Annotated in this window: 50 protein-coding genes (2 of these 50 only partly in view); 24 read left to right on the forward strand and 26 right to left on the reverse strand. The window is 62.8% G+C overall.

The genetic code is table 11. From position 1 onward, the window contains the following. The 3 genes from BM079_RS12960 to BM079_RS12970 all read right to left on the reverse strand — a co-directional run. Positions 1-1,624: the 5' portion of a Na+/H+ antiporter gene (locus BM079_RS12960; RefSeq protein WP_090134781.1), read on the reverse strand. 38 nt of this gene lie to the left of the window's left edge; 1,624 of the gene's 1,662 nt are visible here — the first part of the coding sequence; its start codon is at positions 1,622-1,624; its stop codon lies beyond the left edge, outside the window. Positions 1,625-1,877: 253 nt separating this feature from the next. Next, a complete protein-coding gene (locus tag BM079_RS12965) occupies positions 1,878-2,438 on the reverse strand; it encodes a type 1 glutamine amidotransferase domain-containing protein (protein ID WP_090134783.1) in 561 nt (186 codons plus the stop codon). Between the two features lie 50 nt (positions 2,439-2,488). Further along, complete coding sequence (locus BM079_RS12970) at positions 2,489-3,052, reverse strand: type 1 glutamine amidotransferase domain-containing protein (protein ID WP_090134785.1); 564 nt, start codon at positions 3,050-3,052, stop codon at positions 2,489-2,491. Between the two features lie 111 nt (positions 3,053-3,163). Here BM079_RS12970 and BM079_RS16640 point away from each other — a divergent pair, with 111 nt between their 5' ends. Next, positions 3,164-3,436, forward strand: a complete 273-nt coding sequence (locus tag BM079_RS16640) for a hypothetical protein (protein WP_139215310.1) — start codon at positions 3,164-3,166, stop codon at positions 3,434-3,436. Here the strand turns inward: BM079_RS16640 and BM079_RS12975 are convergent. After that, positions 3,340-4,335 carry an aldo/keto reductase gene (locus BM079_RS12975; RefSeq protein ID WP_090134787.1) on the reverse strand — a complete coding sequence of 332 codons (996 nt, stop codon included), beginning with the start codon at positions 4,333-4,335 and terminating at the stop codon, positions 3,340-3,342. The genes BM079_RS16640 and BM079_RS12975 overlap by 97 nt on opposite strands. Before the next feature lie 238 nt (positions 4,336-4,573). On the opposite strand from BM079_RS12975, the gene rmuC reads away from it, so the two are divergent. Next, positions 4,574-6,040: a DNA recombination protein RmuC gene (rmuC, locus tag BM079_RS12980; protein ID WP_245743038.1), complete on the forward strand. Its 1,467-nt coding sequence runs from the start codon at positions 4,574-4,576 to the stop codon at positions 6,038-6,040. Between the two features lie 13 nt (positions 6,041-6,053). Here rmuC and BM079_RS12985 read toward each other — a convergent pair whose 3' ends face one another. Beyond that, the gene (locus BM079_RS12985; protein ID WP_090134789.1) at positions 6,054-7,187 is read right to left on the reverse strand and encodes a glycerate kinase; all 1,134 of its coding nucleotides are present in this window, start codon (positions 7,185-7,187) and stop codon (positions 6,054-6,056) included. 151 nt (positions 7,188-7,338) lie between these two features. Continuing rightward, on the reverse strand, positions 7,339-8,343 hold the full coding sequence (locus BM079_RS12990; protein WP_090134791.1) for a BCCT family transporter: 1,005 nt from the start codon (positions 8,341-8,343) through the stop codon (positions 7,339-7,341). Positions 8,344-8,502: 159 nt separating this feature from the next. Between BM079_RS12990 and BM079_RS12995 the strand changes: the two genes are divergently transcribed. After that, positions 8,503-9,060, forward strand: a complete 558-nt coding sequence (locus BM079_RS12995; RefSeq protein ID WP_139215311.1) for a hypothetical protein — start codon at positions 8,503-8,505, stop codon at positions 9,058-9,060. Further along, on the forward strand, positions 9,057-9,479 hold the full coding sequence (locus BM079_RS13000) for a hypothetical protein (protein WP_090134795.1): 423 nt from the start codon (positions 9,057-9,059) through the stop codon (positions 9,477-9,479). The genes BM079_RS12995 and BM079_RS13000 overlap by 4 nt, the downstream gene beginning before the upstream one ends. Before the next feature lie 11 nt (positions 9,480-9,490). Here the strand turns inward: BM079_RS13000 and BM079_RS13005 are convergent, their stop codons facing one another. Continuing rightward, on the reverse strand, positions 9,491-9,907 hold the full coding sequence (locus tag BM079_RS13005; RefSeq protein WP_090134797.1) for an HIT domain-containing protein: 417 nt from the start codon (positions 9,905-9,907) through the stop codon (positions 9,491-9,493). 174 nt (positions 9,908-10,081) lie between these two features. Between BM079_RS13005 and BM079_RS13010 the strand changes: the two genes are divergently transcribed. Both BM079_RS13010 and BM079_RS13015 read left to right on the forward strand, forming a co-directional pair. Next, the gene (locus tag BM079_RS13010; protein ID WP_090134800.1) at positions 10,082-10,213 is read left to right on the forward strand and encodes an entericidin A/B family lipoprotein; all 132 of its coding nucleotides are present in this window, start codon (positions 10,082-10,084) and stop codon (positions 10,211-10,213) included. A gap of 395 nt (positions 10,214-10,608) precedes the next feature. Then, positions 10,609-12,816, forward strand: coding sequence for a TonB-dependent siderophore receptor (locus BM079_RS13015; protein ID WP_090134801.1), 2,208 nt, complete (start codon positions 10,609-10,611; stop codon positions 12,814-12,816). A gap of 116 nt (positions 12,817-12,932) precedes the next feature. Here BM079_RS13015 and BM079_RS13020 read toward each other — a convergent pair whose 3' ends face one another. Genes BM079_RS13020 through BM079_RS13040 form a run of 5 tightly spaced genes read right to left on the reverse strand, consistent with a single transcriptional unit; the run spans position 12,933 to position 18,458 of the window. Next, on the reverse strand, positions 12,933-13,721 hold the full coding sequence (locus tag BM079_RS13020) for a 2,3-dihydro-2,3-dihydroxybenzoate dehydrogenase (RefSeq protein WP_090134803.1): 789 nt from the start codon (positions 13,719-13,721) through the stop codon (positions 12,933-12,935). Beyond that, positions 13,718-14,590, reverse strand: coding sequence for a siderophore-interacting protein (locus BM079_RS13025; RefSeq protein ID WP_245743040.1), 873 nt, complete (start codon positions 14,588-14,590; stop codon positions 13,718-13,720). The genes BM079_RS13020 and BM079_RS13025 overlap by 4 nt, the downstream gene beginning before the upstream one ends. Then, complete coding sequence (locus BM079_RS13030; RefSeq protein ID WP_090134805.1) at positions 14,587-15,486, reverse strand: isochorismatase family protein; 900 nt, start codon at positions 15,484-15,486, stop codon at positions 14,587-14,589. Before BM079_RS13030 ends, BM079_RS13025 begins: the two co-directional genes overlap by 4 nt. A gap of 39 nt (positions 15,487-15,525) precedes the next feature. Continuing rightward, positions 15,526-17,235, reverse strand: a complete 1,710-nt coding sequence (locus tag BM079_RS13035; RefSeq protein WP_090134807.1) for a (2,3-dihydroxybenzoyl)adenylate synthase — start codon at positions 17,233-17,235, stop codon at positions 15,526-15,528. A gap of 2 nt (positions 17,236-17,237) precedes the next feature. Continuing rightward, positions 17,238-18,458, reverse strand: a complete 1,221-nt coding sequence (locus BM079_RS13040) for an isochorismate synthase (protein WP_217639699.1) — start codon at positions 18,456-18,458, stop codon at positions 17,238-17,240. Between the two features lie 227 nt (positions 18,459-18,685). On the opposite strand from BM079_RS13040, the gene BM079_RS13045 reads away from it, so the two are divergent. From BM079_RS13045 to BM079_RS13065, 5 genes are all read left to right on the forward strand, one after another. Then, a complete protein-coding gene (locus BM079_RS13045; protein ID WP_175489692.1) occupies positions 18,686-20,464 on the forward strand; it encodes an IucA/IucC family protein in 1,779 nt (592 codons plus the stop codon). A gap of 30 nt (positions 20,465-20,494) precedes the next feature. Further along, positions 20,495-21,349 (forward strand): GNAT family N-acetyltransferase, encoded by an 855-nt coding sequence (locus BM079_RS13050; RefSeq protein ID WP_175489693.1) that lies wholly within the window; start codon positions 20,495-20,497, stop codon positions 21,347-21,349. Further along, the gene (locus tag BM079_RS13055) at positions 21,349-23,271 is read left to right on the forward strand and encodes an IucA/IucC family protein (RefSeq protein WP_090134814.1); all 1,923 of its coding nucleotides are present in this window, start codon (positions 21,349-21,351) and stop codon (positions 23,269-23,271) included. Before BM079_RS13050 ends, BM079_RS13055 begins: the two co-directional genes overlap by 1 nt. Positions 23,272-23,291: 20 nt before the next feature. Beyond that, the gene (locus BM079_RS13060) at positions 23,292-24,587 is read left to right on the forward strand and encodes a lysine N(6)-hydroxylase/L-ornithine N(5)-oxygenase family protein (RefSeq protein ID WP_090134816.1); all 1,296 of its coding nucleotides are present in this window, start codon (positions 23,292-23,294) and stop codon (positions 24,585-24,587) included. A gap of 260 nt (positions 24,588-24,847) precedes the next feature. Beyond that, positions 24,848-25,330, forward strand: coding sequence for a hypothetical protein (locus tag BM079_RS13065; protein WP_090134820.1), 483 nt, complete (start codon positions 24,848-24,850; stop codon positions 25,328-25,330). On the opposite strand, the gene fhuF is transcribed toward BM079_RS13065, so the two are convergent. Next, complete coding sequence (gene fhuF, locus BM079_RS13070; RefSeq protein WP_175489694.1) at positions 25,321-26,061, reverse strand: siderophore-iron reductase FhuF; 741 nt, start codon at positions 26,059-26,061, stop codon at positions 25,321-25,323. The genes BM079_RS13065 and fhuF overlap by 10 nt on opposite strands. 167 nt (positions 26,062-26,228) lie before the next feature. Here fhuF and BM079_RS13075 point away from each other — a divergent pair, with 167 nt between their 5' ends. The 7 genes from BM079_RS13075 to BM079_RS13105 all read left to right on the forward strand — a co-directional run bounded on the left by BM079_RS13075 (position 26,229) and on the right by BM079_RS13105 (position 33,624). Next, positions 26,229-26,912: an HAD family hydrolase gene (locus BM079_RS13075; RefSeq protein ID WP_090134824.1), complete on the forward strand. Its 684-nt coding sequence runs from the start codon at positions 26,229-26,231 to the stop codon at positions 26,910-26,912. A gap of 1 nt (position 26,913) precedes the next feature. Beyond that, positions 26,914-27,783: a LysR family transcriptional regulator gene (locus BM079_RS13080; protein ID WP_175489695.1), complete on the forward strand. Its 870-nt coding sequence runs from the start codon at positions 26,914-26,916 to the stop codon at positions 27,781-27,783. 207 nt (positions 27,784-27,990) lie between these two features. Next, on the forward strand, positions 27,991-28,734 hold the full coding sequence (locus tag BM079_RS13085; protein ID WP_090134829.1) for a formate dehydrogenase accessory sulfurtransferase FdhD: 744 nt from the start codon (positions 27,991-27,993) through the stop codon (positions 28,732-28,734). A gap of 85 nt (positions 28,735-28,819) precedes the next feature. After that, on the forward strand, positions 28,820-31,108 hold the full coding sequence (locus BM079_RS13090; RefSeq protein ID WP_217639700.1) for an FdhF/YdeP family oxidoreductase: 2,289 nt from the start codon (positions 28,820-28,822) through the stop codon (positions 31,106-31,108). Continuing rightward, the gene (locus tag BM079_RS13095; RefSeq protein WP_090134831.1) at positions 31,108-31,407 is read left to right on the forward strand and encodes a hypothetical protein; all 300 of its coding nucleotides are present in this window, start codon (positions 31,108-31,110) and stop codon (positions 31,405-31,407) included. The genes BM079_RS13090 and BM079_RS13095 overlap by 1 nt, the downstream gene beginning before the upstream one ends. 158 nt (positions 31,408-31,565) lie before the next feature. Then, positions 31,566-33,245, forward strand: a complete 1,680-nt coding sequence (locus tag BM079_RS13100) for an amidase (RefSeq protein WP_175489696.1) — start codon at positions 31,566-31,568, stop codon at positions 33,243-33,245. Between the two features lie 16 nt (positions 33,246-33,261). Beyond that, positions 33,262-33,624, forward strand: coding sequence for an I78 family peptidase inhibitor (locus BM079_RS13105; protein WP_175489697.1), 363 nt, complete (start codon positions 33,262-33,264; stop codon positions 33,622-33,624). On the opposite strand, the gene uraD is transcribed toward BM079_RS13105, so the two are convergent. Then, entirely contained in the window at positions 33,603-34,127 is a 525-nt protein-coding gene (uraD, locus tag BM079_RS13110) for a 2-oxo-4-hydroxy-4-carboxy-5-ureidoimidazoline decarboxylase (RefSeq protein WP_090134836.1), read from the reverse strand. The two genes, BM079_RS13105 and uraD, sit on opposite strands and share 22 nt — an antisense overlap. A gap of 74 nt (positions 34,128-34,201) precedes the next feature. Between uraD and uraH the strand changes: the two genes are divergently transcribed. Next, positions 34,202-34,531 carry a hydroxyisourate hydrolase gene (gene uraH / locus BM079_RS13115; protein ID WP_090134837.1) on the forward strand — a complete coding sequence of 110 codons (330 nt, stop codon included), beginning with the start codon at positions 34,202-34,204 and terminating at the stop codon, positions 34,529-34,531. A gap of 15 nt (positions 34,532-34,546) precedes the next feature. Here the strand turns inward: uraH and xdhC are convergent, their stop codons facing one another. From xdhC to xdhA, 3 genes are read right to left on the reverse strand one after another with little or no spacing between them, the layout of a single operon-like run. Beyond that, positions 34,547-35,428 carry a xanthine dehydrogenase accessory protein XdhC gene (xdhC, locus tag BM079_RS13120; RefSeq protein WP_090134839.1) on the reverse strand — a complete coding sequence of 294 codons (882 nt, stop codon included), beginning with the start codon at positions 35,426-35,428 and terminating at the stop codon, positions 34,547-34,549. Next, complete coding sequence (gene xdhB, locus BM079_RS13125) at positions 35,409-37,844, reverse strand: xanthine dehydrogenase molybdopterin binding subunit (protein ID WP_090134841.1); 2,436 nt, start codon at positions 37,842-37,844, stop codon at positions 35,409-35,411. The genes xdhC and xdhB overlap by 20 nt, the downstream gene beginning before the upstream one ends. 2 nt (positions 37,845-37,846) lie before the next feature. Then, on the reverse strand, positions 37,847-39,268 hold the full coding sequence (gene xdhA / locus BM079_RS13130) for a xanthine dehydrogenase small subunit (RefSeq protein ID WP_090134843.1): 1,422 nt from the start codon (positions 39,266-39,268) through the stop codon (positions 37,847-37,849). Positions 39,269-39,451: 183 nt separating this feature from the next. Between xdhA and BM079_RS13135 the strand changes: the two genes are divergently transcribed. Beyond that, positions 39,452-40,132 carry a TetR family transcriptional regulator C-terminal domain-containing protein gene (locus tag BM079_RS13135; protein WP_090134845.1) on the forward strand — a complete coding sequence of 227 codons (681 nt, stop codon included), beginning with the start codon at positions 39,452-39,454 and terminating at the stop codon, positions 40,130-40,132. Position 40,133: 1 nt separating this feature from the next. Here the strand turns inward: BM079_RS13135 and hpxO are convergent, their stop codons facing one another. Next, the gene (gene hpxO, locus BM079_RS13140; protein ID WP_090134847.1) at positions 40,134-41,306 is read right to left on the reverse strand and encodes an FAD-dependent urate hydroxylase HpxO; all 1,173 of its coding nucleotides are present in this window, start codon (positions 41,304-41,306) and stop codon (positions 40,134-40,136) included. A gap of 328 nt (positions 41,307-41,634) precedes the next feature. Between hpxO and BM079_RS13145 the strand changes: the two genes are divergently transcribed. Further along, on the forward strand, positions 41,635-43,032 hold the full coding sequence (locus tag BM079_RS13145) for a uracil-xanthine permease family protein (protein WP_090135043.1): 1,398 nt from the start codon (positions 41,635-41,637) through the stop codon (positions 43,030-43,032). A 35-nt stretch (positions 43,033-43,067) separates the two neighbouring features. Here the strand turns inward: BM079_RS13145 and BM079_RS13150 are convergent, their stop codons facing one another. The 6 genes from BM079_RS13150 to BM079_RS13175 all read right to left on the reverse strand — a co-directional run bounded on the left by BM079_RS13150 (position 43,068) and on the right by BM079_RS13175 (position 52,137). Continuing rightward, entirely contained in the window at positions 43,068-44,300 is a 1,233-nt protein-coding gene (locus BM079_RS13150) for an EAL and HDOD domain-containing protein (RefSeq protein WP_090134849.1), read from the reverse strand. A gap of 161 nt (positions 44,301-44,461) precedes the next feature. Beyond that, positions 44,462-45,100 carry a glutathione S-transferase family protein gene (locus BM079_RS13155; RefSeq protein ID WP_090134851.1) on the reverse strand — a complete coding sequence of 213 codons (639 nt, stop codon included), beginning with the start codon at positions 45,098-45,100 and terminating at the stop codon, positions 44,462-44,464. A 153-nt stretch (positions 45,101-45,253) separates the two neighbouring features. Further along, positions 45,254-47,620, reverse strand: a complete 2,367-nt coding sequence (locus BM079_RS13160) for an FdhF/YdeP family oxidoreductase (protein ID WP_090134853.1) — start codon at positions 47,618-47,620, stop codon at positions 45,254-45,256. A gap of 209 nt (positions 47,621-47,829) precedes the next feature. Next, entirely contained in the window at positions 47,830-49,386 is a 1,557-nt protein-coding gene (locus BM079_RS13165) for a DHA2 family efflux MFS transporter permease subunit (RefSeq protein ID WP_090134855.1), read from the reverse strand. Beyond that, a complete protein-coding gene (locus BM079_RS13170; RefSeq protein WP_090134857.1) occupies positions 49,383-50,621 on the reverse strand; it encodes an HlyD family efflux transporter periplasmic adaptor subunit in 1,239 nt (412 codons plus the stop codon). Before BM079_RS13170 ends, BM079_RS13165 begins: the two co-directional genes overlap by 4 nt. After that, positions 50,611-52,137: an efflux transporter outer membrane subunit gene (locus BM079_RS13175; RefSeq protein ID WP_175489698.1), complete on the reverse strand. Its 1,527-nt coding sequence runs from the start codon at positions 52,135-52,137 to the stop codon at positions 50,611-50,613. Before BM079_RS13175 ends, BM079_RS13170 begins: the two co-directional genes overlap by 11 nt. 165 nt (positions 52,138-52,302) lie before the next feature. On the opposite strand from BM079_RS13175, the gene BM079_RS13180 reads away from it, so the two are divergent. The 3 genes from BM079_RS13180 to BM079_RS13190 are packed head-to-tail and all read left to right on the forward strand — an operon-like array spanning position 52,303 to position 55,161. Further along, complete coding sequence (locus BM079_RS13180) at positions 52,303-52,866, forward strand: cytochrome b (protein ID WP_090134860.1); 564 nt, start codon at positions 52,303-52,305, stop codon at positions 52,864-52,866. 54 nt (positions 52,867-52,920) lie between these two features. After that, positions 52,921-53,811 carry a methyltransferase domain-containing protein gene (locus BM079_RS13185; RefSeq protein ID WP_090134862.1) on the forward strand — a complete coding sequence of 297 codons (891 nt, stop codon included), beginning with the start codon at positions 52,921-52,923 and terminating at the stop codon, positions 53,809-53,811. A gap of 6 nt (positions 53,812-53,817) precedes the next feature. After that, on the forward strand, positions 53,818-55,161 hold the full coding sequence (locus tag BM079_RS13190) for an APC family permease (protein ID WP_175489699.1): 1,344 nt from the start codon (positions 53,818-53,820) through the stop codon (positions 55,159-55,161). 36 nt (positions 55,162-55,197) lie between these two features. On the opposite strand, the gene BM079_RS13195 is transcribed toward BM079_RS13190, so the two are convergent. Next, on the reverse strand, positions 55,198-56,298 hold the full coding sequence (locus BM079_RS13195; RefSeq protein ID WP_245743042.1) for an ion transporter: 1,101 nt from the start codon (positions 56,296-56,298) through the stop codon (positions 55,198-55,200). A gap of 105 nt (positions 56,299-56,403) precedes the next feature. Then, positions 56,404-57,215 carry the 3' portion of an ammonia-dependent NAD(+) synthetase gene (gene nadE, locus BM079_RS13200; RefSeq protein WP_090134864.1) on the reverse strand. 1 nt of this gene lie beyond the right edge of the window, so only the last 812 of its 813 coding nucleotides appear in the window; the start codon is cut by the window's right edge — 2 of its three bases fall inside, at positions 57,214-57,215; its stop codon occupies positions 56,404-56,406.

Here is a 57,215-nt window from a genome sequence, read left to right on the forward strand (position 1 = left end):
GGTCCAGCTCGCGCACCAGCCGGCGCAGGGTATCGTCATCGATCTGATGCTCGGAGCGCAGGCGGTAATATTCGCGCCGCTCGGCGCGCAGGGCTGCCAGACGCATCTCGCGGGAAAAGCGCTGATCGAGCTCGTGGCGTTCGGAGCTCGAGTGGCGGTCATCAATGGTCATCAGGTTTCGGTAATAGCTGATCAGCCGGGCACTGGTATCGGTGAGTACCGAGCGTTCCAGCTGTGAGTCGCGCGTCTCCACGGCGTTGGCATGCCACGCCTCGATCGTCTCGATGGCGGCACTGGAGGCGGCATGACGCGCCACACGAACCTCCTCGTCGCGCCAGCTGTCGTCGGGCTTGTCCATGCGTCGCAACAGCAGGGGCAGGGCAACGCTGCCGACCAGCAGCGTGAAGAGAATGACGCCGGTGGCCAGAAAGATGACCAGATCCCGCCCCGGGAAGGGCTCGCCGCTGGGCAGTGCCAGCGGCAGCGACAGCGCCGCGGCAAGCGTAATGGTGCCGCGGATGCCGGCGAGGGTGCCTACGGCCATGACCCCACCGGACAGCGGCACATGAGCGCTGCGCCGTCGCCGTGACGAGAGTCTCGAGAGATAGACCGCCCCCATGATCCAGAAAAGGCGCAGCAGCATCAGCGACAGCGAAATCACCACCACATGAAACACCAGCTCCAACGAACTGAAGCTGCGGACGTTATTGAGAGAGACCTGAATCGCGCCGCCGATGATGTCGGGCAGTTGCAGGCCCAGCAGCAGAAATACCATTGCATTGAGCAGAAAGGTCAGGATTTCCCAGAACTGATTCATCTGCATGCGGGTGCGGGTCTGGGCGTAGCGCTTGAGCTCGGTGCGATTGATGGTTATGCCAGCGGCCACCGCAGCCATGATGCCCGAGCCATCGAAATGCTCGGCAATCAGGTAGGCGGCGAAGGGGATCATCAGCATGACCAGCAAAATTTCGGTCGAGGATTCGGTGCCGCGTTTGTCGATCAGCTTGCGGCGGATGGTCGAGAAGACAAAGGCCAGCGCAATGCCGACCGAAATACCGATAAAGGTAATCAGAGCAAACTGCAGGCTGACCTGGCCAAAGGAGAAGGCGCCGGTCATGGCCGCGGCGACGGCAAACTTGAGCGACACCAGAGCTGATGCGTCGTTCATCAGCGACTCGCCTTCGAGAATATGCATCAAACGCGGTGGGATACCCAGTTGACCGGAGATGGCCGATACCGCCACGGCATCGGTAGGGGAGAGAATGGCGGCCAGCGCAAAGCAGACGGCCAGTGGCAGATTGGGCAGCAGCCAGTGGATCAGAAAACCGGCGCCTACCACGGTAAACAGTACCAGTCCCACGGCCAGCGCAATGATCGGGTGGCGCAGCGAGGTCAGCTCGCGCTGGGGAAACTGCCAGGCATCGGCAAACAGCAGCGGCGGCACGAACAGCAGCATGAAGGTCTCGGGCTCCAGATTGATGTCCAGCGGCGTGTTGAGCCAGGCCAGCAGCGCGCCGATGACGATCTGCAGGATCGGCAGGGGAATGCGCGGCATGAAGCGCGCCAGAATGCCGCTGCCGGCCGCCACCAGAATCAGCGCCAGCGCCAGTAAAACAATATGCATCAATGACTTCCTGTCACGTTATTCCTGTTTTTTGATGAGTGCGGGGGGAAATGGTTGCATTGTTCCCGGCATGAAGCGATACGGCTACCCCGTTGGGGCAGGGTCTGAACCGCCATTGCGAAGCGCTCGTCAGGGCGCGCTCTGTAGTGAGCGCAGAACGCACAAGGACAAGGTGAGCGCACAAAAAACCGGCATCTCAAAAGAGATGCCGGCAGAGATAAACTTCCGTGCGTGAGCACGCGAAAGGACAGTATCAGGCGTGCTGCTTGCGGTGACGCCCTTCCTTGATCTCTTCGATCAGCTTGTTGTTGAAGGCATTGAGATCCTTCGGCGTACGGCTGGTGACCAGTGCGCTGTCACAGACGACTTCGCTGTCTTCCCACTGGGCGCCGGCGTTTTTCAGATCCTGCGCGATAGTGGGTACGGACGTCAGGCGACGGCCGTCGACCACTTCGGCGTTGATCAGAATCCAGGGCGCATGACAGATCGCGCCGACCGGCTTGCCGGCCTTGAAGAAATCGCGCACAAAGCTCAGCGCCTTCTCGTCGGTACGCAGCGTGTCCGGGTTGAAGTGACCGCCCGGGAGCATCAGGGCATCGTAGTCATCGGCGCTGACTTCCTCGAGTACCTTGTCGACCGGATACTCGTCACCCCAGTCGGTTTCCGCCCATGCCTTGATGCCATGCTTTTTGAGTGACACCACGTGCACGTCGATGCTCTGTGCTTCCAGCGCCTTTTTGGGCGAGGCAAGCTCGGACTCTTCGAAACCGTCGGTGGCCAGAATGGCGACCTTTGTGCCTTTCAGTTCGCTCATGTCAGAACACTCCTTATTCTGGACAGTGGATATCGGGTACAGAGCTCGTCTTACGCGTGCTGCTTGCGATGACGGCCTTCATGAATCTCTTCGATCAGCTTGCTGCAGAAGGCATCCAGATCCTTCGGCAGGCGACTGGTGACAAAGGCACTGTCGCAGACGACTTCACTGTCTTCCCACTTCGCGCCGGCGTTTTCCAGATCCTTGCGCAGTGCCGGAACCGAGGTCATGCGGCGACCGTCAACGACGCCTGCGTTGATCAGCGTCCAGGCAGCGTGACAGATGGCACCGACCGGCTTGCCTTCATCAAAAAAGCCGCGGGCAAAGGTCAGTGCCTTTTCGTTGGTACGCAGGTGGTCCGGGTTGAGTACGCCGCCCGGCAGGACCAGTGCCTGATAGTCATGCGAGCTGACCTCATCAAGGCTCTTGTCGACCGAATAGTCTTCGCCCCACTGGGTTTCGGCCCAGGCACGGATGGTGCCGCGCTCGGGGGATACGATATGGACTTCAACGCCCTCGGCGGCCAGCGTCGCCTGCGGGACGGCCAGCTCGGACTCTTCAAAACCGTCGGTGGCCATGATGGCAACGCGGACACCCATCAGATCCTGACTCATGTGATTCCCCCATTCCTTTGGTGGTTCATGTGATGTTTGCCTTCCCGTTGACCTGCGGCCGACAGGAAGGTCTTTCAAGAGGCGCTGTCCGCATCATGCCGACAGCGCCTCATGTTTCATGCTTCGTTTCTCGTCGGCGGCGCCATCCTTTCCAGCAACACCGTCATGCCGCCTTACGCTTCGTTCCTCGTCGGCGGCGCCATCCTTTCCAGCAACACCTTCATGCCGCCTTATGCTTCGTTCCTCGTCGGCGGTGCCATCCTTTCCAGCAACACCTTCATGCCGCCTTATGCCTCGTTCCTCGTCGGCGGCGCCATGAACTCCGGCCCGACCGGGTCGGTAATGCACGCCGAGAGGATGGCGTCGATGTCGCGCATGGCCTGATCATTGAGCGACCAGCCCATGACCTCGTTGGTCGGGTCAAGCTGGTCCGGGCGGCGGGCACCCCACAGCGCGACCGAGACGCCGGGCTGATCGAGTAGCCAGCGCAGGGCCAGATGCAGTACGCGCTTGTCGTAATGCTCGCGGGCGTAGGCGTCGAGTTTCTCGACGGCGCTGATGTACTGCTCAAAGCGCGGCGATTGAAACTTGGGATCGCTGTTGCGCAGATCGTCGCCTTCAAAGCGGGTATCGCGATTCATCTTGCCCGAGAGCAGACCACGGCACAGGGCACCGTAGGTCAGGGTGCCGATGCCGTCCTCGCGAATGGCCGGCAGAGTGTCGCGTTCGATCTCGCGCTCGAACAGGTTGTAGGGCGGCTGCATGGTGGATAGCGGGCAGATCTGCTCGAACTCGCGCATCTGCTCAACCGAGAAGTTGGACACACCCACGGCGCGGATCTTGCCGCTGTCCTTCAGCTCGCGCAGTACCGTGGCGGCTTCCTCGATGTCCACGGTCGGGTCCGGCCAGTGCAGCTGATACAGATCAATGTAATCGGTCTGCAACCGCTTGAGACTGTCGTTGATCTCCTGCTCGATGCGCGAGCGGCTGGCATCGCGATACGGGCCGTCATCGTTCCAGTTCAGCCCGCATTTGGTGGCCAGCACTGCCTGATCGCGAATGCCGCCTTCCTTGAGCGCCTTGCCGACCAGACGCTCGGACTCGCCGAAACCATACACGGCGGCGGTGTCGATGCAGGTAATGCCGCGCTCAATGGCACTCTGGACGGTGGCAATCGACTGTTTCTCGTCGGTACCGCCCCATTTCCAGCCACCGATGGCCCAGGTGCCCAGTGCGATGCGTGACGGCTTCAGGTCACTGTTGGGGAGCTGGATTGTTTCCATATGGACATTACCTCCTTGATCAGCGGATTTATAAAGCAGGGCCTCATGGTTAGGCCGCTATGAAAACCGTGACACAAGCGTAGACGTCACCTGGCCATCGTGCATGCGCCAACTGCTGATCCAGCCGCCCGGTGACGGGTGCACTGCCTTCCGGGCTCGTTTAAGCTGGCGCCTCGTTATGTTCGGTGTCCTCGAAAGCTTACCTGTCATGAAGGGGGCTTGATGAATATGGTGCTTGATGAATAGTGCTCTGCTGATTTCCCTGATGGTGATGACACTTGCCATGGCCGCAGCCGCTGCCCTGTGGTGGCAGGGGCGCAGGCGACAGGCGCTGGTGGCAACCCTTGAAGAGGACAACGAACGCCTGAACGAGCAGATCGGGGAAACCGAACGCATGCTGGCCGAGCGCGAGGCGCTGCTCGAGCGGGAGCAGACCCACACGCACGAGCTGCGAGCGCAGCTATTGCAGCGCGAGCAGCGCCTGGCGGAAGTGAGCGAGGCGCTTTCGGACTACCGCGAGCGCACCACGCGTCTGGAAGTGGAAAAGCAGCGCGATACGGCCCATTTCGAAGAGCGCCTGAGCCTTCTGGGCAACGCGCGCCAGGAGCTGACCCACGAATTCGAACGGTTGGCCGGGCGTATCTTTGACGAGCGCCAGCAGCAGTTTTCCCGCCACTCCCGGGAAAGTGTCAGCGCCCTGATGGCGCCGGTGCGCGAGCAGATCGAGCAGTTCCGCGCCCGCCTTGAAACCCTGCACGGCGAGCAGCAGCAGGGCCGTACCCAGCTCACCACCCAGCTTGAGTATCTGGCCGGGCTCAATCGCCGGATGAGCGAGGACGCCAGCAATCTGACCCGGGCGCTCAAGGGCGACAGCAAGTCGCAGGGCAACTGGGGCGAGCTGATTCTGGAGCGGGTGCTGGAGCGCTCCGGGCTGCGACAGGGCATCGAGTACGAGCGCGAGGTGGTGCTGACCCATGACCAGGGGCGATCACGCCCGGACGCCGTGATCTACCTGCCCGAGTCGCGCCATCTGATCATCGACGCCAAGGTATCGCTGACGGCCTGGGGCGAGGTAGTGGCCGCCGACAGCGATGCGGTGCGCGAGCAGGCGATGCGTCGGCACCTGCGCTCAGTGCGAAGCCACATCGAGACACTGTCCGACAAGGGCTATGCGCGCCTGCCCGGGCTTAACGCACCGGACATGGTGTTTTTGTTCATGCCAATCGAGCCGGCCTTTGCCGCCGTGTTTGAACACGATGACCGCCTTTTCCACGAAGCCTTCGATCGCCATGTGGTGCTGGTGACGCCCTCTACACTGCTGGCCAGTCTGCGCACGGTGGCCGGGCTGTGGCGACTGGAGCGCCAGAACGACAACGCCCGCGACATTGTCGCCCGTGCCGAGAAACTGCTGGAAAAGTGCCACGGCTTTGTGACCAGCATGGAGGAGGTCGGCACGCAGCTTGAGCGCGCCACCAGCAGCCATCGTCAGGCAATGAACCGTCTGCGTGACGGGCAGGGCAGCCTGATCGCCCAGGCTGGACGGCTCAACGCGCTGGGCGTGCGCAACCGCAAGGCCTGGCCGGAAAGCGTTCGAGAGAGCGCCCAAAGCGGGCGCGACGCCCAGGAGGCGCAGGGCCGTGAACGCCACCCCCCGTTTGCGCCATCGCAAGACGCCTCCGGCACGCTGCGCTTTGATGAGGAGTAGCGCGCGGCGACACTCAGCGCCCGTGCTGCCACAGCCGAACGATCGAGGCGCAGCGCGCCGTTAGAAGTTCGGGCGTGCGCTCGAGCGCCTCCTCCAGCCCCATCGGTCCGTCGGCCAGCGCAAGGGCGGCAGTCACGCCTTCCGCCAGCGCCTTCTCCCAGCCGCTGTCCAGCTTGCCGGCCAGTACCACGCAGGGCACCCCCTGACGTTGGGCGGCTCGTGAGACGCCGATCGGTGTCTTGCCTGAAAGGCTCTGACCGTCCAGTCGTCCCTCGCCAGTGATCACCAGATCCGTGCGCTTGAGTGCCTGCTCAAAATCGACCTGTTCCATCACAAGCTCGATACCCGGGCGCAGCGTGGCGTTTAAAAAGGCCAGCGCGGCAAAGCCCATGCCGCCGGCCGCGCCGGCGCCGGGCGTGTCGCGGTGATCCTGACCGGTGGCTCGAGCCATGACGTCCGCCAGTTGTGCCAGAGCGCGATCGAGCTGAGCCACCTGCTTCCGGGTAGCGCCCTTTTGCGGGCCGAAGATGGCGCTGGCGCCCTCATCGCCGCACAGCGGATTGTTCACATCCACGGCGGCCTCGACCGTGAGCCCTTCAAGGCGCGGGTCGAGGTTTGAAAGATCAATGCGGGCAAGTCCGGCTAGCGCGGCACCGCCGGGTTCGAGAGGTTGATCGTTGTTGTCCAGAAAGCGTGCGCCGAGGGCGCTCATCATGCCGGCGCCGCCATCATTGGTGGCGCTGCCGCCCAGGGTCAGGATCAGGTGTTCGGCGCCGGCTTCCAGCGCGGCATGAATCAGCTCGCCCACACCAGAGGTGGTGGTCTGCAGGGCGTCGCGTTCATCAGACGTCAGATGCTGCAGGCCGCTGGCTTCGGCCAGCTCCACAATGGCGGTGCGGCGGCTGGCGATCCAGCCCCATTGCGCCGTACGCGGGCGGTTTAAAGCGTCATGAACCTCAAGGCGGCGCGCCTGCGCACCGCTGGCGGTCAGGAGCGCTTCGAGCGTGCCTTCGCCCCCGTCGCCCAGCGGGCACAGGGTCAGTTCAGCCTCCGGCGCTGCCTGGCGGACCCCGGCGGCAATGGCGTTCGCAGCGTCAGTGGCGCTCAGGGCATCCTTGAAGCTGTCGGGGGCAATCAGAATGTGCATGCAGACTCTCCGGCAGGGACTGTGGTTCATGAGCATAGCCCGACAGGCATGACGACGACCAATGGCACCTGTCGTGCGGATACAACAGCGCCCGCACGGAATGTGCGGGCGCTGTGGTCAGTAGCGCCTGTTGTCAGTAGCCATCATGGGGCTAGCGCATGATGTGCAGAAAGTGCAGGTGTTTCTCGTACTGATCGAGAATGTCACCGATCACCTGCTGCTTTGTGTAGCCCATGATGTTGTATTTCTGCCCGCCTTCGCGCAGAAAGACCTCGGCACGGTAGTCGTTGTTGTCTCTTGAGATATCCCGCTGTCGCATGCCGCTCATGGCAAAGGAGGGGGCGGCGTAGCGGCGGATGCGTACGCCATAGACAAAGTCGTTCTCCTCGCCGTGATCCACGCGCAGATAGCAGCGATCGTCCTCGTCGGTAATTCTGATATCCAGCGACTGTTTCTCGAACTCCTCGCCGACCTCTTTCATGGCCACCTCGGCAGTGTCATGTAAAAACGTCGAGACCTGCTGCCTGCGCGGTGAGGTCACCAGCGTTTGCAGACGCGTCTGCCAGTAGTCGGTCCTGCCGGGCGTGTTGCCGGCGGCGACCCGTGACACGTTTCCGGGCGTGTTCATCAGGTGGCGCAGACTGTCCTGTTTGATGGCCTCGACCTTGAGCGCCTTGAGCAGCCCATGGCAGATGAACATCAAAATGATCGAGAAGGGCAACGCCGCCAGCAGCGAGGCGGCCTGAAGTGCCTGAAGGCCGCCGGCCATCAGCAGGGCAATGGCCGATACTCCGGCACTGACCGCCCAGAACACGCGCTGCAGCACGGGGGAGTCATCGCCTTCCCTGGAGGTCAGAAGGTCCATGACCAGCGCTCCCGAGTCCGCCGAGGTCACAAAAAAGGTGGCCACCAGCAACACGGCGATAAAGGAGGTCACAGCCGACAGCGGCAGCAGGTTCAAAAATTCAAACAGGGCGATCGAGCTGCTTTCGTTGACGGCGTCGGCAAGCTGGCCCAGTCCCTCATTGGCGATCATGTGGATGGCACCGTCGCCAAAAAAGGTCATCCAGATGAAGTTGAACCCGGCCGGCACGAACAGCACGCCCATCACGAATTCACGGATGCGCCGGCCGCGCGAGACGCGGGCAACAAACATGTTGGCGTCATCATACCGGCGTCATCGCGCTGAGCCGTAGGTCGATATTGCGGTACCCTGATATTCGCTCTACTGTCATGGTGAAAGGGCAGCGGTTCGGCGCCTTTCTCCCACATGATCACCTTCGGGGGTCAGGGACATTTCACAGAGGGGCGCGCCATGTCATTTATTTCCTCGCTTGCGAAGATCTCACTGCTCGGTGCCGTGCTGGCAGGCTGCACCTCACTGCCTTCTGCGCAGCCTTTGGGCATCAACGAACAGGCTGTGCCTGAAGCGTGCTACGCCGCTTATCGCGGTACGCGCCTGACCCAGGTCCGCGCCATTGCCAGCGCGCTTGAATCGCAGGGGTATGAGGTCCGGGCCAGCGATGTCGAGCTGGGGCTGGTCAGCGCCGAGCGCACTCGGCGCCAGCCCGGGCTGGGAGCGACCCGGCTCTGGCGCAGTGGCGGCATGGGATGGTTCGGCAGTCGCCGTCGTGGCGTCGCACTGGGCTACGGATTCGGAGATCCCTTTGATGTCTTTCGCTCGGATCCCTACAGCATTGAGCGGGTATCGGTCAGTGCCGATGGCCAGCGTTATCTGGCCGTGCGCAGCATGACGGTTGTATCACCGGACGGTTTTATCATCGACGCCCGGCAGGCCTCGCCGGAACCCTTCTGTCAGCAGACACATGCCGCTATCGAGCAGGCGCTGACGTCTTCAGGAGGCACCCCATGAAACGCTTCAATACGGCGATCGTGCGCCGCAGCCGGATGGGCATCATGGTGCTGTTGTTGCTGAGTGTACTGGCCGGGTGTGCCACGACCGGCTCGCTCCCGCCCCCCGAGCGTCTCGAGTATTACAGGGCCACGCCCGAGCAGGTCATGCAGGCCACCATGGCGTCACTGGCCGAACGTGGTTTCGTGATTGTCTATGGCGATCACGCGCTCGGCGATATCCGGGCCAGCTACGCGTCGCGTCCCGAGTGGCGGGTCGAGGCGCATGTGGGCACTGCCCCGCGTGGCAGTGAATTGCGGCTCAAGGGCTGGCGGGGCAGGGCGGGGCTTGACGTGGCCGAGTTTGATCGACTGACCACGGCCATCGCCGAGCGTCTCGGAGAGGGGCCGCTGTCCACCAACAGGGCCATGGGGCCATGATCAGGACCCCGTCAGCTTCCAATATCAGCTGCCAGTGTCTGCAGCATCGTCAACCGCGCCTCTCGGGTCTCGTCATCCAGTGCCTGTCCCTGGCCCACACCCCAGACCGGCCCGGGCCAGGCAGCGTCTCCATCCGTTCTGGCAATCACGTGCACGTGCAGCTGGGGCACCATGTTGCCCAGTGCGCCGATATTCATCTTGTCGGCGCCGGTGTGACGCATCATGAGTGCGCTCAGCTGATCGACTTCCTGCCATAGCAGGGCACGTTCGTGCTCGGGCAGTTCAAAGCTTTCGCGGATGTTGTCGCGCTGCGGAATCAACAGCGTCCACACAAAGCGGGCGTCATTCATCAGGCGCAGCTCGCAGAGATCGAGCGTGGCGACTGCAAGGGTATCGGCAGCCAGTCTTTCATGTAGCGCAAAGGCCATGGTGGGGCTCCGTGAGTAAAAGGGCAGGGAATAAGGTTCAGGTGGGCATTGGAGGCGATCACCCTCATGAATGCAAACCGTGACAAAAGATGCCAGGCTTCTGCCACGGATGGTGTCAGTCAATGCTGAGCTGGCATCCGCCCATGACCTGTTTCGTCAACAAGGAGTTGTGACATGAAAAAATGGATGAGCATGATGCTGATCGCCCTCTTTTCCGCTGCAGCGCTGTCGGCCTGCAACACGGTTGGCGGTGCCGGTGAAGATATCGAGGCCGGCGGTGAGTCCATTCAGGACGCGGCCAATTGATATCCCTTCGGGCAGGGGCGCAAGGTCGCCTGCCCGTTACTGCTCCCTTCCATTGTTACTGCTCCCTTCCATTGTTACTGCTCCCTTCCATCGATGAAGCCCTTTCCTGACCGGTTCATTAATCCCGGCGCCTCTTCCTTTCGATAAACGTCATGCGGCCATTGTGTCGCTGATGTCATGACGTTGGTTCGCCGTATTCATCCTTTTGAACGGATGTCATACGACCCTCTGCTCGATCGTCCATCCGGCCTCGAATGATACGGATATACACTTGATAATTCTTATCATTAACTCTAATGTAAACCGCCTGGTTTAATGCCTTCGCACGCCTGAGCGCGGCTTTCAGCGCCAATTAAAAAAACGATGGGTCATCCATCACAGTCAGGGGAACAGTCATGAATCGAACGGGGAAGTTGTGTCCCGGTACAGGAGAAGTACGTTATCTGACCTCGCTGCTGGCCGGGGCCGTATTGTTGCCGGTGGCAGGCGGCGTCTGGGCAGCCGAGCAGCAGGGTGAGGGCGCTGCGGATACTGCCACGGTAACCACGACCACTGCCACGGCCTCCACGGGTGATGGCTCACGCCTTGATACCATTACCGTGGAAGGCAACCGGCTCTATGACATGCTGCCGTCCGAGCAGACCGGCGGCTATGGGGTAGATGCTGCCACCGTGGGCACCAAGACGCCGGCGGCGCTGCGTGACATTCCCCAGTCGATCAGCGTGGTGACCCGTGAGGCGATTGAGGATCAGAAATTCAACACGCTGGATGAGCTTGCCAAACGCACACCCGGTATGCGCGTGCTCTCCAATGATGCCGGGCGTTCGTCGATTTATTCCCGAGGCTATGAGTACAACGAGTACAACCTGGATGGCCTGCCGGCGCCGATGGCCAGTATTCTCGGGACCGTACCCAATCTGGCGGCATTCGATCGAATCGAGATCATGCGTGGGCCATCAGGCCTTTTCAACAGCACCAGCGAGCTGGGCGGTATCGTCAATGCTGTGCGTAAGCGTCCCACCGACGAGTTTCAGGGCCATGTGACCGGTCGCTACGGCAGCTGGGATCAGAACTACGTTGAAACCGACATTTCCGGACCGATCAATGCCGATGGCAGCGTGCGCGGCCGGCTTGTTGTCAGCAACGACGATACCAACGGCTTTGTCGACCACAACGACAATACCAACCAGACATTTTATGGCGCGCTGGATGTGGACCTTGACGAGGCCACCACGCTGTCGCTGGCCTATCTGCGCCAGCACAGGGATCTGGTTACCAACAATGGCCTGCCTACCGATACCGATGGCAATCTGCTCGATGTTACTCGTTCGACCTTTGCCGGGGCGGACTGGAACAGTTTCGAGATGCAGAGCAATGATTACATTGCCGAGCTGACTCATCAGTTTGAAGGCGGCGGCTATGGTCGGGTAGCCGCACGTTATTCGGATCGCAGCGCTGACTTCAACTATGCGTTTGGCCGCACCGGTGTGAGTGATGACGGCACGTTTACAGCGGTAGGTCTTGGAGGCAATGTCGAGCAGCAATCGCTGTCGATGGACGCCAGCTATAGCCAGCCCTTCCAGACCTTGGGCAATGTCAGTGAATTTGTCGTGGGTACGGATTACAAGCGCTATGAAACGGATACCTTTCAGGCGCTCAGCAATTTCGGCAGTCAGTCCTTCGATACCATCAACGATATTGCTTATGTCGATATCGCTGACAACGGAGCTGTACGTACCAATAGCCGCGAAACGCTTGAGGAGTATGGCCTCTATTCCAAGTTGACCTTCAGACCGGTGCAGGATCTGGCTCTGATCGCCGGCGGTCGTCTGAGTAACTACAGCACGCATACCCGCGATTACACTGATGGCAGCACCGGTGAGCGTAGTGATGATGCCAGGTTTACCCCGTATGCTGGGCTGGTTTATGACCTTGATCGCCATCACTCGCTGTATGCCAGCTACTCCGAAGTCTTCAATCCGCAGTCCGAGGTAGACAGCAGCGGTACCCTTCTAAAGCCCCGTGAAGGGACTCAATACGAAGTGGGTGTGAAGGGCAGCTACTTCGGCGGTGATCTGAATGCCCGTGTCAGTGCCTTTCGCCTTTACGATGAGAACTACGCCGCTGGTGTTGCCGGAGAGAGCTATTCCGCGCCGATCGGCAAGCGCAGGATTCAGGGCGCTGAGTTCGAACTGACCGGTAGCATTACCGATCAATGGGACGTGATCGCCGGCTACACCTATCTGGATACCGAGGTAGAAAAAGGCGATGATGAGGCCACCTTTGTTCTGATGCCGAAGAATACGGTCAATCTGTGGACCCAGTACGGCTTTGAAGGCGGCGCGCTCGATGGCTTCCATGTCGGTGGTGGAGTTACAGCGCTAAGCGATTTCCACACTGCCGGTACGCCGCAGGTTGATGCACCAGGCTATGTCGTCGTTGATGCCTTGGTGGGGTATGACTTCACGAACAACCTCAAGGGGCAGCTCAACTTCAACAACATTCTCGACAAAAAGTATTATGAGCGTGTGGGCAGCGTCGGAACCTTCAACATGTACGGCGCACCATCCAGTGTGGTGGCCTCGCTGCGCTACGACTTCTGATTCAAGCGGCGCCGGCCATGCCGGCGTCGCTTTTCAAAATATCAGAGCGCTTTCGAGATACTAAAAAACCCGGCACCTGGCCGGGTTTTTTAATGCTTGCGCAGCAGCAATAAAAATCAGCGAATGCCGAGTGTGGCGCCGCCATCGATGCGCATGTCATGCATGGTGATATGGCGAGCGCGGTCGCTGAGCAGAAAGCGGATCGCCTCGCTGACGTCTTCGGGTTCGGCAATGCGCTTAAGCGGGATGCCCAGCTTCCAGCCCTCGAGCGAGCCGCGAATCACGTTGTCACGGCCACTGTCATCGGCCCACATGCCGCGCTGCATGTCGGTGTCGGTGGAGCCCGGTGAGACAATGTTGCAGCGAATATTGTGTTCGGCCATTTCCAGCCCCAGGCAGCGCACCAGCTGATGGGTCGCGGCCTTGGAGGCGCAGTATGCGCCCATCGCATGACGCGGTGTGTCGGCAGCGTTGGAGCCGACCACCACGATGGCGCCATGGCGTCGCTCTGCCATGAGCCGGGCCACGGCGCGGGTCACGTTGAACACGCCGGTGGTGTTCACATTGAAGGCATGCAGCCACTGTGCATCGGTCAGCTCGGTGACGAGGCCCATCTGCAATACGCCGGCCACATGGGCCAGCCGGGTAATGGGGCCGCGCGCATCGATGTCGTGAATGGCGGCATCCACGGCGGCCGAGTCGCTGACATCGACCACGTGCTGGCTGACCCGCTCGGGACCGAACGCACGCTCAAGCTGTGAGGACGTCTCCTTCAGGGACGGTGCGAGGCTGTCCAGCAGCGCCACGCTGGCGCCCTGCTCGAGCAGGGACCGGGCCAGTGCGGCGCCGATCCCGCGGGCGGCCCCGGTAACGACGATGCTTTCTCCTTCGAATTCGCCGCTCATTTGAGCTCATCCATGATGCGATGGCGCTCCTGATGATAGCGCTCCTCGTCCCAGCAGTGGCGCCAGTAGGGTACTGCGTAGAGCTGGCTTTTGGTCAGACCGCGCGTCTCCATCAGATGCTCGCGTAGCGACAGTACCGCCGAGTTTTCACCGCCTACCCAGGCCGAGATGCTGCCCGACTCGGGAAAGGTCATGGCGCGCACCGCATCGATCTGTAACGTGGAAAGACGCGATGGCGTGTCGCCACGATAGAGCCAGTGCACGTCAACACCCGATGGGTGGCGCAGCGGCTGATGATCGGCTTCGTTGTCGACTTCGATCAGCACCACGCCACGCGCCTGATCGCTCATGTTTTCCAGCAGTGCGCTGATGGCGGGCAGGGCCGTCATGTCGCCTGCGATCAGTGACCAGTCAGCCGGTGGCAGCAGCGGGTCAGGGCCGCCGGGGCCGCTGATGCCGATCATGTCTCCCGGCTGTGCGGCCAGCGCCCAGCGTGACGCCGGCCCTTCATCGCCATGCGCTACAAAGTCCACCACCAGCGCGCGTTGCTCGGTATCGAAGTGGCGCACGCTGTAGGTACGGGTAATCGGTTTTTCTTCGGCGGCCGGCCAGACCACACCGGTCTCGGTCAGCTGCGGCAGGACCGGTGCTGCCTGATGTTCAAGCGGCAGAAAAACCTTGATGTGACCGCCGCCGCGGTGGGCGGGAAAGCCTTCCAGCGCCTCACCGCCGAGCACGATACGGATCATGTGCTCGGTGATGACTTCACGGCGGATGACTTCCAGCAGCATCGGTGGGCGTTTTTTGCCCTTCGGCGGCGGGGCAGGCCGTTCGGGGGCCTGTCGGGTAACCATGTCGGCGGTGCTCATGCATTGACTCCCTGACGGTTGAGCAGCGCGACCCAGTCGATGATGGTCGGTGCTTCAACCAGGTCCATGAAGCTGACGTCAAAGCCTTCCCGGCGCAGTTCCTCGACAAACGTCATCATGCGCATCGAGTCCAGCCCGTAGAAGAGCAGGTTGTCATCGGCCGGGATCTCCTCGGCGCTGACGCCGGCAAGCGTCGCGACCCGCTCGGTCAGCGCCGCCTGCGTCATGGCGCCTTCTGCCGTCTGCTGGCTGCCTTCGGCGGCGCCGAGGGCTTCCAGCGCGCGGGCGGCAGGGGTCACCACGCCGCAGCGACCGGCCACGTACTCCAGCGCCATGTCGTGACGCACTCGTGAAAAGTCAGCCACGCCATCGGTGAGCATGAAGCACTGCACGTCCTGCATGAAGCCTTCCAGCGCCGTGGCCAGACAGCCAATGTGGGCATAGACCCCGCCAATGATCAACTGATCGCGCCCCCAGGCGGTCATGCGCTCGCGAAGATCGCTGCGCTGAAACGCGCTGTAGCGCCACTTGGTCAGCACCACATCGCCTTCCTGCGGGGCCAGCTCATCCACCACCGGATACTGCTCGGGGTGCGCCGGCAGGCCCGGCCCCCAGAAATCGTTGAGCAGGGCGCGGTCGCTGTCGGGCTGATCGGTCGGCTGGGCGGTATAGACCACCGGCACGCCTGCGGCGCGGGCGGCCTTGATCAGTGCCGCCAGGTGGCGGATCACGTCGGGAATCGGCGCAGCGCTGACATCATATTTGGCCAGAAAATAGCGCTGCATGTCGTGGATCAGCAGCGCCGCACGGGTCGGATCGATCTGCCAGTGAACCCGGTTGTCGGGCAGCTCGCTGGTGCCGGGCAGTGAATAGCTCGCGATGGCGGGGATGGCCATGTTACCTCTCCTGTAATCGTTCAGCGCCACGGTTCCGGGTCATTTGCCCTCGGAGGCATCCTCGGCAAACCAGTGCGCCTTGAGCGTCTGGCGCAGCGCCTTTTTACTGATCTTGCCCACCCCGGTCTGGGGGAAGGCCTCAAGAAATTCAAAGCGTTCGGGCACCTTGTAGTGGGCAAGGCCCCGATCGCGCAGAAAGCGTGCCAGTACCATCGGCTTTGGCGTTTCGCCGCGCACAACGACAAAGGCACAGACGCGCTCGCCCAGATAGGGATCGGGCATGGCCACGACGGCCACGTCATGAACGCTGTCGTGAGCCAGCAGCTGGTTTTCGACCTCTTCGGCCGCTACCTTCTCGCCGCCGCGGTTGATCTGATCCTTGTCACGCCCTTCAACGATCAGATAGCCATCCGGTGTCATCTGGACGCGATCGCCGGTGCGATAAAAACCATCTGCCGTGAAGGCGCACTGGTTGTGAGCGCCTTCAGGCTCATCGCCTTCGACCGGTGCCACAAAATAGCCCGGAATGGTATAGGGTCCGCGGGTAATCAGATGGCCGACGCCGCCCGGCGGTACCGGTTGATCATCGTCATCAACCACCAGCACCTCATCAAGTGCCGACATCGGCTGCCCCTGAGTGGTGTTGATCAGCTCGATGGGGTCATCAAGGCCGGTATAGTTGACCAGCCCTTCGGCCATGCCGAACACCTGCTGCAGTCGACAGCCCAGCGTCGGCGCTACGCGTCGCGCGGCCTCGCTGACCAGTTTCGCCCCGCCCACCTGAAGAATGTCGAGACTCGAAAGATCGGTTCCGGCACCTGGGGCACTGTCGAGCCAGAGCATGGCCAGCGGCGGCACCAGCGAGGTCATGGTGACGCGTTCGCGCTCGATCAGAACAAAGCATTCATCGGGGCTCGGGCGGGGCGCAATGACCAGCCTGCCGCCACCGAGCAGCACACCCAGAAAGCCCGGCGAGCTCATGGGGAAATTGTGCGCGATCGGCAGCGCGACCAGATAGACCGTATCCGTCGTCACCGCACAGGCGCGATTGCTCTCGCGCAGGCTGTAGTGATAGTCGTCGTGGCGACGTGGAATCAGCTTGGGTACGCCCGTGGTGCCACCGGAAAGCTGGAAAAAGGCCAGGTCGTGGGCACTCGGCACGTCCTCGACCGGCGCGCCCTCGTGTTCGTACAGGCTGTCAAGGGTCGTGAATTCCTCGGCCTCGCCGCAGACGATAACCTGCTCGAGCGTCGGCACGGCCTCGCGCACCTCGCGGGCCATGGCGCGATAGTCGAAGCCGCCGTCGCGATCGCAGATCAACAGCGCCCGCGCTGTGGCGGCACGGCAGAAGTGCTCGACCTCGAAGCGGCGATGCGCCGGCAGGGCAAAGACCGGCAGCGCGCCCAGCCGGAAAAGGGCGAAGCACGCCACCACGAACTCATGGCGATTGGGCAACTGAATGACCACCCGGTCGCTCCGCTCGAGGCCCAGATGGCGCAGGCCGCGGGCAAGGGCGTCAACGCGTCGGTCGAGGTCGGCATAGCTCAGGCGCAGCTCACCATCGACCAGCGCCTCGCGAGTACCGTGCGTCTCGGCCAGACGGCGCATCATGGCGCCGAAGGTTTCATCGATCCAGCAGCCCCTGTCGCGATATAGACGCTGGCGCTCGCTCGGGTAATCCGGACAGCGTTGGATGATCTCGTCAAGCGTGGCGCGTCGGACTGACGCGCAGGACGGGGTAGTGGTCATGATCAGGCAGTCGTGTCTGTGGTGTCATCTTCGTAATCAAGGCCCATGGCATCCAGCATGGTGCGCATCTTGGCCGCGGTTTCTTCAAGTTCTGCCCTGGGGCTCGAGCCCGGCACCACGCCGGCACCGGCAAACACGCGAACGTGATCGGTCGAGAGTTCGGCGCAGCGTATGGCAATGGCCCACTCGCCGTCACCCGTCTCATCGCACCAGCCGACCAGTCCGGTGAAATAGCCGCGTTCAAACCCTTCAAGCGATTTGATGGCCTGATGGGCATCCCGCCAGGGGGTGCCGCACACGGCCGGGGTGGGATGCAGCGCTGCCGCCACGGCCAGTGAGGTCATGCTCGGGTCGGCCAGCTCGCCCTCGAGCGTGGTGGAAAGATGCCACATGCGATCAGTACCAATCACTTCCGGCCCTTCCGGCACGTTGAGCGTGCGGCACAGCGGTTGCAGAGCGGCCACGATGGCATCCACCACCAGGGCGTGCTCGCGCAGGTCCTTGTCGGAAACGCAAAGCCCCTCGGCGCGACGCTGGTCTTCCCCGGCATCGTCGTGACGCGCAATGGATCCTGCCAGCGGATTGGCGATCACGCGATGGCCCTCGCGGCGAATCAGGAGCTCGGGACTGGCACCCACCAGACTGGCGGTGTCATCGAGGCTGTCACCGGTAGGCAGGGCGAAGTTATAGCCCTGCGGATTGATGCTCACCAGTCGCTTTAAAAGGGCCTGAGCATCAATCGGCGCACCGGTCTGCACGCGCAGCGATCGGGCCAGTACCACCTTGTTGAGCGCCGTGGCGTCGAAAAGCGTCAGCGCGCTGTCCACGGCGTGACAATAGTGTTCGGGCGCCGGCTCGGGGGTAATGCTCCGTGCGGCGGTGTCCAGCGGTGTGGTGGCCGGACGCGCGCCGGACGTGTCGGGCTCGGCACGCAGTAATTCTTCAGGTACAAAAAGTCGGGCGCTGTCAGCGTGGTCAAACGGGATCAGCCCCATGATGACGGGATCGACATGCCCCCGGGCGCGGGCAGTATCGAACAGCTCGCGCGCGGCGTTATCCAGCGTCGTTGGCCGGGCATCCGCGGTCCGACGCTGGTGGGCAATACCTCGTCCGAGCAGGGTAATGGCCGGCGAGGAGAAAAAGGCGTCACCGGTTCCGAGCCCCTCAAGCAGTCCCCAGGGGGCCTGAAAGGGAGACAACCGGGCGGGAAATGGCTGATTCACGTGGACTCCTGACAAGTCGCGTTGTCAGTGGGCGGGCACCGGGGCAGGTGCCGGTATGGTAACAGAGCGCTACTCTAGCCCAAATGAGAAGCATTATCAAAAATCATTCGTGCTGACGTTTCCCCTTGCGGCGGCGCCACAACGCCCGGCGCAGGCAGTCGCGGGATCGACTATGCTTGCCTCCACACCAGAACATGCGGTCATTGCCCCGTTACCAGGAGTGCTCGATGCAGGACCTTTCTCGCCATCCGACGCCCCCCACCGACACCGAGTGGGCCGATCGGCTGGCGGCGACCAGCTTTTTCAACGCATTGCTGCGCGAAACCGACCACTGGTGGTCGGAGCGACATGATGGTGACGAGACCGTCGTCATTGCGCTGACGAAAACGCGCGATGTCTGCCTTCACCTGCGCCTGCAGCACCGAAGCCTTTCGGGGCGCTGCCGGATCGTGCTGCCGCTGATGCATGTCACACCCGAGGTGCGTCAGGCCATCTCCTTCGAGCAGGCCGTCGAGGCGCTGCTGGACAGCCCCTGGTTGAGCGAGCATCCGCTGGTGGGGATGCTGGATGATGCGCGTCGTGACACCTTTGTCAAAAGCGTCATGGGCAGTCGTGACACCATCGCGGCAGCGCTTGCCGGTCGTGATGATCTCGATCACCTCATCAGGGGGCCGCTCGGGTTTCTGGAAGCCGAGCAAGGGCTGCTGGTCGGACACGACTTTCATCCGGCCCCCAAGTCACAGGCGCCGTTTGATCAAACACAGGCGAAGATATATACGCCGGAACACCGCGCCGGTTTTTCGCTGGTCTGGTGGGGCGTGTCGCCGGCGCGCGCGGCAGGCGATTCGAGCCGTGAGCTTCCCGCCGCGGCGCTGATGCATGACTTGATGCCCGAGGCGCTGGCCGAGCAGTTGCCGGTGGGCTATAGCGCACTGCCCATGCACCCCTGGCAGGCCCGCTTTCTGCAGGAAAGAGACGATATCGCCGCGCTGATCGATGCCGGTGAGCTGCGGGTGCTGGGCGAGGAGGCGATAGATGGCGATGACGCCAGACGCTGGTATCCGACCTCCTCGCATCGCTCGCTCTACTGCCCGCAGGCGGACTGGATGGTCAAGGGCTCGCTGTCGGCGCGGCTGACCAACTCCCTGCGCGTGCTGCATGACGATGAAGTGATGCGCGGGCTGCGGCTGGACCGCTGGTGGCCGCAGGTGAGTGACGACATTCGCGCATATTTTCATCTGATGCAGGAGCCGGCCTGGCTGGGCTGGAAGCATGATGACGGCGAAATCGACGAGGCGAGTCTGGCGCTTTTGCGGGAAAATCGCGTGGCCGATGCCGGGGCGCCGAGCGTGGTACTGGCCACGCTTACCCAGCCGCTGGGCGAGATGGGGCAGACGCTGCTCGCCAACGGCGTTCGGCGCCTGGCCGAGCTTGACCGCATCAGCGAGCGTGAGGCCGCGCTTGTATGGTTCGACGCTTTCTGCGAGCGGGTGCTGTCGCCGCTGATTCGGCTGGTGGTCGAAGAGGGCATTGTGTTGCTGGCCCATCAGCAGAACATCGTAGTGCGCCTTGAGCGTGAACGCCCGGTCGGCGTGGACTATCGCGACTGCCAGGGCAGCGGCGTAACGGACCATTTTCTGGCGCGTCATCCCGGCGAGATCGTCAGCCGGGACCATCGCATCACGATGGCGATGCTCAAGCGCTATTTCCCCTACTATGTCATCGTCAATTCGACTCTGGCGGTGACAGCGGCGCTGGGTGAGGCGGGACTGGTTGATGAGCGCGAGCTGGTGGCGCATCTGCGAGCGCACCTGGAGACACTGAGCGAGCAGTGTCGTGACGGCGACACTACGCTGCTGGATCATCTGCTGAGCTCACCGGTGCTGGAGGTCAAGAGCAACTTCTTCTGCTATCTGGCCGGTATCAACGAGTCCACGCTGGATGACCCGGCAAAAATCTATCTGGACATGCCCAATCCGCTGTTGAGCGATACCTCAACGCCCTGATTCATGACCCTGACATCGCGAGAGACGCCCATGCCCAGCCGTGACGAGCTGTCTGCCAGCGACAGACTGGCGCCTTCACAGACGCGTTCGCTTCTGGACGCCATCGATCACCATTTCGCGACCCATCCGGCCTGTCGCCTGCTGATTCTTGATGATGCCTGGCGGGCCGACCCCCACTGGTATCCGCTGTGTCAGTCGCTGGGGGCACCGCGGGTGCTGCGCGAAAGCTTCTATCAGCGCCCGTGGCAGTGGCTTGTGTCCGACTACGCCGCTCAGCCCTTCGATATCGAGCGCGGCCGGCCCCGCCGCCCGCCGAAGCCGCGGGGAGCGGTTTATGAGCGCTTCGATCCACGGCTCGAGCAGCGCCTGACCCTGCGCGTCTGCGAGCACGAGCGCGATCTCGATCGGCTGCACCAGTGGATGCAGCAGGAACGTGTGGCCCGCTTCTGGCAGCAGAACAAACCATATGACGCGTTCAGTGACTGGCTGGACAAGCGACTGGCCGAGCCGCATCGGCTGTCGCTGATCGGAGAGCTCGACGGCGAGGCGTTCGGCTATTTCGAACTCTACTGGGCGCCCGAGGACGTGCTGGGCGAGTACTACGACTGGCAGGCCTTTGACCGCGGCCTGCACGTGCTGGTGGGCGAAGACAGCTTCCGTGGCGCGCACTTTGTCGATGGCTGGCTGGCCGCCCTGCAGCACTACGCCTACCTGAGCGAGCCGCGCACCGATCGCGTCGTGCTGGAGCCGGATGCCGGCAACGAGCGGATTTTCCGCCATCTGGAACGGCTGGGGCTTTTCAGCCAGTGGTCGTTTGATCTGCCGGACAAGCGCGCCATGCTGGTCATGGGCACCCGCCATCACTTTTTCGGGCAGGTGATGTGATGCTGCCGGAGTCTTCTTCGTCGATCCTGCCGCCACGGCTTGCGGCCATCGATCCCGACGAGGCCATCCGCCGGCACTGGGCGCGCGCCAACCGCGCACTGATTGCCAAAATGATCAGCGAGCTGGCCTATGAGCAGGTGCTGCTGCCCGAGGCCTGTGGAGCGACCGACGATGAGGGCTGGCGACTCGATATTGAGCCGGTCGCCGGGAAGGATCGCAGCACCTCGGCCGACAGCCGGGCCTGCGGGCGCTGGCACTTCAGGGCGGACACCAACCTGTGGGGACAGCTTCTGATCGAGGCTGAAAGCCTTGCGGGCCCCGGAAGCGCCGGCGAAATGCCGGAAGCGGCCGAGTTTCTACTGGCGCTGGCGCCCGGCATGGGCATGAAGGATTCCCAGCTGGCCGAGCACCTGGAAGATCTTTTCAACACCCTGCGCGGCGACTGCTACCTGATCGAGGTGCATCAGCGCCTGGGCGCCGACGACGCCATCCGGCTTGCCGAGCCGCAGCGTCAGGCGGTGCTCGACGGGCATCCCAAGTTTTTATTCAACAAGGGGCGGCGCGGCTGGGGCGTACAGTCACTGGGGCGCTACGCGCCGGAATACGGCCACACCTTTCAGGTCGAGTGGCTGATGGTGCGCCGCGAGTGCCTCAAAAGCAGCCGCAGGGTGATCGATGAGGCGGCATTGCTGGACAGCGTGCTCGATCACGATCAGCGCCGTGCCCTGCTGGCCGCGCGCGACGGCAAGTGCGCGGTGCTGGGAGAGAAGGCTGAGGCGTATGCGCTGATGCCGGTCCATCCCTGGCAGTGGGCGCGCATGCTCTCCATGCTGCACATCGGCGACATCGGCCGCGGCGACATGGCCTGGCTGGGCGCCTTTGGTGATGATTTCGTGGCCCAGCAGTCGCTGCGCACGCTGACCAACGCCAGCCGCCCGGGGCAGTATGATCTGAAGCTGCCGATCACCATCATGAACACCTCCAGCTATCGCGGCATTCCGGGGCAGTACATGCTGGCAGGCCCGGCCGCCTCACAGTGGCTGCAGGCGCGGGCGAATGATGACGAGGAGTTTCGGCGCGCCGGGCTCGAGATTCTGGCCGAGCCGGCCTCTGCCGTGTTCGAGCACACCCAGTACGGCCGACTTGATGAGGCGCCGTATCGCTTCCGCGAACTGTGCGGTGTGATCTGGCGCGAGGGGCTGGCCCCCCGGGTCGGGGAGGGCGAACAGGCGCTTTTGATGTCCGAACTGATGCAGTGTGATGCTGACGGCCGGGCCTGGCTGGCGGCCTATATCGAGGCCTCCGGGATCGAGGCGGAGCAGTGGCTCTATCGCATGTTCGAGGTCACGCTGATCCCGATGTATCATCTGATCTGCCGCTTCGGGGTGATCATCATCGCCCACGGGCAGAATCTGACCCTGATTCTGCGCGATGGTGTTCCGCATCGTCTGGCGCTCAAGGACTTCCAGGGCGATCTGCGGCTGGTTGATGAGGACTTCCCCGAAGCCCGCGATCTGCCGAGCGAGCTGGTCGATGTGACCGTCCGGCTGCCCCCCGAGAAGCTGATTCATGATCTGCAGACCGGCCATTTCGTGACGCTGTTGCGCTTTGTGGCGCCGCTGGCCGTACAGGCCGGCGTCAGCGAGACGCGCTTTTATCAGCTCTGCGCGAAAGCGCTGGGAGATTACATGGCGCGTCAGCAGGGGCTTGCCGCGCGCTTTGACCTGTTCAGCCTGTTCAAGCCACGCATTCTGCGTCTGGGGCTCAATCGCTCGAAGTTTCTGCATGCCAACGATCATTCGGCAGCGCGCATGCTGCCGGACATGGATCATCATATCGACAACCCGCTCTATCACTGCCTGAGCGACAATGACCCGCTGCGCCATCACGGCGAGGCGGCGCTGTCGCGTCAGGGTGCCTAGCGACCCGAGATACTGCCCCTATGGCTGATACCCCCGAGCTTCTGGATCTGGCCGGCATTGGTGCCGGCCCGTTCAATTTAAGCATCGCCGCGCTGGCCGATGGCCTGCCTAAGCTGTCCACGCGGTTTTTCGACCGTCAGCAGCGCTACGTCTGGCACGAGGGCATGATGCTGCCGGACACGCATCTGCAGACCGGCTTTCTCAAGGATCTGGTGACGGCGATCGACCCGACCAGCCGCTGGTCGTTTCTCAATTACCTCGTCCAGCATCGCCGCTTTTATCGTTTTCTCAACGCCGAGCTCTCAACGGTCTCGCGCGCGGAGTTTTCCGACTATCTGCGCTGGGCCGCCGAGGGGCTCGACAACGTCTGGCTCGATCACAGCGTGCGCGAGATCGACCACGACGGTGAGCACTTTCGGCTCAGAACCGATACGCGCACCTTTCAGGCGCGTCATCTGTGTCTGGGCAGCGGCAAGACGCCGTGGCTGCCGGTATTTGCGCGCGAGTATCAAAGCGAGTACTGCCTGCACGCTGAATCGATTGCCTGGCGCGCGCGCGATTTCACCCATCAGCGGGTGGTGATCGTTGGCGGTGGACAGAGCGGTGCGGATATTTTCATCAACGCCCTGCGCGGCCACTGGGGGCCACCGAAGTCGCTGCACTGGCTGTCGCGTCGGCGCAACTTCCAGCCGCTGGATGAGACGGCGTTTACCAACGAGTACTTCACGCCCGGCTATACCTCGCAGTTTGCCGAGCTCGAGGATGACGTACGTCGCCGCGAGGTCAGCGCGCAGAAATACGCCAGCGACGGCATCACTCCGGCAGCGCTGACCGGGATCTATCAGACGCTGTATCACCGCTTTGATGTGATGAACGAACCGCGCTGGGCGCATCTGCTGCCGCATCGTGAAGCGGTCGGCATGACGCGTTCAAGCGGGGCCTTCGTGCTGGAGGCCCGACACGGCACCACCGGCGTGCTGGAGCGCTTTGACGCCGATGTGGTCATTTTCGCCACCGGCTTTGAATCGGCACTGCCCGAGTGCATGGCGCCGCTCATGGACCGAATGGCGCGCGATACAAACGGTGAGCCGAGCATGGGAGAACACTTCATGCTCGACTGGGAAGGCGGCGGCGACAGCCGGATCTACGCCGTTAACGCCGGGCGCACCCGCTATGGCATTGCCGAGCCGCAGCTGTCGCTGATGGCCTGGCGCTCGGCGGTGATTCTCAACCATTTAAGCGGCGAGGCGCCTTTTGATCTGGAGGATGATCCGGGGCCGATTGTCTGGTCGCCGCAGTCACCTCAATCATCATAACGGCAAGATGTTGTCTGCCTGTCCAGGGCATACTCCTGTTCGGGGCATGCTTCTATCCAGGGCATACTTCTATCCAGGGCATACTTCTGTCCGGGGTGTTCCCCGTCCAGGGTACATTACGGCCCTGACGCGTCATGAGGCCTGCGTTGTGTGAGGCAAGCGCACGGCACTGAACCACCCGTCGGCACGGGTGTCACATGGCAGACAGCGAGCAGGCAGTACCGAGTACAGCATCAACGACAAGACAGGATATCAGGACCATGAATAACCAGGCGTTACGCAAGCGGGCCATCGTGATGTGGGCAGTAGTGTCACTGCCGATTCTGTGGCTTTTTGCCGTCATTACCAGCCCGGCCTTCGGCATTTTCCAGATCGTGAGTTTTGCGCTGTTACTGATCTCGGCTGCCATTACCTTTCACGTCCTGACCGACATTCTCTGGCGCCGCGGCGTGGGCTATACCCAGAACACGTTCTGGCAGCGTCTGGACAAGTCCCTGCGTCGCGCGGTGGGCGGTTACGCCTTCTGCCTGGTGGCGGCCGCGCTGTATGCCATCTTCCAGAACGCCTTCATGGCGGCGGTGGCCTTCCTGCTGGCCATTTTCGGCGTCTGGTGGATTCTGGGTGGGCTGTTGCAGGTCATGGAACAGATGTATGAAGACGAGCTGCGCTCGCGCCAAAAGGGCGGTACTGCTCACCGCGAAAGCCACGAGGACGGCGTCGAGCAGGACAACTCTCAGGCCTGAACCGGCTGTTCGCCCGCCTTCAGCCGCGGGCAGTTGCCGCACAGTCCAAGGGTGTCATCGAGATAGCGCAGACAGCACATGCGACGACAGCGCCATGGTGCAACGGTGCCGCTGTCGTCGACCACATCGATGTACTCCACCGGACGATAGAAGGGGTTGCGCTGGCGGTCGGGCAGCTGGCGCAGCGCCATCATGGCCTTCGCCCCGTTGATTTCGAAGGCGCTTGCCAGTCCCTGACGTTCCAGCTCGTTGACCGCAAACTCGAAATAGACGGCGGCGTTGCTCCACAGCACGCGAGGGGAGAAGTGCACCTTGCGGGCCAGGGTGTCGATCAGCGGCGTCAGGTGGCGGGCAATCAGTGGGCAAAAGCGTGCGCAGCCGTTGTCCAGACTGATGGTGCCCTCATGCGGCAGCACGAATCGCTCGGGAGTGCCGTTCTCGCCCAGCACGACGCTCATCTCATCAAGGCTGGTCGGCAGATGAACGTCGCGACACAGCTCGACCACCGTGACAGGAATGATCAGCTGGCTCAGATAGTGCTTTGACCACTGTGTGGCAAGCGCCCGACGCTCGGCCGGTCCGCCGTGGGACTTGAACCGCATCAGCATCTCTTCGAGCACGTCCGGCGCCAGCAGCCGGCGCACCGGCATGGCGCCGGCCATGCCCGCGCTTCGACAGGTCAGGGTCGTGCCAAAGTGGGCCAGTCGCTCGCTGAACAGGGCGTCAAACATGGCGGCCCTGCCCGTGAGCCCCCGCATTCGATGGGGGAGAGAGCCGCGTCGGGACCCGCGCGTGAGCAGGTATTGTGACAACAGGGCTGTCGGGGCGTGCAGTTGCCCGGGCGGCCGTGTTGCTGGACCATGGTTGATCCACTCTCATCGTTACAGGAAACGTCTGCATGCAGTCATCCGAAAAGTATCGTGTCGTGCTGTTTGATTTTGACGGTACGCTGGCCGACTCCGAGAGTGCCCACCATCGCGTGTGGAACGAGATACTGGGCGAGATGGGCGCTCATATTGATGAAGAAGAGTATAAGCGGGAAAGTTCGGGTATGCCGGTCACCCAGGAAGTCGAGCGGCTGATTCGTACCCGGGGGCTTTCCATCTCGCCGCAGGCGCTGGTGGATCGCAAGGTCGAGCGGACCGTGGCAAGCTTTACACGTGAGCCGATTGCGTTGATGGCGCATGCGCTCGAAATTCTCGAGTGGTGCCGGGCGCAGGGGATGGCCACGTCGCTGGTCACCGGCAGCGGCCGTGCAGAGATTACCCCGACGCTTGAGCATTACGCGCTGGCCCGCTTTTTTGATCACGTTGTGACCCGCAACGACGTCACACACTCCAAGCCCCATCCCGAGTGCTATCTGAAGGGACTGAGCCTGTGCGGTGTCGATGCCGATCAGGCCATTGCGATCGAGGATACCTGCCACGGGGTGAACGCCGCCTGTGCCGCCGGTATTGATGTGATCGCCATTCCCAACGCTTATTCGCGTGGTCAGGATGTCAGCCGCGCCACGGTCAGGCTGGAAAGCCTTGCCGAGGCGCGTGACTGGATCGACGCGCGTCGCGTGCAAAGTCCGGCCTGACATGGATCACCGACAGTTCGGCTTTCTGGTCGCGCTGGCCCGCGAGCGCCATTTCGGGCGCGCGGCCACCGCCTGCAATGTCACTCAGCCCACGCTTTCGGCCCGGCTCAAGCAGCTGGAAGAGGAGCTTGGCTGTGCGCTGATCATTCGCGGTCATCGCTTTGAAGGCTTCACCCCCGAAGGCGAGCACGTGCTCAGTCACGCCCGTCGCATTCTGGCCTCGCTTGATGAACTCAATGCTGAGCTGGACCCCAACAGTCCGCCCAGCGGGCTGCTGCGGCTGGGGCTGATCCCGTCGGCGCTTGGCGCCGTCAGCCGCTGGATCGTGCCGCTGCGCGAGCGCTATCCGGGGCTGTCGCTGCGTCTGATGGAGCGGGCCACCCTGCCGCTGATGCAGTCGCTCATGGAGGGGGATATCGACGTGGCGGTGGGCTATCTCGATGTGCCGGCCGCCGAACCCTTTGTGGCGCGACGCCTTCACACCGAGCGCTACGCCCTGCTGGCACGCAGCGATCGCTTTGCCCTGCCGGACAGGCCGGACTGGGCCGATCTCGGCGCCTTTCCGCTGTGTCTTCTGACGCCGGACATGCAGCATCGCCATCGGGTGGATCTCCACGCTCGCCGCGAGGGTATTACCCTCTCTCCCGTACTGGAGGCCGAATCGATGGCCGCGCTGGAACGGTTGGTCGAGGAGGGCGCCGGTGTCGGCGTGGTCGAGCAGCATGAACTTGACGCCGGCCGCCATCCGGGGCTGATACACCGTCTGCTGCCGCCGACCGAAGAGGACCCGCCGGTCGGACTGCTGTGGCGTGCCGGTGCACCGCCGTCACGGCGTCTGCGAGCCCTTCTGGATTGGCTGCGCGCGTCCTGAAGCAACGTCCTGTCATGTTCAAAACCGCAGGAGGCGGCAGGGTTTGATAGACATGCTCGATCAATTCATCGTGCTGTTCCATTGGAGCGGTCCAGACATGCGGCGTTATACTTTCGTCAATAGCCATTCGGGCCTTTGTGTGTCGATGTCCCATCCGGTCCTGCTGTCTTTCCTGTAACGCTCGCCCGTCAGAGGAGCTGTACTGCCATGTCGCTTTCTGATTACGAGGACGCTACCCGAACTCCCCGCGAGCAGCTTCAGGGGCCTGCCGAGCTGCCGATCACACTGTCCTTCAACGACACCGCTTATGCGTCTGTACTGGCCACGCCCGAGACGCTGGAGCACTGGGCCATCGGCTTTGCCTTCAGCGAAGGCATGATTACCCGCGCCTCCCAGGTCAGCAATATCACCACCGACCGACTGCGCCACGGCGTGCGGGTGCGTCTGGACGTGCCGACCCATATCGAACGACTGGCCGGCGAGCGTCGCCGTGTCACCTCGGCGTCCTCGAGCTGCGGGCGCTGCGGCAGTGCCGAAGAGGCTCAGATGATGGAGGGGCTGCAGCGCCTGCCTGCCAGTGCACCGCCACCGCCGGCGCAGCTGGGAAAGGCGCTCGAGCAGCTATCGGCCGCAGGTCAGCCGGGGCTTCACATGGCGCTGGGATTTGACAATGAGGGCCGGTGGCTCGCCAGCGGTGTCGATATCGGCCGCCACAACGCGCTCGACAAGCTGATCGGTGCCTCGCTGATGGAGAGCTTCAGGATATCGATGGTGCTGCTGTCGAGTCGCTGCAGCCTCGAGCTGGTCCAGAAGACCGTACGGGCCGGCATTTCGACGCTGGCCACGCTGTCTCATCCCTCGACGCTTGCCGTCGACATCGCCCGGCTGTGCGCGCTGAACCTGATCTGTTGCCATCGCGGCCGACGCCTGTCCCTGCTCAGCAGTGGCTGATGCCCCATTCTGCCCCTGCCGGGCAACCCCGTTTGACCCTTTCCGTGACCCGCCTTTCATTACTGTCTGACATAAAGAGCTTGCCGTGACCGCTTCCAAGGAACGTATTTTCGAGTACACCCACCCGGCCGCCGGCTGGGGGGCGTTGATCTCCGTTGGCAGACATCTGCGCCACAGCCGTGCGCCCATTTCCAACGTTCGTGCACTGCTCAGGCTCAACCAGCCCGATGGGTTTGACTGTCCCGGCTGTGCCTGGGGTGATCCCGAGCACGCTTCGTCGTTCGAGTTCTGCGAAAACGGCGTCAAGGCCGTCACCTGGGAGACTACTGCAAAGCGCGTGACGCCGCGCTTTTTCAAGCGCTGGTCGGTCAGTGAGATGAAGACCTGGGACGATTACCGGCTGGAGGATCAGGGCCGCCTGACCTCGCCGATGCGCTACAACCCTGAGAGTGACCACTACGAGACGATCAGCTGGGAGGACGCCTGTCAGCTGGTCGCCGATCGCCTCGCGGCGCTGGATCATCCTGATCAGGCGCTTTTTTATACTTCCGGCAAGGCGTGCAACGAATCGGCGTGGGTCTTTCAACTGCTGGCGAGGCTGTACGGTACCAACAATCTGCCGGACTGCTCCAACATGTGCCACGAAGCCAGCGGCACCGGACTGGACGAGTCGCTGGGCATCGGCAAGGGCAGCGTGTTGCTGGAGGATTTCGAGCGTGCCGAGGCCATTTTTACCTTCGGTCAGAATCCGGGCACCAACCATCCCCGCATGCTGGGCACCCTGCGCGAGGCGGCCGACAACGGCTGTCAGATCGTGGCCTTCAACACGCTCAAGGAGCGGGGGCTGGAGCGCTTCGCCGATCCGCAGCGCAAGCTGGAAATGGCCACCGGTGGCAGCGGGCGCATCAGTTCGCTCTATCTCTGCCCGGCACTGGGCGGCGACATGGCGGCTATCCGCGGCATGGCCAAAGTCGTGTTCGAGCGTGACGACCGCGATGGCAACGTGATTGACCATGATTTCATCAAACAGCATACCGACGGATTCGAGGCCTGGCGTGCCGTGGTCGAAGCCACGCCCTGGGCGGCGATCGAGGCGCAGTCGGGGCTGGCGCGCGATGAGATTACCCGCGCCGCTGAAGTCTACATTCAATCGAATGCGACCATCTGCGCCTGGGCGATGGGCATTACCCAGCACGAGCATTCGGTCGCCACGGTGCGCGAAATCGTCAATTTCCTGCTGCTTCGGGGCAATATCGGCAAGCCAGGCGCTGGCACCTGTCCGGTGCGCGGTCACTCCAATGTTCAGGGCGATCGCACCATGGGCATCTACGAGAAGCCTTCTACCGGGTTTCTGGACGCGCTGGAGGCCTTCTACGGCGTGCCCATGCCTCGTAAACACGGCCATGACACGGTCTCGGCCATCCGGGCCATGCGCGACGGGCAGTGCCGGGTCTTTATCGGGCTGGGCGGCAACTTTGCCCGCGCCACCTCGGATTCCCACGTCTGCGAGGCGGCGCTTGAGCAATGTGACCTGACGGTCCACATGAGCACCAAGCTCAACCGCAGCCATCTGGTCACCGGTCGCGATGCGCTGATCCTGCCGGTGATCGGGCGGGTGGAAGAGGACCGTCGCCCCGACGGCCGGGCGCAGCTCATTACCGTGGAGGACTCGATGAGCATGGTTCACGGCTCGGCGGGGATTCACAAACCGGCCTCGAAGCAGCTGCGCTCCGAGATCGCCATATTGACCGGCATCGCGCAAAGGCTTCTGGGCAACGCCGTGGTGGACTGGGAAGCGCTGGGCGATGATTACGACCGCATTCGTGAGCATATTGCGGCGGTCGTGCCGGGCTTTGAGGACTTCAACGCGCGCGTACGTCAGGAGCGCGGATTCTGGCTGGGCAATCCCGGGGCGCGGCGTGAGTTCCCGACCGACACCGGCCTTGCCAGGTTCTCCAGCGAGCCGCTGCCCGACGCGGTGCTGCATCAGCAACTCGCCCGGCGCGAGGGCTGGCTGACGCTACAAACCCTGCGCAGTCACGATCAGTACAACACCACGATCTATGGCTACAACGACCGCTACCGCGGCGTGGAAGGCACCCGGCAAGTCATCTTTCTGAGTGCGCGTGACATGACGCGCCTGGGCGTGGCCGCCGGTGACTGGGTCAACCTGATTGGCGCCAGTGATGACGGCATCGAGCGTCGCGCCGATGGTTTTCGTGTTGTGGAGTACGATACGCCCGACGGCTGCGCCGCGGCCTATTATCCCGAGACCAATCCGCTGATTCCGCTCGACAGCGTGGGCATCAAGAGCAATACGCCCAACTCCAAGTCGGTGGCCATTCGCCTTGAAAAAAGCCAGCGGCTGGTCTGATGAATCTCGAGCAACTGACCCTGGCGCAACTTGCCCGTCTGGAGCGATGGCTCTGTCGCTATCCCGATATCGAGGGGCTTGAAGCCCTGCTGCTGGAGCGTCTGGAGAGCGGCCGGATCAACGGCCGTTGCCGGCTGGACAGCGGGCGTATCGCGCGGGAGCTGGACATGGCGCACGCGCTGATACGCCGCGCGGCCTCATCTCTCGAGACGCGCGGGCTGATCGAACTTGCCGATCGCCGCGGCGCCGGCCCGGGACTGTGGCTCTCGCTGGTCGATGAGACGGTCTCCAGCGCCTGAGCCTTTGCCGCCTGAGTCTTTGCCATCTGAGTCTTTGCCGATACGGCCAATCGTGACGTTACTCGCCGCCGATTGGTCGACATGGCTTGATGCCGATGGCCTCGGGCGGGCACGATGCAGGCTTCCTGAACCAGACGTGTCCAGCACGTGGGGAGCACATGATGTCCCGGCTCGAAGGCGGACGACGCCTTTGGTGGCGCACGATATCCGGCATGCTGACGGGGCTGGCGCTGGCAGCATCGGCCATCGCTGCCGCCAGCGCTGACCCTTCAAAGGCGCCTGCCTCCCTGCATCTTGAGCGCAGAACGCTGCCCGAGCTACGCGATATGCTCGACCGCGGCGAGGTCACTTCCGAACAGCTTACCCGCTTCTATCTGGCCCGCATCGGTACTCTGGATGATCAGGGGCCCACCATCAACGCCATGCTGGATCTGGCGCCCGGCGCCATTGCCCGGGCCCGCGAGCTGGATCGCCACCGGGATGACGGCGATCACGGTCCGCTCTACGGCATCCCCTTTGTGGTCAAGGACAATACTGATGTGAAGGGGCTACCCACCTCGGGCGGTTCCATGGTGCTGTCACACGCCTATCCGCAGGATAGTGCGCATGTGGTCAGGCGGCTGGAGCGCGCCGGCGCGGTGCTGCTGGGCAAGACCAACATGACTGAATTTGCCGCAAGCTATGGAGATGCCGGTTACAGTTCGCGGGGCGGCGTTACCCGCAATCCGTGGCGGCTGGATCGCAGCGTGCTGGGCTCGAGCAGTGGCTCGGCGGCAGCGGTGGCGGCCGGTTTTGCGCCCTTTGCGCTGGGCACCGACACCGAAGGCTCCGTGCGCGGTCCAGCGCATGCCGCAGGGCTTGTGGCCATGCGTCCGACGCTGGGCCGGGTCAGCCGTGACGGCATCATCCCGCTGGCAATGTCCTTTGATACCCCGGCACCCATGACGCGCACAGTGCAGGGTAATGCCTGGGTACTGGACGCCATGGCCGGTCGCGATGACGCTGATGAGGTCACCTGGTTCAACGATACCGCTCCGCTCGAGGGCCTTGAGTCTCTGGCCGTTCCGGCATCTCAAACGCCACTTGAAGGGCTGCGCGTGGGCATCATCGAGCATCGCGAGGCGGGCAATACCGAGATAGAGACACACTTTGCCCGCGCGCTGAAGCGTCTGGAAGCGCTGGGGGCCACGTCGGTAAAGGTCACGCTGGACAAGCACTATCTTGATCTCTGGCCCGGCGTGGTGGGGCCTGTCCATCAGGCAGAGTTCCAGCCACAGCTGGAGCGCTATCTGCGTCAGTTCGATGACGGCGAGCCTCACACGCTCAAGGAGATCATGGAGCGCTGCGAGGCGCTGAATCAGCATGCCGGAGAGCACCCGCCGGTAACGCCGGGGCGGATTCGCGGTATGCAGTATCGTCTGAACAAGCGGCTGGAAGGCTCTTCGGAATATCTGGACGTCATCTCGCGCCGCATTCCGGAACTGCGTGAGCATCTCTCGCAGTTTATGGCCAGCAATCGCCTTGATGCTCTGATCTTTCCCACCGAGGCGTGCCCGGCGCCACCGCTCAAGGCCGGCGAGCACAGCGACCATGAGTGCACGGCCAGCGAGCCGTTTGCGCTGGGCTACATCGCCTCTGCGACAGGGTTTCCCGAGCTGACCATGCCGATGGGCATGACCCGTGCCGGCGTGCCGATCAATGTGTCGCTTCTTGGAGGCGAGCGTCAGGAAGCCGCGCTCTATCGGCTGGGGCTGGCCTTCATGCAGGATGTCGACGATGATGACGTGCTTGGATTGCCGGCCATGGCGCCGCTTGAGCCGTCCTCTGCCAACCCCTGACAGGAGGGAGATCACCATGAAACATGTTCTGCTTGCCGCGCTTGCCACCGTGACGCTGGGCCTGAGTGGCTGCGCCTGGTGGGGGGGCGGCAGTGACGAAACCGCGTCAGCGCCAGCGGATACCCATGCGAACCAGGAGGATGCTGGTGACAGTGCCGGCTCGGATGAGGCGAAAAAGGCCTGTGGCGCCGACCGCCTGGATGCCCTGACGGGTGGTCTGCTGGATCAGGACATGCGTCAGCAGATCGTGGATCAGAGCCAGGCGCAGCAGTTTCGCGTACTGGCACCGGACACCATTCGCACCATGGATTATCACGCGGACCGGCTGAACATTCATATCAACGAGCAGGGCGTGGTTCAGTCGTTTGAGTGCGGTTGATCGGTATCGAGCAATGCGTGTAGACGCTGTCGCGCAATATGGCCGATCTGGGTCAGGCTCTCACTGACTTCGGTATCGCTGTCGCGGGGCAGGCGCACCTCCAGAGTGGACACAATGACCTCGGGGCTCAGCCCGGTGACGGCAATGACAAAGGGAAAGCCGTGACGCCGACGATAGGCCTCGTTGAGCGTCCGCAATCGTTCCAGACGCTCCTGATCCTCGGCCAGACCGGCGCCGCGCTGTTCGGCCTGTGACGCCGGCGTCAGCCGGGCAAGCTGACGGCTGCCCAGTTCCGGGTGGGCGCAGATCAGGTCAAGCTGCTGCCTGCCGGACGCCTGACGGACATGCGCCTGAGCAGCCTCGATCAGGGCGTCACCGCTGGCAAAGGGGCGCTGTGCGGCAATGGCGCGGACGATCCAGGGGGAGTGTTCGTAGAGGCCATCCAGATGGGCGACGAACCGGTCTTCGGGCAGATGGTTAAGGGTTTCCAGTGTGACGGACATATTGGGCTTTCCTTTGAAAATGAATCCTGACAGTCTCAGCGAGCAGTCCTTTTTTCCATTACCCGGTAACTTCAATGACGACGCTGAGTACTCACGTTCTTGATCAGCACGGCGGTCTGCCGGCCGCCGGGCTCCATGTTGATCTGTATGCTCATGGTGCTGCAACGCCCTGTGCCCATGGGATCACCAACCAGGATGGTCGCCTTGATGCGCCGCTGCTGGATAACGGCGAGGGCGGACAGTACACCCTGCATTTTCACGTGCGTGACTACTTTCTGGCCCGCGGTGTGGACTCGCCGTTTCTGGACCGGGTGCCGGTGAGCGTGACGCTGGCCAACGGGCAGCGCTACCACGTGCCGCTTTTGATCACCCCATGGGGGTACAACGTCTATCGCGGCAGCTAGAGCACGCAAGTGGTGTCATGGGATGCCCTGAGCCGCGGCAGCGGCCTCGAGACGGTTCAGCGCCTCCCGCGGCAGCCCCCTTAACGAAGGGGCCGGCGTGCTCCGGGTCAGCGTCAGCAGTTCGGCAGCAATGGCGATGGCGATGGCCTGCGGGCGCTTGTCACCGCCGCTGTTGCCCAGCGGGCAGCGCAGGGCGTCTATCACGTCCATGGGCAGCCCTCTGTCACGCAGGCGCCGGGCGAAGCGCGCCCGCTTGCTCTCGGAACCGATCAGCCCGAGCGACGCCTGGTCACGTCGCGTCATGAGTGCGGCCAAAAGCGTTTCATCGAGCGCGTGATCGTGGGTCATGATCAAACAGTGGCCTCCGGGGGCCAGTCGGGTCATCTGATCGTCAGCGCTCAGTCCGAAATGACAGCGCGTGGTGGGAGCGTTCGCCGTCACTTCCAGTGAAGACGGCGAGCGGGTATCGAACCAGTCAACGCGCCAGCCCAGCCCGCCCAGCAGCGGCTCCAGCGCCCGGGCCACGTGGCCAGCGCCAAACAGGGCCACCTGCATGGCGGGTGCCGGGTAGAGCGTCATCAGTACCTCCACATGGCCGCCGCAGCACTGCCCCGAGCGGGTGCCCAGCGAGAAACTCTCCAGTCGACAGCCTGATTCTCCGCGCGCCAGTGCCTGCCGCGCGATCTCGATCACTTCCTGTTCAAAACGCCCGCCACCCAGCGTGTCAAAATGCGCCGTCTCGGTGATTACCATCTGACTGCCCGGCTCGCGCGGGGTTGAACCGGCGCTGGTCACGATCTGGGTACAGGCATGCGCGATACCGCGGTGCTGACAGTCACTGAGGGCCTCATGCCAGCGCAGCGCCGGATGATGTGAATCATTTTGCTGACATGGCATCGGACACTTCCTCTCTCGTTATGGGAGCGCCCTTGCGTCCGGCGCGCGCTGCCTGACAGGCCATCAGCACCCGTTCCGGCGTGGCCGGTGTATCCAGCCGTGGGCTCGAGCGGTCATCGGCAAGACCGGCGATGGCATCGCGCAGCGCTGACCATACCGAAATGGCCAGCATCAGCGGGGGTTCCCCGACCGCCTTGGATCGATAGATCGTCGCCTGTGAGTTGGGATGGCCCTCCAGCAGGCTGACGCGAAAGTCACGCGGGGCATCACCACAGGCCGGGATCTTGTAGGTGGCAGGTCCCGTGGTCAGCAGATGCCCCTGGTCGTCCCACTTGAGCTCCTCGGTGGTCAGCCAGCCCATGCCCTGGATGAAACCGCCTTCGATCTGGCCGCGATCGATGGCCGGATTGAGTGACTCCCCCACGTCGTGAAGGATGTCGACCCGGGCCACCCGGTATTCACCGGTAAGGGTATCCACGTGTACTTCGCTGACGGCGGCGCCCCAGGCATAGTAGTAAAAGGGCCGGCCGCGCCCGGTCCGGCGGTCGTAGTGAATCTCGGGCGTGGCGTAGAAACCGGTCGCCGACAGCGAGACCCGGGCCAGGTAGGCCTGCTGTATCAGCTCGGACCATTTGATGTGCCCGTTTTTGGTCGTCAGTCCATCGTCCTTGAGCATCAGCTGCTCGCGGGGCAGGGCCTGCCAGTCCGACGCGAAATCCACCAGGCGCTCGCGCAGGGTGATGGCGGCATGGCGTGCCGCCATGGCGTTGAGATCGGCCCCCGATGAGGCCGCCGTGGGAGAAGTGTTGGGCACCTTGTCGGTGCGTGTCGCACTGATGCGCACCCGGTGATAAGCGATGCCCAGCTCCCGGGCCACGACCTGACAGACCTTGGTATGCAGCCCCTGGCCCATTTCGGTGCCGCCATGATTGACCAACACGCTGCCGTCGGTATAGATCATCAGCAGCGCGCCGGCCTGATTGAGATGCCGGGCGGTAAAGGAGATGCCGAACTTGACCGGGGTCAGGGCCAGCCCCTTGCGGATGACGGGGCTGTCGGCGTTGAAGGCGGCAATATCACGTCGCCGCGCGCGGTAGTCGCTGGAGGCTTCCAGGGTTTCGATCAGATCCTTGATCAGTGGCTGGTCGATCTGCTGGCCATAGTGGGTTTCGCAGTGCTCGACGTCATAGAGATTGCGTTTTCGCACATCCAGCGGATCAAGCCCCAGATATCGGGCGATATCATCCATGGCGCCCTCGATCGGCATCATGCCCTGAGGGCCGCCAAAGCCGCGAAAAGCGGTATTGGAGGCGGTATGGGTCATGGCCCGATGGCCGGTCACACGGGCATGGCCCAGGTAATAGGCGTTGTCGGCGTGAAACATGGCGCGATCCACCACGCCCTCGGAAAGATCCGGTGAATGGCCGCAGTTGCCGATCAGAGTGATGTCGGCGCCGGTCAGGCGTCCGGTGTCGTCAAAGCCGACCTGATATCGATTGTGAAACGGATGGCGCTTGCCGGTGGCCTGCATGTCATCGGCCCGCGGCAGGCGAAAGCGTACGGCACAGCCGTTGCGATGGGCGGCCAGCGCCGCCATTGCGCCCAGTGCGGCCGCCTGGCTCTCCTTGCCGCCAAAACCGCCGCCCATGCGACGAACTTCGGCGACAATGCCATGAAGCGGGATGCCCAAAACTTCAGCGACCAGCTTCTGGACTTCGCTGGGGTGCTGGCTGGAGGTCAGCACGCGCAGGCCGTCATCGTCGAGCCTCTCGGCCTGGGCAATCTGGCTTTCGAGGTAGAAATGCTCCTGACCGCCAATACACTGCTCACCGGTCAGCACATGAGCCGCCGCCTGCAGGGCCCGGTCCACGTTGCCACTGGTCTGGGTATCCTCGCTCATGGCCGCGCCGCGATCGAGTGCCGGTGCCGGCAGCGGGCGCTCATGTACATGCTCGGGCAGCACGGTCAGGCCGGCCTTGATCGAGGCAACCGGGTCCAGCGCCGGTGCTTGAAGTTCGTAGTCGATACGAGCGTGGGCCACGGCGCAGCGCGCGTGGTAAAGCGTATCGGCTACCACGGCAAAGACCATTTGACCGGCGTAGCGCACGTCATTTTCGGCCAGCAGTGGGTCACCCGGGTAAACGGCGCCGACCTCGTTGTGGCCCGGAATATCGGCGGCCGTGATCACGTCGATTACCCCGGGCTGGCATCGGACCTCGCTCAGGTCCATGCGCCGTATTCGGGCACTGGCATGTGGTGAAAGTCCCACGGCCAGATGATGCATGTCCGCCGGCCCCGGCAGGTCATCAATGTAGGCGGCCCGGCCGGTGACATGGCCAGTGGCGCTATCGTGTCCCGGCATTGCTTTGTCGGCAGTCACCGCCGCCGCGGTGCTGGACTGGATCAGCTTGCGCATGGTCAGATCTCCTCCAGGGTCATGGGGATGGCATCGTGTCGACTCGTGAGCCGGTAACGAGCGCGGGCCAGCAGGCCGGCCATGGCCGCGAGGCGATAGTCACGACTGGCACGGACATCATCAATTGGCGAGAAGTCCTCGGCGATGGCCTTGCAGGCATTGGCCAGAACGTCGCCATCGAAGACCCGTCCCTCAAGTGCCGCCTCGGCATGGCGCGCCCGCTGCGAGGTCGCTGCCATGCCGCCGCACGCCACCCGGACATTATTGAGCCGCCCGTCATGGCCGGTCACGGCGCGCAGGGCCAGCATCACGGCAGAGATATCATCATCACGGCGCTTGCTGACCTTCCAGGCCAGCAGCTGCTCGCCGTCACGCAGGCGGGGCAGATAGATGGCGTCCAGATATTCACCTTCGGCCAGCGCGGTACACCGGTAGCCGGTAAAGAAGTCATCGATTGGCAGCTCGCGCATGCCCTGAGCACCGTTGAGGCGCAGCCGGGCGCCGAGCGCCATGAGAACCGGCGGTGTATCGCCGATGGGCGAGGCGTTGGCGAGGTTGCCGGCCAGGGTGGCGCGATATCGAATCTGCAGCGAACCGAGCCGTTCCAGCAGGGCATGAAAGGCGGGGTAATGATCGGCCAGCAGCGGGGCCAGTCGGTGATAGGTGACACCGGCACCAATCCACCAGCCGTCGGCCTGTTCATCAATGTGCCTCAGTTCGCCGATGGCTGACAGGTCAATCAGCTCCGGCAACGGCTTGAGCGCGAGGGTGTGTTCGAGCATTAGATCAGTGCCGCCGGCAATCAGGCGGGCCTGCGGGTGCTGCGTCAATATCTCGATCAGCGCGTGGCGATTTTCGGGACGATGGAAACCACCGGCCATGGCAGTTTCCGGCAGCTCGGCCGGGTCATCCATGACCGGACAGGGCAGGGTATGCATGGCCCGGGCCGCGTCGCGAATGGCGCGATAACCGGTACAGCGACAGAGGTTGCCGCCGAGTGTCGCATCGATGGTGTCATCGTCCGGCGGGCCGTTCATCCCCCGTCGACGGCGATCATGATCCAGACAGAACAGTGACATGACGATGCCCGGCGTGCAGAAGCCGCACTGGCTGCCGTGATGGTCGACCAGGGCCTGCTGTACCGGATGAAGGTGCTCTCCCCGGGGCAGCCCCTCCACGGTCAGAACGTGGCACCCGTGCAGTTGATGAGCGGGCAGAATACAGGCGTTGGCACTGTGATAGTGCAGATCGCCGCTGTCATGTCGCGTGCCGATGGCAATGGTGCAGGCGCCACAGTCACCGGAAGCACAGCCTTCCTTGGTGCCGCAGGCGCCGAGATGCCCGCGCAGCAGCGACAGCGCCGTGGTGTCGGCAGGCAGATGATTCAGGCAGTGACGCTGTCCGTTCAGGGTCAGGGTAAGCATTGTGGAGCCTCCATGGTATCCGCTGATCATTACCATGCAATTTTCTGACCAACTGTTCAGGAAATTGTCACCCCTGTCGATTCGACCCATGGCCAGGCGTGAGGCACTATCGCGCTGTTGAACGAAGACATCACGCTGTTGAACGAGGACAACGGGGCTTCAGGAGATCTCAAAGGGGCGAGGATGGCCATCAGGCGCCAGTCAGGCAATGCTTCACAAATATCCGCAGCGGGCACCGTTCGGGCCCGCAATCAGGCGCGAATCCTGGATGCAGCCGAAGCGGTTTTCGCAGCGCATGGCTACCGCGGCGGTAGCCTGAGTGCCATTGCACAAACGGCCGGTCTGGCGCGCGCCAACCTGCTGTATTATTTCAAGAGCAAACACGGGCTCTATGTGGCGCTGCTGGAGCGCACCATGACGCGCTGGAACGACCTGCTCGAGAAGATTGATGTCGACGATGAGCCGGCGCAGGTGCTGAGTGCTTTCATACGGGCCAAGCTGTCGCTGGTGCGGCAGTATCCGCAGGCGTCGCGTCTGTTTGCAGGAGAGGTGCTGCAGGGGGCGCCGATGCTGCAGGACTATCTGCGCGGTCCGCTGCGTGAGTGGGTGGATGCACGGGCCGCCATTCTTTCAGGCTGGATCGAGCGCGGGCAGCTGGATGCCCGCATCGATCCGCATGCGCTGATCTTTCTGATCTGGTCGACGACCCAGCACTACGCCGACTACGAGGCGCAGGTGCTGGCACTGACCGGCCGCGAGAGTCTGACGGACGCTGACGAACAGCGCATTGGTGATTTTCTCTGTCACATGGTGCTCGCCGGCTGTGGCCTCACCGATCCCGGATCGCCCGGCAGCGGCGCCTGAGTCAGGCCAGCGGCCCTCCGTCGATGGTTTTCTGCATGCCGGCCATGATATGACGGCCGTCCTCGCGGGCCAGTTCCCGGTACCACCGGTCGGTGGCGGCAGGGTCGTGACCATGCGTCATCTCAGCGCGCTTGCGCGCGCGCAGAATGATGTCACCAACGCGATCCACGCGGGCGCGGTCATAGGCTTCAAGGGCCTCTGGCAGATCGCGGTATTCGCTCAGGGCCTTCGCCAGTACCCAGGCATCCTCCATGGCCTGACAGCCTCCCTGGCCCAGATCGGGCGCCATGGCGTGAGCCGCATCGCCCAGCAGGGCCACTCGTTCTGCGACCAATGAATCGAGCGGGTCGATATCGTGAATCGGCACCCGCGCCATCAGGGCCGGGTCGAGCCGCTCGATCAGGCGCGTCACTTCGGGCGCCCAGCCGGAAAAATGATGGCGCAGCTCGGTCCTGTAATCCCCCCTGTCATCCAGCGCCTCAAGGGGCAGCGGTACATCAAAAAAGCAGTAGAACTCGGGCTGATGATCGGCATTGCCGCCGTTGCCCATCGGCATCAGCGAGACGCGCTGATGATGACCGATGTATTGATCCCAGTGATCCAGCGGGGCGAGGTCGGTATGTGCCGGAACGCGAACGTTCCAGTTCACGTAGCCACAGTAGCGCCGCTGGATGGCCTTGCCCGCCACCCGGTCGCGAAGTTTCGAATGAGTTCCGTCGGCGATGATCAGCAGATCGGCGCGGCGCGTCCGAGCGTTGTCGAAATGCACCGTCACGCCCTGGGCGTCGGTCTGAAAATCGAGGCACTGCTCGCCGAGGTGGACATGTTCGCGCCCGACGGCCTCCAGCAGCAGGCGCTGAAGCTCGCTACGAGCGATCGGACAGGCCGGCTGGCCAACGGCGTCATGGAGCGGCGTCAGACTGAACCCGGTCAGCAGCGCGCCGTCATGGCTGAAATAGCGCATCGCCTGCATGTTGCCGCTGGCCTGCTCGATGGCGGAACCAAGCCCCAGTTGCTGAAGGACTCTGGCGCCGTTGGACCAGATCGACAGGGCCGCACCGGCCGGACGCAGCTCCCGGACCCGATCGTGTACGCTGACACGGTGGCCCTGTAACTGCAGGGCGAGTGCGGCGGTCAGGCCGCCCATGCCGGCCCCGATGATGACGATATTCATGGCATTACCCGCTGTTATTGTTGGAAGGTACTGTGTTGGAAGGTCATCGGGACAAATCCGCCCCTGTGACGCTTTTAGACTAACGTGGGGCGGGCGCTTTGGAAACGATCTCGATAGACAGGGGGGCAAGCACGTTTTCGAAGAAGAAAGCGCATTAATGGTGCATCGATGCGCCATGATGGCGCAGCATTGAGATCGGGACAGCGAGTTGACGTCGTGGGGAGGGCGCCCGGTATCGGCGGGAGCTGACCAATCGGTCAGTTTCTGGAGCATCTGGCCGGACTCTTGCATGAAGATCGGCCTCATTGCTTTCAGGAGTGAACCGGCCATGTCGCAATCCACGGGAAAGACTTCTCCACCGGACGAGCTGATTCATGCGCTCGAGGACCGGCCGGCGCCGGGGCCGGCGCTTCTGGCCGCTGTCCAGCATGTGCTGGCATGCTTTGTAGCCATCGTGACCCCGACACTGGTGATTGCCGGTATTCTCGGGCTTGATCAGCAGTTGCCCTATCTGCTCAGCATGGGGCTGATGGTGTCGGGCGTGGGCACCTTCCTGCAGGCCCGAAAGCCGCTGGGTATCGGGGCCGGCATGATCTGCGTTCAGGGCACCAGCTTCTCCTTTCTGGGGGCGATTACGGCCGCCGGAATGCTGGTGAAGTCCCGCGGTGGCAGCCCGGACGACATGCTGGCCATGATCTTCGGGCTGTGCTTTTTCGGCGCGTTTGTCGAAATTTTCCTGAGCCGGTTTCTTCATCAACTGCGCCGAATCTTTACGCCCCTGGTGACGGGGATCGTCATCACCATCATTGGCATGAGCCTGATTCCGGTCGGCATGACAAGTCTGGGCGGCGGTGAGGGTGTCGATAATTTCGGCAACCCCGGCTATCTGGGCATCGGGGCTCTGACGCTTTTGATCATTGTGATTCTCGGTCATGCCCGAAACGCCTGGCTGAGGCTTTCGGCCATCGCCATTGCGCTGGTCATCGGTACGCTGGTGGCCTGGCTGACCGGTCTGGCCGGCTTTACGGCAATCAATGAACAGCCTTTGATCAGCCTGCCCATTCCGTTTCGCTATGGCTTTGATTTCGAGTGGTCGGTGTTTTTGCCCATCGCCATGATCTATCTGATTACCGCGATCGAGTCGGTCGGAGATCTGACCGCCAACTGTCTGATCTCGCACCAGCCTATCGAGGGGCCGCGCTATCTCGAACGCATCAGCGGTGGCGTGCTGGGTGACGGCGTCAATTCGATGCTGGCGGCGGTATTCAATACCTTTCCCAACACGACCTTTTCCCAGAACAATGGCGTGATCCAGCTCAGCGGGGTGGCGAGTCGCCACGTGGGCCAGTACGTGGGCGGCATCCTGCTCATTCTGGGGCTTTTCCCCATGCTGGGCGCCATACTGTCGCAGATTCCCCAGCCGGTACTGGGTGGCGCCCTTTTGATGATGTTCGGCAGTGTGGCCGCCGCCGGCATCCGTATTCTGGCGCGAGTGACGCTGAACCGGCGCAGTCTGACCATCATGGCGGTGTCCTTCGGCATCGGCCTGGGGGTGGCGAGTCATCCTGACCTGTTCGAGCAGCTTCCGGAAATGGTGTCGCTTCTGCTGGGGTCCTCCATCAGCGCCGGCGGTCTGGTGGCCATCGTCCTGAATCTGCTGCTGCCGGAGCACGCGACGCGTGAGCCGGTCAGGGCGAGGGCGGAAACCGAGCACTCCTCGCCCTGAGCGCGCGGCGTGCCGGGGGGCAGAATGGGGTGCTTTCAGATGCCCTGATTGGTACGGGCCAGCGCCTGCTGATAGGCGCCGGCGATGCTCTCCGGAGACAGGCCCAGCCGGGCCAGTTGCGTCCAGTCCACCTTTTGCCATTCAGCCCTTTGATAGTCGATGGCCGTTTGAAGGATCAGGCCCAGGGGGCCGGTGCGATGGATCAGGGCCGCCTCGATCTCGGGATGGACCGGAATCTGCGCCAGAATGTCTACCAGCGGCTGATCCATGAAGCTGTCCAGGCAGGAGAAGAGCCCGACAGTAAAGCCCATTTCACTGGTCTGGCCGGGAAGCTGATGCGCCATGTTGTGACAGAAATGTCCCAGCATCATGGCCAGCTCCTGCAGGGCGTGTGGCTTGTCGTCAAAGCGTGACAGCACCAGAAGGCTGGCCAGACTTCGAATGCGGGACAGTCCCAGGGTCATGACGGCACCGTGCAGCGAGGTGACCGGGCGACTTTGCTCCATGAAGGCGGCGTTGGCCATGCGAAGCAGACGAACGCTGAGAAAGGGGTCGTGCTGTACGGTCTCGGCCATGTCGCGCATGGAAATTTCCGTCGCGTTGAGTTCGGCCAGAAGTTTCAGGGTATTGAGACGGTTGACCGGCATGACCCGCCCGTAGACCGGTTCGGGGCGGGCCAGAAAGTAGCCCTGAAAGAGCGTACAGCCGGCTTCCATGGCGATGCGGTAGTCTTCCTTCGTTTCGATCTTTTCGGCCAGCAGCTGAAGGTGGGGGGAGCGTGCCTTCAGCGCCATGATGGTGGTAGCGAGCGATTCGCTGGTATAGACGGGGTAGTCGAGCTTGACGATGTCGACGAAGGGCAGCAGCGGGTGGCCGGCATCCGCCAGGCTGTAGTCATCCAGGGCCATGATGTGCCCTTCATCACGCAGGCGCGTCAGCGCTTCGATCACCTCGGGCGTATCGGTAACATCCTCGAGAATTTCGATGATCAGGGCGCGCGAATCAAAGGGAATGTCTCTGATCAGGCTCTCTTTCGTGAAGTTGACGTAAGCCGGACGATTGTCACAGACCTCGTTGATATCGGACGCGGTAAAGGCGTTGATCAGGACCTGGCTGGTGGCGCGATTACCGTCAAAATCGGCCGCCACGATCGGGCCGCCGCCATAGGGACGAAACAGCAGCTCGTAGCCGGCCAGCTCCAGCTGACGGTCATAGATGGGCTGGCGGGCAAACAAAACGCCGGCGCTATCGTTGAAAGTGTCGCTCATGGTGTCCTGAAGATCTTCAAAATAGCGCAGGCGCCGCAGCCATGAATAACAGTGTCGCTCGTGCCTTCACTAGCATTTGTCAACGGTGGCTTTTATACCATTATCGTCCGGCATCGCCATGGCTTGAGCATGGAAGTCCTGAAATATTGAATGTTTTGAAGTCATTGCGTGATTGAGGCGGCGGTATTTTCATCCGGAACGTCCTGCATCGAGACAAAGCCGGGGATCTCCTCGATGCGCCCGCACCAGTGCACGACGTGCGGCCAGTCCAGCAGCAGCAGGCCGGCCTGATCGGCAATGTGGGTGTGGGCAAACAGTGCCACGTCGGCCAGTGTCAGCGACTCCCCGGCCAGGAAGGGCTGCATGCTCAGCGTCTGCTCCATGATGTCCAGCGCCTGCCGCGCGCTCTCCTGACGGGCCACCAGCTCCTCGAGACGTTCACTCGGGTCGCCCTGATACCAGTGAATCAGGCGGGCTACCGACAGCGATGGCTCGTGACGATGTTGCTCGAAAAACATCCACTGCAGCATGCGGGCCCGATCAAAATCATCATCGGGCACCAGAGCACTGTCGCGGGCCAGGTAATAGAGAATGGCGTTGGATTCCACCAGCGTGCGACCGTCATGAAGTTCCAGCATGGGGATGCGGCGGGCGGGGTTGCGGGTGGCGAAGTTGTCGCTGAGCGTCTCACCGGTCAGAAAGTCGACATCAAACCAGCGGTGGGCAATCTCCAGCAGTGCCAGGGTGAGTCTGACCTTGTAGCAGTTGCCCGAGCGGTAGTCGCCGTAGACGGTCATCATGGCATCGTCTCCGTGAACGGTTGGCACATGAGAAAGATGCAGACATTGTGGCACAAGCCTGCATCGCCATCCTTAAACCAGTAACGCTGTCTCATGTGACAGGGCCCTGCCGACTGATGACAGCGCCCCGCAGGATCACGAATCGGCAAATCCTCAGGCGGTGGCAAGCAGTCCGGTCTGCTGCTCGACCTGTTCGGTGCTCATCAGATGAATGGTCACCGGCACCGACTTGGCGGCAATGGTGTTGCTCCGCTCGTCGCGATTGGCGATCGGGATCAGGCCGTTGGTTTCCGGATAGTAGGCCGCCGCGCAGCCTTCGGGCACGTCATAGGGCATGACGCGAAAGCCCGAAGCATGTCGCTTGATGCCATCCTCGGCCACGGCGCGAAACTCGATCAGATTGCCCTCTTCAAGACCAAGACGTTTGATATCGGCCGGGTTCATCATCACCACCATGCGCGTGCCATAGACATCGCGATAGCGATCATCGAGCGAATAGACCGTGGTGTTGAACTGATCATGACCGCGGGTGGTGATCAGCTGGAAGTAATCGGCCTTCGGCGTGGTCATGCTCGAATCCAGCGTCTGGCCCGGGAAGAGGAAGTTGGCGCGACCGCTGTCGGTCTCCCAGACCCGTTCGCGCGCAGCGTTATACAGATGAAAGCCGCCGGGCTCACCGACCCGGGCGTTATAGTCCCTGAACATCTCCGGAAAGACCGCCTCGATGCGATCGCGAATGCGTGAGTAGTCTTCGCTGAGCCACTCCCAGTCGACCTTCGTGTGCGGCGGCAGGGTCGCCCGGGCGATGCCGGCGATGATCGCCACCTCGGACCTGAGGTGTGTCGAGGCCGGTTCGAGCTGACCGGTCGAGCCGTTGACGTTGCTCATGCCATCCTCGAGCGTCACGGTCTGCAGGACGCCAGCCTGAATGTCCTTCTCGGTGCGCGCCAGACACGGCAGGATAAAGGCCTTTTTGCCGTGAATCAGATGGCTGCGGTTGAGTTTGGTCGAGATCTGGACGGTCATTTTCAGCTTGTTGAGTGTCTGCTCGGCCACGCGATCGATATCGGGAATGGCGCGGAAAAAGTTGCCGCCAAGACCGATGAAAGCGTCCACACCGCCATTCATGATCGACTCGCAGCACTGGGCGACGTCATCACCGTGCCGGCGCGGCGAATGAATATCGAACACCTTGTCGAGCTGGCTTAAAAACTGCTCGGTGGGCTTTTGATAGATACCGACAGTGCGATCACCCTGCACGTTGGAGTGGCCGCGCACCGGGCAGGCTCCGGCCCCGCGTCGGCCGATGTTGCCACGCAGCAGCAGCAGGTTGACGATCTGCTGAACACCGTCGCCGCCATGCTTTTGCTGGGTAATGCCCATGCCCCAGCAGCAGATGACGCGCTCGGAGGTCATGTAGACCTCGGCGGCCTGCTCGATGGCCGCTCGCGTCAATCCCGAGTGGCGCTCGATGCGATCCCAGTCCAGCGCACGGCAGTGATCGGCGTAGGCGTCAAAGCCGTGGGTGTGGGCTTCAATGAACTCGTGATCAAGTACGCGTCTGTCGCCGTTGCGGCGCGCCCGGTCATCGGCTTCGATGACCACCTTGCACATGCCCTGAATGGCGGCAATGTCACCGCCGATGCGGACCTGATGATACTGCGAGCTGATGGTGGTGCCGGCGGGTTTGAGCATGTCCTTCGGGCTCTGCGGGTCGGCAAAGCGTACCAGCGCTTTTTCCCTCAGCGGGTTGAAGGTCACCACGGCGCCGCCGCGATTTACCAGTTCGTGCAGGTTGCCCATCATGCGCGGGCTATTGGTACCGGTGTTCTGACCGAAGATGAAGACGGCATCGGTGTGATCAAAGTCATCCAGCGTGGTCGTGGCCTTGCCTACGCCCAGGCTGCCGGGCAGCGAGACCGTCGTGGTCTCATGGCACATGTTGGAGCAGTCGGGAAAATTGTTGATGCCATACATCCGGCCGAAGAGCTGAAACATGAAGGCCGATTCGTTGGGGGCATGGCCCGAGGTGTAGAGCTGAACGCGCCAGCGGTCCTCGTAGCTTCGAAGCTCTTCGCCGATCTCGTTGAAGGCGTCTTCCCAGCTGATGGCCTCGTACTTGTCCGTGCCGATGTTATAGCGCATCGGATGGGTCAGGCGCCCCTGGCTTTCCAGCTCGTGATCGCTCCAGCCCGAGAGCTCGGTGACGGTGTGCTGTTCGAAAAAGGCCGGATGCACGCGCTTGCGGGTCGCCTCCCAGGCCACCGCCTTGGCGCCGTTTTCACAGAATTCGGCCATGGCCGGTCTGACCGGGTCGGGCCAGGCACAGCTGGGGCACTTGAAGCCGGTGTGCTTGTTCATCGACAGCATCAACCGGTTGCCGACAAAGGGCACCTGCTGGCGGAACATGTGTTCCTGGACGGCTTTCAGGGCCAGCCAGCCGCCACCGGGCGAGGTGCCCTCGTCCTGACTGCCGTAAACCCGGTCGTTGCTCTCGTGTGCGGTGTGCTTTTTCACCATGATGGCCTCCATGCCAATACGGTTAAAAGATGACAGAGGGTGCTGACGATGTCGTGACCGCCGACAGGCGTGGCGAGATGCATCGAGCCGGCGGTGGCTGTCGGACGGGACTGACGGGGGGTGTCAACACCAGAAACGGTTAACCCTCATCAGTCTGGTACAAAAGCTGAATTTTTGCTTAATAACATTCGGGGTGGCGCCTGATGGACTCAGTGCATTGGGCCGCCGGAGGGGAAGGGCGGGCGCGCCAGCCAGATCAGGCCGATGGTAATGACAAAGATGATGCCAAAGAGCCAGAGCACATCATTGAACGCCATGGTCGCAGCCTGGGTATTGACGACCTCGTTGAGCGTGGCATAAGCGCGCTGATCCTGTAGCCCCAGCGTGCCCAGTTGATCCATATAGTGTTCGGTGGCGGGACTGCCGGGCACCACCGACTCGCTCAGGCGCGCATGGTGATAGATGCTGCGATGGTCATAAAGGGTGACCGAGACCGCCGTGGAGATGCTGGTGGCCAGCGTTCGGCAGAAGTTGGAAAGCCCCGAGGCGTCCGCGATCTGATCATCACTGAGACCGGCAAAGATGATCTGGTTGATGGGCACGAAAAAGAACGCCACCCCCGCGCCCATGACAAACCGCGGCATGGCCAGCTCACCGAAGGCGATCTGGTTGTTGAGCCCCGCCGCCCAGAATGAGGTGAAGGCAAAGACGGCAAAGCCGAAGGTGACCAGAATGCGCAGATCAAAATGGCTCTGGAACCGCCCCACCAGCGGCGACATGAACAGTGCCAGCACGCCGATGGGCGCGACGGCAAGGCCTGCCCATGTCGCGTTGTAACCCATGACCTGTTGTACCCAGTTGGGCGTGATGACGGTGTTGCCAAAGAAGGCGAACATGCCCAGCGACAGGCACAGCGTGCCGATGGCGAAGTTGCGTTGACCGAACAGGCGCAGATTGACGACCGGACGGCGATGCATCAACACCCAGGCCACCAGAAAGGTGATGCCGACCAGCGCCACGATGCCCAGCGTCAGGATCATGGGGGAGGCAAACCAGTCATGATCGTTGCCGTTGTCGAGCATGAACTGCAGCGCACCGACGCCAACGATCAAAAGTCCCAGCCCGACAACGTCCACCGGTACCCGGGTGGTTTTCGATTCGCGCCCGCGCAGCAGCCACAGGCTGAGCACCAGCGACAGAATGCCGACCGGAATGTTGATGTAAAAGATCCACGGCCAGGAGTAGTTGTCGGTCAGCCAGCCGCCCAGAATCGGCCCGCAGATGGGGGCCACTACCACCGTCATTGCCCATAGCCCGATGGCCATGCTGCGCTTCTCGGCCGGATAGTTCTTCAAAAGCAGCGTCTGGGTCAGCGGCACCAGCGGCCCGGAAACCGCGCCCTGAAGTAGACGACAGATCACCAGCATGATCATGCTGTGGGCCAGCCCGCACAGCGCCGAAAACACGATAAACAGCGAAATGGAAGTACAGAACAGGCGCACCTCGCCAAAGCGACGTGCCAGCCAGCCGGTCAGGGGCTGGGCGATGGCGCTGGACAGTGCGTAGGCGCTGATCGCCCAGGTGCCCTCGCTGGTGCTGACGCCCATATCGCCGGCGATGGTGTGTACCGACACGTTGACGATGGAGATGTCCAGCACCTCCATGAAGGTGGCCAGGCCCATCGCCAGTGTCAGCAGTACCAGTTTGATGCCGCGCAGGGGCGCCATTGTCTCCTGATCATTGGGTGCGGCGGCCGCTTCGGTCATGGGGCAGCGCTGTCGTCGGCGTCGAGCAGATCGCCGGCGTTGTCGCGAATGATGGCCATGGCGGCGTCATCGGCCTGCTGCTGACGCGCGTCAAACACCGCAGTGTGCTGAGGCTCACGAACGCCGGGCGTCTGCGCCAGCATGGGGCCGTCAACCCCGGTATCAAGCTCAATGCGGGTATAGGTGGAAAGCCCGACGCGCAGCGGATGCTGATCGATATGGTCGTCATCCAGTGTGATACGCACCGGCACGCGCTGTACCACCTTGATCCAGTTGCCGGTGGCATTCTGGGCCGGCAGCAGGGAGAACGCCGCGCCGGTGCCGGCCGACAGCCCGGCCACATGGCCGTGATAGACCACATCATCGCCGTAGAAATCGGTGGTGACGGTGGCCGGCTGCCCGATGCGCACCCGCCCCAGCTGGGTCTCCTTGAAGTTGGCCTCGACCCACAGATCGTGCAGCGGCACGATCGTCAGAAGCGGCTGACCGGCCTGTACGCTCTGGCCCAGCTGTACCTGGCGACTGGCCACATAGCCATCCACCGGCGAGATGACCTGCGTTCTGCGCTGGGCCAGCCAGGCGTTGCGATAGGCGGCACGCGCCTGAAGAACGCCCGGATCATGCCACAGGTCGTTGCCGTCGATCAGAGCGTGGGCCGCGCGCGCCTGTGCCCGGGCCTGCTCGAGCTGTGCCTGTGCGGCATTGTACTGGCGCCGGGCGCTGTCGACCTCTTCCTTTGAAGCGGCACGCTGTGCCAGCAGCGGTCGGCGGCGCTGATATTCGTCGCGGGCGCGCTCGAACTGCGCGCGCGCCGTGACCACGGCCGCATCCAGCTGTACGGCCTGGGCGCGCTGCTGACGATAGCGGCGCACGGCCTGCGCCAGCTGTCCGGCGGCCTGATCCAGTGCGTTGCGGGTGTCGCTGTCATCGAGTTCAAGCAGCACCTCGCCGCGTTTGACCGGCTCGGTATTCTCGGTGTTGATCGCGGTGACGGTGGCGTTGATCTGCGCGGACACATTGACCTGGTCACCCTGCACATAGGCGTCGTCGGTGATGACCCGGGTGCTGAGCACCAGCGCGTTCAGCAGATACCAGCCGACCCCGGCCAGTATGAATACCAGCGCGATGACCAGCAGGATGATGTTGCGCTTTTTACGCGAGACCGGAGCTTCCTGCCCGTCATTGTCATCAGACTGCGGGTCGGGATCGTTGCTGTGGTCGGTGTCATGAACCATCGGTGGTACTTTCCGTCGTCAGATAGCGCGCATCACGTTCGGGCGCGCGCCCATGATAGCCCCCGCCCAGGGCATGGATCAGCTGGATTCGGGTATCCAGCAGTTCGCCCTCGAGCGCCAGACGGTTCATGCGTTCGCGGACAAGACCCTGCTGCGCCTCGATCAGCGAACGCGGGTCCTCGACGCCGCGGGCGTCACGCTCGCGGGCCAGTTCAAGACGGTGCTGATAGCTTTCAAGCGCCTGCGACTGCGCCCTGCGCTGCGCCTCGATGCGTTCCATGGTCACACTCTGCTGCGCCACCTCGTGAGCGGCATCCACCACGCGCTGGTTGTAATCGGCAATGGCACTGCCAAGCTGCGCACGGCTGGCGTTGTAGCGCGCATCGAGCCGGCCGCCTTCGAAGATGGGCAGCGTCACGGCCGGGCCGAATGAGGCTGCCCCAATGTCCTCGTTGCGTCCGCTGCCCAGCGGATGCACCCGCAAAAAACCGGCCAGCGCCGACAGGCTGACGTTGGGGTAGTAATCCGCACGAGCCTGATCGATGTCGCGCATGCCGGCCTCGACCTGCCAGCGACTCGCCATGATGTCCGGGCGCCGGGCGATCAGCTCGAGTCCGGCATCCTGAGGCAGGGTGGTGTCCAGCTCGGGCAGCGCTCGCGCGGTCAGGCCCTCGAGCTGATCCGGTGAAACGCCCATCAGGGCGGCGAGCTGCACCTGATCCAGTCGGGCGGCACCTTCCAGCTGAGCGCGCTGCTGCTCAAGGTTGGCGACCTGCTCGTGGGCCTGGTCCAGCCGGGCGGGATTTTCGATGTCACGCTCGACGCGCAGGGCGGTGATGCGCACGCTGTCGCGCGCGGCGCTCAGCAGGGTGTCCAGATTCGACAGCTGGGCCTGGCGCAGCTGCCAGTCCATGTAGGCTCGGGTAATGCCGGCCTGCAGGGCGCTGGCGGCGGCAGCCTGCTCGAGTCTTGCGGCGTGGCGCTGATCAAGCGCGGCCTCGATGGCGGCGCGTTTTTTGCCCCACCAATCCAGATCCCAGCCAAACGACAGCGAGGCCAGCCCCACGTTGCTGCGCTGGCTGTTGCCGGCGCTGCCGGCTTCAAATCCCGGCAGGCCGAGTGCGGGGTACTCAAGGTCGGTATGGCTGTAGCTCTGATTGGCCCGGACACTGCCCTCGAGCTGCGCGCGCGTCTCCGCCTGCCGGCCTTCCAGCTGGCGGGAGGCCGTCTCGAAACGGGCACGGGCCCTGTCCAGCGACGGCGCCTCGCGCATGGCGCGCTCGATCAGGGCATTGAGCTGCGGGTCATTGAACTCGTGCCACCATCGGGCGTCCGGCCATTGGCCCGGGCTCTTTTGATCGTGTGCAAGGCCGGCCAGAGGGGCGTGTTCGCGCAGGGGCAGCTCGGCCGGCGCCATGGCGGGGGCCCCGCAGGCGCTCAGCAGCACGCAGGTCACGATCAGGCCGGACAGGGCCGCGACAGGACGTCGTGGAGAAACAACCGAAAACTGATGCATTACGCTCCCGAGAAAATGGCAGGCAGGCGCCATGGTAATACACATTCGCAGTGCCGGGGTGGGAGAGGTTGGCGCCGTCGTTTTTCAGCACCAGACAAGCCCGCTGCACTACTGTAGGCCTGACTGTCGCGCGTGTCGCGTGGACCTCGTTTCAAGGAGCCTTTCGTGCCTTCCATCGCCTGGCGGGATACTCGTGAATATTATGGGCGGATCAGCCGCCTTTTTCACTGGCTGATGGCGGCACTGCTGCTGTGGCAGTTTGCCGGCATGATCGCGGCCAATCTGGTCGGTCGTGCGCCCTGGGTCTCTTTCATGGTGGGCACCCACAAGAGCATCGGGTTTGTGCTGATGCTGCTGGTCGCCCTGCGCTCGACGTGGGGACTCTACAACCTCTCCAACCGCCCGCCCCATGACCGGGGCGCCGAGACGCTGGTCGCCTTCGGACAGCTGCTTTTATATCTACTGATGATTCTGGTGCCGCTGCTGGGGCTGATCATGAACTGGGCCTCCGGCAAGCCGCTGGAAGTCTTTGACGCCCGCCTCATGAGTGGCGGACGTGAAATGCCGGGGCTGGCGGAGCTGACAGCCCAGTGGCATGTCTGGATGGCCTGGACGCTGGGCGTGCTGATTGCCGGCCATGTGCTGCTGGCTGTGGTCTGGCATGGCCTGATTCGCCGGGACAATACGCTCGAGAAGATGGTAACCCGTCCGGATCAAACCGGACGTTGAAGCAGTTGCATTACGTACGTTCCTTTCAACGAATAATCAGGGAGTCCGTAAGTCATGTCCTTCAAGTCCTTTATCCCGTATCAACGCCGCAGCGTTCACGCCGTCATCGTCACCGGCGTTCTGGTGACCACGCTGGGGCTGGTCTCGATTGCCCACGCTGATCCGCAGGCGGCCGATAATGTCGAAGTGGCCTCCAGCATCGAGCTGGATGTGCCCTATGTCCCCACACCTGAACCGGTGGTGGAAGGCATGATGGAAATGGGCGCGGTCAGCGAAGGGAACCGCGTGATCGATCTGGGCTCCGGTGACGGGCGCATCGCCATCGCGGCGGCGAAGCTGGGCGCGCAGGTACTGGGCGTGGACATTGACCCCGAGCGCATCCGCGAGGCGGACGAGAACGCCGAACGTGAAGGCGTGACCGACCGGGTCGAATTTCGTCAGGAGGATCTGTTCGATACGCCCATCGCCGATGCTGACGTGCTGACGCTCTATTTGTTGCCGACCATCAACCAGCAGCTGCGCCCGAAGATCCTGACCGACATGGCGCCGGGATCGCGCGTGGTGTCCCACGCCTTTGACATGGGGAACTGGGCCAGCGACGAACGACGCACCATTGCCGGGCGTACCGTCTATCTCTGGCACGTGCCGGCCCGGATCGAGGGGGAGTGGCAGTTGATGCAGGGCGACACGCTCGTCAACCTGACGCTGTCGCAGCGCTATCAGGAAGTGCGGGGCGTCGCGCAGCGCGATGGACAGGCCATGACCGTGGGCAATGCCCGACTGCTGGGGGACAGGATCGCCTTTACCCTGGCCGACGGTGAGCATTACCAGCGCTTTTACGGTCGGGTCGATCAGGACCGTATCCAGGGCGTCGAGCCGGTCGAGGCGCTGGCAGGTCCCGGAGAACCGGTGGAAGCGGACTGGCAGGCCGAGCGTGAGTCCTGATCGCTCATGAGCACGAACGCCGTGACCGGCGTGCGTCGCTATCTGGGCGTTCCCGATGGGATCGCCATCATGATGGGCGTGGTGATCGGGGTGGGAATCTTTCGTACCCCGCCGCTGGTGGCCGGCCATGTCGACAGCAGCTGGGCCTTTCTGGGGGTGTGGCTGGCCGGTGGTGCCGTGATGCTGATAGGGGCACTGTGCTACGCCGAGCTGGCCTCACGCTATCCTGACGCCGGCGGCGAGTACCATTTTCTCTCCCGCGCGCTGGGCCAGCGCGTGGCCATTCTGTTTGGCTGGGCGCGCGGTACGGTCATTCAGACCGGCGGTATCGCCGCCGTGGCGTTCGTATTCGGCGACTACGCCAGCACGCTCCTTCCGCTTGGCGAACACGGCCCGGCCCTCTATGCCGGTGCCGCCATTATCGTCTTTACGCTGATCAACGTGGCCGGCACCCATCAGGGGCGAATGGTACAGCGTCTGTTTACCCTGCTGACCGTGGCGCTGATGCTGGGCGTGATCGTGCTGGGGCTTGGCAGCATGGAGAGTCAGACCCTGTCGCATTGCAGCAGCGCTCCGATGGGCGAGGGCGTCTCGGCGCTGGGCATGGCGATGGTGTTTGTTCTGATCACCTATGGCGGCTGGAACGAGGCGGCCTATCTGTCCGCTGACATGCGCTCGCCTCGCCATGACATGGCCAGCGTGCTGGTGGTGGGCTCTATACTGCTGATCGTGCTGTATACCCTGATCAACCTGAGCTATCTGGGCGTGCTGGGTCTTGAAGGCCTTCGAAACAGTGACGCCGTGGCATCACACATGATGCAGGTCATCCTGGGCGATACCGGGGCGACGGTCATGACGTTGATCGTCATTGCGGCGACGCTTTCAACGCTCAATGCAACGCTGTTTACCGGCGCGCGTGTCTACTATGCGCTGGGTCGTGATCTGCCGCCTCTGAAACGACTGGGCATGTGGAGCCAGCGCGGTGATAATCCGTCCAACGCGCTGGTGGTGCAGGGCATTCTGTCGATGGTGCTGGTGGCGCTGGGCGATCTGCATCGCGATGGCTTCGAGGCCATGGTGGACTATACGGCACCAGTCTTCTGGGGCTTTCTGCTGCTGATCGGCCTGTCGCTGCTGGTGCTGCGCCAAAGGGAAGGCGCCAGCGGCGACCGGGTATTTCGTGTGCCGCTCTATCCGCTGATCCCCGTCCTGTTCTGTCTGACCTGTGCGGGGCTGGTGTATTCCAGCCTTCTCAACGCCGGCATCGGAGGTGTCATCGGCGTTGCGATCGTGGCGCTTGGCATACCGCTTTTATACTGGCGACGCCGTGAGGCCACGACCGCGACGTAGCGCTGCCATGGCGCATCGCCGCAGTCATCGAGGGCGCTAGTGATAGCGCTCCTTCCAGCGCTGCACCTTCACCTCGCTTTTGAGCACATCCAGCACCTCGACCAGTACCTGTTCAAGCGCCTGATAGTCGCTGGCGCTTTGAGGCACGCTGCGATCAATGGTGCGATTGGCCAGCTCCTCGATCAGCGAGCGAAAATCCGGGGAACGAATGCCGATCACGGCTTCCCGGATCAGACGGCTGGTGACATCGGCCATGGCCTCATCCATGGCTTCCACCACCTGGGCGCCCATCGGCAGGCGCTGAAGGCTGCGAATGGTCGGGTTTTCCGTTACGGCGCGATGGATCAGGCCGCTGACCCAGGCGTTGATATCATCACGGTGGTGGGCATAGCTTTCGCCCAGCACTCGCTGAACGCGATGCGACACATCATCGATGAGCTGCTGCTTGCGGGGGAGCAGAACCTCGTCGGTCACGCGGCGGGAAATATTGCCCTTGGACAGAAAGCCTTCCTGAACATCCGTCAGCATCCGCACAATGACGCGGTCGGAGATTTCTTCGAGAACGATCTCGTAATACTTGTAGAAAAACCGATAGATGCCCCAGGTGCGAATATCGATCAGGCGTGTACGCTGCAGCCGCATCAGAAGCCCGATGACACGCAGAACACGCAGCAGGCGCAGGCCGCCGACCGGAATGCAGCCGAGCACGTCGTACCAGTGGACGAACGGATAGAAAAACCAGCGGTGGTAGCGCCGGTCCCAGATGGCACATGCCCAGCCGCCCAGTACATCAAGCACGAAAACGGCGACGAACCAGAGATCGATGGTCTCGAAATTGTCGTGCAGCCAGGCGCCGCCCTGCTCAAGAGACGGTGAAATGGCGCCCAGCATGGCGCGAAACGGGCCGGTCAGATACAGCGTATCGAAGAGAATCAGCAGGAGACTGATCGACACCAGTACCATGATGACCAGATCCCAGGCGAGATAGAACCGCTCCAGCCAGAGCGGAATATCCCTTCGGGGCGCGTGCTTGTCCTCTTCAGGAGCATCCCCGCGGGGTTGATCGGCCCAGCTGTTGGCCGGTGGGTAGCGATCGCTGTGATGGCGATCGTCCGTTGAGGAATCCTCTTGATGCATGTGCGCCTCCTTGCGTGAGAGGCTATCTCAGATGCTTGAGCGCTCCGCGTCAAGTCACGGGCGCTCAAACATCCGGCAGCATCCGGGTTCTGGAATCGACAGGGCTTACGGTGCGCGCGGTAGTTCACGCTTGTGGGCGGTGCGGTCATAGGTTCTGATGATGCGCTCGGCCGCCTCGCGATCGATCTCTCTGCCTTCCAGAAAGTCATCAATCTGATCGTAGGTCACGCCCAGCGCCTCTTCATCGGTGCGACCCGGCGAGAGGGTTTCCAGGTCTGCGGTCGGCACCTTGTTGACCAGTGCCTCAGGCCCGTCAAGAACGCTGAGCATCGCACGGACCTGACGTTTGGCAAGACCGGCCAGCGGTGTGATATCGCAGGCGCCATCCCCGTGTTTGGTGAAAAAGCCCATGACCGCTTCGGCCCCGTGATCGGTGCCGACCACCAGGCCGTTGTGCCGGCCGGCGACCGCATACTGCGCGATCATGCGGGCGCGTGCCTTGATATTGCCCTGTACGAAATCGCGCTGATATTCGTCATTGAAGGCAAGGCCGGCCTGCTCGAGGCTCGCCAGCATGCCGTCTGCCGAAGGCTTGACGTTCACATCCAGCTGTTCATCGGCTCGAATATAGTTGATGGCGGCCTGGGCATCGTCCTCGTCGTGCTGCTCACCGTAGGGCAGACGCATGGCATAAAAGGTGGCATCGCCGCCCTGCTCACGGATGCGCTCCGCGGCAAGCTGGCACAGGCGTCCGGTGGTGGTGGAGTCCACACCACCGCTGATCCCCAGCACCAGAGCCCGCGTGCCGCTCTCTTTCAGCTGTCTGATAATGAAGTCGATACGTCGTTCAACTTCCCGTTGGGCATCAAAATTCCGGTCGATACCAAGGGCATCAATAATCTGCTGCTGGGTAGTCA

The organism is Kushneria avicenniae (assembly GCF_900112585.1).
Lineage (GTDB): Bacteria > Pseudomonadota > Gammaproteobacteria > Pseudomonadales > Halomonadaceae > Kushneria > Kushneria avicenniae.

Bases quoted from the DNA above. Each gene is read 5' to 3' on its own strand.
- BM079_RS12965 (WP_090134783.1), bottom strand. From the start codon at position 2,438: ATGAGCGAACTGAAAGGCACAAAGGTCGCCATTCTGGCCACCGACGGT.
- BM079_RS12970 (WP_090134785.1), bottom strand. From the start codon at position 3,052: ATGAGTCAGGATCTGATGGGTGTCCGCGTTGCCATCATGGCCACCGAC.
- BM079_RS16640 (WP_139215310.1), top strand. From the start codon at position 3,164: ATGTTTCATGCTTCGTTTCTCGTCGGCGGCGCCATCCTTTCCAGCAAC.
- BM079_RS12975 (WP_090134787.1), bottom strand. From the start codon at position 4,335: ATGGAAACAATCCAGCTCCCCAACAGTGACCTGAAGCCGTCACGCATC.
- rmuC (WP_245743038.1), top strand. From the start codon at position 4,574: ATGAATAGTGCTCTGCTGATTTCCCTGATGGTGATGACACTTGCCATG.
- BM079_RS12985 (WP_090134789.1), bottom strand. From the start codon at position 7,187: ATGCACATTCTGATTGCCCCCGACAGCTTCAAGGATGCCCTGAGCGCC.
- BM079_RS12990 (WP_090134791.1), bottom strand. From the start codon at position 8,343: ATGTTTGTTGCCCGCGTCTCGCGCGGCCGGCGCATCCGTGAATTCGTG.
- BM079_RS12995 (WP_139215311.1), top strand. From the start codon at position 8,503: ATGTCATTTATTTCCTCGCTTGCGAAGATCTCACTGCTCGGTGCCGTG.
- BM079_RS13000 (WP_090134795.1), top strand. From the start codon at position 9,057: ATGAAACGCTTCAATACGGCGATCGTGCGCCGCAGCCGGATGGGCATC.
- BM079_RS13005 (WP_090134797.1), bottom strand. From the start codon at position 9,907: ATGGCCTTTGCGCTACATGAAAGACTGGCTGCCGATACCCTTGCAGTC.
- BM079_RS13010 (WP_090134800.1), top strand. From the start codon at position 10,082: ATGAAAAAATGGATGAGCATGATGCTGATCGCCCTCTTTTCCGCTGCA.
- BM079_RS13015 (WP_090134801.1), top strand. From the start codon at position 10,609: ATGAATCGAACGGGGAAGTTGTGTCCCGGTACAGGAGAAGTACGTTAT.
- BM079_RS13020 (WP_090134803.1), bottom strand. From the start codon at position 13,721: ATGAGCGGCGAATTCGAAGGAGAAAGCATCGTCGTTACCGGGGCCGCC.
- BM079_RS13025 (WP_245743040.1), bottom strand. From the start codon at position 14,590: ATGAGCACCGCCGACATGGTTACCCGACAGGCCCCCGAACGGCCTGCC.
- BM079_RS13030 (WP_090134805.1), bottom strand. From the start codon at position 15,486: ATGGCCATCCCCGCCATCGCGAGCTATTCACTGCCCGGCACCAGCGAG.
- BM079_RS13035 (WP_090134807.1), bottom strand. From the start codon at position 17,235: ATGACCACTACCCCGTCCTGCGCGTCAGTCCGACGCGCCACGCTTGAC.
- BM079_RS13045 (WP_175489692.1), top strand. From the start codon at position 18,686: ATGCAGGACCTTTCTCGCCATCCGACGCCCCCCACCGACACCGAGTGG.
- BM079_RS13050 (WP_175489693.1), top strand. From the start codon at position 20,495: ATGCCCAGCCGTGACGAGCTGTCTGCCAGCGACAGACTGGCGCCTTCA.
- BM079_RS13055 (WP_090134814.1), top strand. From the start codon at position 21,349: ATGCTGCCGGAGTCTTCTTCGTCGATCCTGCCGCCACGGCTTGCGGCC.
- BM079_RS13060 (WP_090134816.1), top strand. From the start codon at position 23,292: ATGGCTGATACCCCCGAGCTTCTGGATCTGGCCGGCATTGGTGCCGGC.
- BM079_RS13065 (WP_090134820.1), top strand. From the start codon at position 24,848: ATGAATAACCAGGCGTTACGCAAGCGGGCCATCGTGATGTGGGCAGTA.
- fhuF (WP_175489694.1), bottom strand. From the start codon at position 26,061: ATGTTTGACGCCCTGTTCAGCGAGCGACTGGCCCACTTTGGCACGACC.
- BM079_RS13075 (WP_090134824.1), top strand. From the start codon at position 26,229: ATGCAGTCATCCGAAAAGTATCGTGTCGTGCTGTTTGATTTTGACGGT.
- BM079_RS13080 (WP_175489695.1), top strand. From the start codon at position 26,914: ATGGATCACCGACAGTTCGGCTTTCTGGTCGCGCTGGCCCGCGAGCGC.
- BM079_RS13085 (WP_090134829.1), top strand. From the start codon at position 27,991: ATGTCGCTTTCTGATTACGAGGACGCTACCCGAACTCCCCGCGAGCAG.
- BM079_RS13095 (WP_090134831.1), top strand. From the start codon at position 31,108: ATGAATCTCGAGCAACTGACCCTGGCGCAACTTGCCCGTCTGGAGCGA.
- BM079_RS13100 (WP_175489696.1), top strand. From the start codon at position 31,566: ATGATGTCCCGGCTCGAAGGCGGACGACGCCTTTGGTGGCGCACGATA.
- BM079_RS13105 (WP_175489697.1), top strand. From the start codon at position 33,262: ATGAAACATGTTCTGCTTGCCGCGCTTGCCACCGTGACGCTGGGCCTG.
- uraD (WP_090134836.1), bottom strand. From the start codon at position 34,127: ATGTCCGTCACACTGGAAACCCTTAACCATCTGCCCGAAGACCGGTTC.
- uraH (WP_090134837.1), top strand. From the start codon at position 34,202: ATGACGACGCTGAGTACTCACGTTCTTGATCAGCACGGCGGTCTGCCG.
- xdhC (WP_090134839.1), bottom strand. From the start codon at position 35,428: ATGCCATGTCAGCAAAATGATTCACATCATCCGGCGCTGCGCTGGCAT.
- xdhB (WP_090134841.1), bottom strand. From the start codon at position 37,844: ATGCGCAAGCTGATCCAGTCCAGCACCGCGGCGGCGGTGACTGCCGAC.
- xdhA (WP_090134843.1), bottom strand. From the start codon at position 39,268: ATGCTTACCCTGACCCTGAACGGACAGCGTCACTGCCTGAATCATCTG.
- BM079_RS13135 (WP_090134845.1), top strand. From the start codon at position 39,452: ATGGCCATCAGGCGCCAGTCAGGCAATGCTTCACAAATATCCGCAGCG.
- hpxO (WP_090134847.1), bottom strand. From the start codon at position 41,306: ATGAATATCGTCATCATCGGGGCCGGCATGGGCGGCCTGACCGCCGCA.
- BM079_RS13145 (WP_090135043.1), top strand. From the start codon at position 41,635: ATGTCGCAATCCACGGGAAAGACTTCTCCACCGGACGAGCTGATTCAT.
- BM079_RS13150 (WP_090134849.1), bottom strand. From the start codon at position 44,300: ATGAGCGACACTTTCAACGATAGCGCCGGCGTTTTGTTTGCCCGCCAG.
- BM079_RS13155 (WP_090134851.1), bottom strand. From the start codon at position 45,100: ATGATGACCGTCTACGGCGACTACCGCTCGGGCAACTGCTACAAGGTC.
- BM079_RS13160 (WP_090134853.1), bottom strand. From the start codon at position 47,620: ATGGTGAAAAAGCACACCGCACACGAGAGCAACGACCGGGTTTACGGC.
- BM079_RS13165 (WP_090134855.1), bottom strand. From the start codon at position 49,386: ATGACCGAAGCGGCCGCCGCACCCAATGATCAGGAGACAATGGCGCCC.
- BM079_RS13170 (WP_090134857.1), bottom strand. From the start codon at position 50,621: ATGGTTCATGACACCGACCACAGCAACGATCCCGACCCGCAGTCTGAT.
- BM079_RS13175 (WP_175489698.1), bottom strand. From the start codon at position 52,137: ATGCATCAGTTTTCGGTTGTTTCTCCACGACGTCCTGTCGCGGCCCTG.
- BM079_RS13185 (WP_090134862.1), top strand. From the start codon at position 52,921: ATGTCCTTCAAGTCCTTTATCCCGTATCAACGCCGCAGCGTTCACGCC.
- BM079_RS13190 (WP_175489699.1), top strand. From the start codon at position 53,818: ATGAGCACGAACGCCGTGACCGGCGTGCGTCGCTATCTGGGCGTTCCC.
- BM079_RS13195 (WP_245743042.1), bottom strand. From the start codon at position 56,298: ATGCATCAAGAGGATTCCTCAACGGACGATCGCCATCACAGCGATCGC.